The organism is Hydrogenophaga sp. (assembly GCF_022844385.1).
GTDB lineage: Bacteria > Pseudomonadota > Gammaproteobacteria > Burkholderiales > Burkholderiaceae_C > Hydrogenophaga.
Genome location: NZ_JALHLX010000019.1, coordinates 1 through 42,097 on the forward strand (window position 1 = coordinate 1; position 42,097 = coordinate 42,097).

General features: G+C 65.3%; 38 protein-coding genes. 20 read left to right on the top strand and 18 right to left on the bottom strand.

The genetic code is table 11. The features are described 5' to 3' along the window. Positions 1-704 (bottom strand): UTP--glucose-1-phosphate uridylyltransferase (locus tag Q0C59_RS06000; RefSeq protein ID WP_291213051.1); only part of this gene is annotated, 704 nt, incomplete at its 3' end. A 143-nt stretch (positions 705-847) separates the two neighbouring features. Here Q0C59_RS06000 and Q0C59_RS06005 point away from each other — a divergent pair. After that, complete coding sequence (locus Q0C59_RS06005; RefSeq protein WP_291213052.1) at positions 848-2,284, top strand: mannose-1-phosphate guanylyltransferase/mannose-6-phosphate isomerase; 1,437 nt, start codon at positions 848-850, stop codon at positions 2,282-2,284. Positions 2,285-2,294: 10 nt separating this feature from the next. Continuing rightward, positions 2,295-3,326, top strand: a complete 1,032-nt coding sequence (gene galE, locus Q0C59_RS06010; protein ID WP_291213053.1) for a UDP-glucose 4-epimerase GalE — start codon at positions 2,295-2,297, stop codon at positions 3,324-3,326. Here the strand turns inward: galE and Q0C59_RS06015 are convergent. Genes Q0C59_RS06015 through Q0C59_RS06025 form a run of 3 tightly spaced genes read right to left on the bottom strand, consistent with a single transcriptional unit; the run spans position 3,314 to position 5,355 of the window. After that, positions 3,314-4,297 carry a S49 family peptidase gene (locus Q0C59_RS06015; protein ID WP_291213055.1) on the bottom strand — a complete coding sequence of 328 codons (984 nt, stop codon included), beginning with the start codon at positions 4,295-4,297 and terminating at the stop codon, positions 3,314-3,316. The two genes, galE and Q0C59_RS06015, sit on opposite strands and share 13 nt — an antisense overlap. A gap of 13 nt (positions 4,298-4,310) precedes the next feature. Next, positions 4,311-4,691: a Rieske 2Fe-2S domain-containing protein gene (locus Q0C59_RS06020; protein WP_291213057.1), complete on the bottom strand. Its 381-nt coding sequence runs from the start codon at positions 4,689-4,691 to the stop codon at positions 4,311-4,313. Between the two features lie 7 nt (positions 4,692-4,698). Next, a complete protein-coding gene (locus Q0C59_RS06025) occupies positions 4,699-5,355 on the bottom strand; it encodes an HAD family hydrolase (protein ID WP_291213059.1) in 657 nt (218 codons plus the stop codon). 220 nt (positions 5,356-5,575) lie between these two features. On the opposite strand from Q0C59_RS06025, the gene Q0C59_RS06030 reads away from it, so the two are divergent. Continuing rightward, positions 5,576-6,145 (top strand): PEP-CTERM sorting domain-containing protein, encoded by a 570-nt coding sequence (locus tag Q0C59_RS06030; protein WP_291213061.1) that lies wholly within the window; start codon positions 5,576-5,578, stop codon positions 6,143-6,145. Positions 6,146-6,206: 61 nt separating this feature from the next. Here the strand turns inward: Q0C59_RS06030 and fghA are convergent, their stop codons facing one another. The 4 genes from fghA to xdhC form a co-directional block, all read right to left on the bottom strand. Continuing rightward, entirely contained in the window at positions 6,207-7,046 is an 840-nt protein-coding gene (fghA, locus tag Q0C59_RS06035) for an S-formylglutathione hydrolase (RefSeq protein ID WP_291213063.1), read from the bottom strand. Continuing rightward, positions 7,046-8,152, bottom strand: coding sequence for an S-(hydroxymethyl)glutathione dehydrogenase/class III alcohol dehydrogenase (locus Q0C59_RS06040; protein ID WP_069047155.1), 1,107 nt, complete (start codon positions 8,150-8,152; stop codon positions 7,046-7,048). Before Q0C59_RS06040 ends, fghA begins: the two co-directional genes overlap by 1 nt. Positions 8,153-8,230: 78 nt before the next feature. Continuing rightward, entirely contained in the window at positions 8,231-9,427 is a 1,197-nt protein-coding gene (locus Q0C59_RS06045; RefSeq protein WP_291213068.1) for a urate hydroxylase PuuD, read from the bottom strand. Between the two features lie 62 nt (positions 9,428-9,489). Then, entirely contained in the window at positions 9,490-10,350 is an 861-nt protein-coding gene (xdhC, locus tag Q0C59_RS06050; protein WP_291213144.1) for a xanthine dehydrogenase accessory protein XdhC, read from the bottom strand. A gap of 380 nt (positions 10,351-10,730) precedes the next feature. Between xdhC and Q0C59_RS19620 the strand changes: the two genes are divergently transcribed. Then, entirely contained in the window at positions 10,731-11,096 is a 366-nt protein-coding gene (locus tag Q0C59_RS19620) for a hypothetical protein (protein WP_366518810.1), read from the top strand. Positions 11,097-11,135: 39 nt separating this feature from the next. Here the strand turns inward: Q0C59_RS19620 and uraH are convergent, their stop codons facing one another. After that, the gene (gene uraH, locus Q0C59_RS06060) at positions 11,136-11,489 is read right to left on the bottom strand and encodes a hydroxyisourate hydrolase (RefSeq protein WP_291213074.1); all 354 of its coding nucleotides are present in this window, start codon (positions 11,487-11,489) and stop codon (positions 11,136-11,138) included. A gap of 73 nt (positions 11,490-11,562) precedes the next feature. Here uraH and Q0C59_RS06065 point away from each other — a divergent pair, with 73 nt between their 5' ends. The 5 genes from Q0C59_RS06065 (at position 11,563) to Q0C59_RS06085 (ending at position 18,610) form a co-directional block, all read left to right on the top strand. Further along, entirely contained in the window at positions 11,563-12,228 is a 666-nt protein-coding gene (locus Q0C59_RS06065; RefSeq protein WP_291213077.1) for a GntR family transcriptional regulator, read from the top strand. After that, positions 12,225-13,172, top strand: a complete 948-nt coding sequence (puuE, locus tag Q0C59_RS06070; RefSeq protein WP_291213080.1) for an allantoinase PuuE — start codon at positions 12,225-12,227, stop codon at positions 13,170-13,172. Before Q0C59_RS06065 ends, puuE begins: the two co-directional genes overlap by 4 nt. 3 nt (positions 13,173-13,175) lie before the next feature. Continuing rightward, entirely contained in the window at positions 13,176-14,987 is a 1,812-nt protein-coding gene (gene uraD / locus Q0C59_RS06075; protein WP_291213083.1) for a 2-oxo-4-hydroxy-4-carboxy-5-ureidoimidazoline decarboxylase, read from the top strand. Between the two features lie 5 nt (positions 14,988-14,992). Continuing rightward, the gene (locus Q0C59_RS06080) at positions 14,993-16,252 is read left to right on the top strand and encodes a M20/M25/M40 family metallo-hydrolase (RefSeq protein ID WP_291213085.1); all 1,260 of its coding nucleotides are present in this window, start codon (positions 14,993-14,995) and stop codon (positions 16,250-16,252) included. Between the two features lie 69 nt (positions 16,253-16,321). Then, positions 16,322-18,610 (top strand): NADP-dependent malic enzyme, encoded by a 2,289-nt coding sequence (locus tag Q0C59_RS06085; protein ID WP_291213088.1) that lies wholly within the window; start codon positions 16,322-16,324, stop codon positions 18,608-18,610. Positions 18,611-18,674: 64 nt separating this feature from the next. On the opposite strand, the gene msrA is transcribed toward Q0C59_RS06085, so the two are convergent. Both msrA and Q0C59_RS06095 read right to left on the bottom strand, forming a co-directional pair. After that, positions 18,675-19,211: a peptide-methionine (S)-S-oxide reductase MsrA gene (gene msrA, locus Q0C59_RS06090; RefSeq protein ID WP_291213091.1), complete on the bottom strand. Its 537-nt coding sequence runs from the start codon at positions 19,209-19,211 to the stop codon at positions 18,675-18,677. Positions 19,212-19,272: 61 nt separating this feature from the next. After that, positions 19,273-20,163, bottom strand: coding sequence for a LysR family transcriptional regulator (locus Q0C59_RS06095; protein WP_291213094.1), 891 nt, complete (start codon positions 20,161-20,163; stop codon positions 19,273-19,275). A 104-nt stretch (positions 20,164-20,267) separates the two neighbouring features. Here Q0C59_RS06095 and Q0C59_RS06100 point away from each other — a divergent pair, with 104 nt between their 5' ends. The 8 genes from Q0C59_RS06100 (at position 20,268) to Q0C59_RS06135 (ending at position 30,712) form a co-directional block, all read left to right on the top strand. Further along, a complete protein-coding gene (locus Q0C59_RS06100; protein WP_291213097.1) occupies positions 20,268-21,461 on the top strand; it encodes an acyl-CoA dehydrogenase in 1,194 nt (397 codons plus the stop codon). 58 nt (positions 21,462-21,519) lie between these two features. Then, positions 21,520-22,998 carry a potassium/proton antiporter gene (locus Q0C59_RS06105; RefSeq protein WP_291213100.1) on the top strand — a complete coding sequence of 493 codons (1,479 nt, stop codon included), beginning with the start codon at positions 21,520-21,522 and terminating at the stop codon, positions 22,996-22,998. A gap of 104 nt (positions 22,999-23,102) precedes the next feature. Then, a complete protein-coding gene (locus Q0C59_RS06110; RefSeq protein WP_291213103.1) occupies positions 23,103-23,801 on the top strand; it encodes a TetR/AcrR family transcriptional regulator in 699 nt (232 codons plus the stop codon). Positions 23,802-23,820: 19 nt separating this feature from the next. Beyond that, positions 23,821-24,981 (top strand): efflux RND transporter periplasmic adaptor subunit, encoded by a 1,161-nt coding sequence (locus Q0C59_RS06115; protein WP_291213106.1) that lies wholly within the window; start codon positions 23,821-23,823, stop codon positions 24,979-24,981. Positions 24,982-24,991: 10 nt separating this feature from the next. Beyond that, entirely contained in the window at positions 24,992-28,171 is a 3,180-nt protein-coding gene (locus tag Q0C59_RS06120; RefSeq protein WP_291213109.1) for an efflux RND transporter permease subunit, read from the top strand. A gap of 50 nt (positions 28,172-28,221) precedes the next feature. Next, positions 28,222-28,929: a protein-L-isoaspartate O-methyltransferase gene (locus tag Q0C59_RS06125; RefSeq protein ID WP_291213112.1), complete on the top strand. Its 708-nt coding sequence runs from the start codon at positions 28,222-28,224 to the stop codon at positions 28,927-28,929. A gap of 21 nt (positions 28,930-28,950) precedes the next feature. Then, complete coding sequence (locus tag Q0C59_RS06130; protein ID WP_370654260.1) at positions 28,951-29,301, top strand: rhodanese-like domain-containing protein; 351 nt, start codon at positions 28,951-28,953, stop codon at positions 29,299-29,301. A gap of 52 nt (positions 29,302-29,353) precedes the next feature. Then, a complete protein-coding gene (locus tag Q0C59_RS06135; RefSeq protein ID WP_370654513.1) occupies positions 29,354-30,712 on the top strand; it encodes a TolC family outer membrane protein in 1,359 nt (452 codons plus the stop codon). Positions 30,713-30,722: 10 nt separating this feature from the next. On the opposite strand, the gene Q0C59_RS06140 is transcribed toward Q0C59_RS06135, so the two are convergent. Genes Q0C59_RS06140 through Q0C59_RS06165 form a run of 6 tightly spaced genes read right to left on the bottom strand, consistent with a single transcriptional unit; the run spans position 30,723 to position 36,839 of the window. Further along, a complete protein-coding gene (locus Q0C59_RS06140; RefSeq protein WP_291213115.1) occupies positions 30,723-31,814 on the bottom strand; it encodes a rhamnan synthesis F family protein in 1,092 nt (363 codons plus the stop codon). Then, the gene (locus Q0C59_RS06145) at positions 31,811-33,019 is read right to left on the bottom strand and encodes an O-antigen ligase (RefSeq protein WP_291213118.1); all 1,209 of its coding nucleotides are present in this window, start codon (positions 33,017-33,019) and stop codon (positions 31,811-31,813) included. Before Q0C59_RS06145 ends, Q0C59_RS06140 begins: the two co-directional genes overlap by 4 nt. Before the next feature lie 34 nt (positions 33,020-33,053). Beyond that, positions 33,054-34,175 (bottom strand): UDP-N-acetylglucosamine 2-epimerase, encoded by a 1,122-nt coding sequence (neuC, locus tag Q0C59_RS06150; RefSeq protein ID WP_291213121.1) that lies wholly within the window; start codon positions 34,173-34,175, stop codon positions 33,054-33,056. Then, positions 34,175-35,227, bottom strand: a complete 1,053-nt coding sequence (locus Q0C59_RS06155; protein WP_291213124.1) for an N-acetylneuraminate synthase family protein — start codon at positions 35,225-35,227, stop codon at positions 34,175-34,177. Before Q0C59_RS06155 ends, neuC begins: the two co-directional genes overlap by 1 nt. Positions 35,228-35,257: 30 nt before the next feature. Then, on the bottom strand, positions 35,258-36,148 hold the full coding sequence (locus tag Q0C59_RS06160) for a hypothetical protein (RefSeq protein ID WP_291213126.1): 891 nt from the start codon (positions 36,146-36,148) through the stop codon (positions 35,258-35,260). 1 nt (position 36,149) lies between these two features. After that, positions 36,150-36,839 (bottom strand): cytidylyltransferase domain-containing protein, encoded by a 690-nt coding sequence (locus Q0C59_RS06165; protein ID WP_291213129.1) that lies wholly within the window; start codon positions 36,837-36,839, stop codon positions 36,150-36,152. A gap of 199 nt (positions 36,840-37,038) precedes the next feature. On the opposite strand from Q0C59_RS06165, the gene Q0C59_RS06170 reads away from it, so the two are divergent. Together Q0C59_RS06170 and Q0C59_RS06175 are read left to right on the top strand one after the other, a co-directional pair. Beyond that, positions 37,039-38,373, top strand: coding sequence for a 3-deoxy-D-manno-octulosonic acid transferase (locus Q0C59_RS06170; protein ID WP_291213132.1), 1,335 nt, complete (start codon positions 37,039-37,041; stop codon positions 38,371-38,373). Continuing rightward, on the top strand, positions 38,370-39,641 hold the full coding sequence (locus tag Q0C59_RS06175) for a 3-deoxy-D-manno-octulosonic acid transferase (protein ID WP_291213135.1): 1,272 nt from the start codon (positions 38,370-38,372) through the stop codon (positions 39,639-39,641). Before Q0C59_RS06170 ends, Q0C59_RS06175 begins: the two co-directional genes overlap by 4 nt. Positions 39,642-39,647: 6 nt before the next feature. Here Q0C59_RS06175 and Q0C59_RS06180 read toward each other — a convergent pair whose 3' ends face one another. Next, the gene (locus Q0C59_RS06180; protein ID WP_291213138.1) at positions 39,648-41,030 is read right to left on the bottom strand and encodes a phosphomannomutase/phosphoglucomutase; all 1,383 of its coding nucleotides are present in this window, start codon (positions 41,028-41,030) and stop codon (positions 39,648-39,650) included. Between the two features lie 117 nt (positions 41,031-41,147). On the opposite strand from Q0C59_RS06180, the gene Q0C59_RS06185 reads away from it, so the two are divergent. Beyond that, positions 41,148-42,097 (top strand): bifunctional transcriptional activator/DNA repair enzyme AdaA (locus tag Q0C59_RS06185; RefSeq protein ID WP_291213141.1); only part of this gene is annotated, 950 nt, incomplete at its 3' end.

A 42,097-nucleotide genomic window follows, 5' to 3' on the forward strand; every position in this document is an offset into this window, starting at 1 on the left:
TGGATCTCGCCACCCGCACCGCGCGGCTGGCGGCGGATGCTCTCGAACACAGCCGGCGTGAGCACGTAGCGCCCGGCCACCGCCAAGGTGGACGGCGCCACGTCGGGTGCGGGCTTTTCAACCATGGCGAACACCTCGGCCAGTGCAGTGCTCACGCCGTGCACGTCGACCACGCCATAACGACGGGTGTCGGCGCGCGGCACGTCCTGCACGGCCAGCACCGTACCGGGGCTCGATTCGTAGGCATGCACCATCTGTTGCAACACGGTGGGGCCGCCCTCGGCCTGGCGCGCGCCCAACATCAGATCGTCGGCCAGCAGCACAGCAAACGGCTCGTCACCCACGAGGCGCTCGGCGCACAGCACCGCGTGCCCCAGGCCAAGCGCACGGGGCTGGCGCACGTAAACGCAGTCCATGTCGTCGGGTTTGATGGAGTTCACCAACTCAAGCAGGGCCGACTTGCCGGCCGCCTCGAGCTCCATCTCCAGCTCGTAGGCGGTGTCGAAATGGTCTTCAATGGCACGCTTGTGGCGCCCGGTCACGAAGATCATTTCGCGGATGCCGGCGGCGTAAGCCTCTTCAACGGCGTATTGAATCAACGGCTTGTCCACCACCGGCAGCATTTCCTTGGGGATGGCTTTCGTGGCAGGCAGGAAACGGGTGCCGAGGCCACCCACCGGAAAAACAGCTTTGCGAATTTTCATGGTCTCTCTCTGTCTGGAGTGATGGTTCTGTAATGCGACCGTGCATGTTAACGGCGCAGGATGAAACCACATCGAAGGGCTACACTGCCACGGTCAACGCGCCGGGGGTTGCCCCCCACTGCCCAACCCCAATACGCCAGCCCATGAGCATCACCCCCGTCATTCTTTGCGGAGGCTCAGGCACCCGCCTGTGGCCATTGAGCCGCCAGAGCTTTCCCAAACAGTTCGTGCCGCTGGTGGGCACCCAGAGCCTGTTGCAGCTGACGCTGGCGCGCCTGGCCTGGTGCGGCAACCCGCCCATGTGCGTGGCGTCTGAAGACCACCGCTTTCTGGTGGCCGACGCGATGGAATCACAAGGGGCGGCGGGTCAGGTGTTGCTGGAGCCGGCGGCGCGCAACACGGCCGCGGCCATGGCGCTGGCCGCCTTGCTGGCTGCAAGCCCTGCGGACGCCGACCCCTTGCTGCTGTTCTGCCCGTCCGACCACCACATCCCGGACATCGAGGCTTTCGCCCACACCATCCGCCAGGGCGTACCGGCCGCCGAGGCCGGCGCCATCGTCACCTTTGGTGTGGTGCCCAGTTTCCCGAGCACGGCCTATGGCTACATCGAACAAGGCGACGCCCGTGCTGACGGCAGCCGCCGCGTGGCGCGCTTCATCGAGAAACCCGCGCCCGCCGCCGCACAGGCCTTGCTGCTGCAGGGCAACGTGTTGTGGAACGCCGGCATCTTCCTGGTGCGCGCCAGCACCTTGTTGACCGCGCTCGGCCAGCACGCCGACGACATCCTGCAGTCGTGCCGCCAGGCCATGGCCCACCCGAAGCAGGACACCGTGGGCCAGATCGACTTTGTGCGGCCCGAGGCTGCGCCCTTTCTCGCCTGCCGCTCGCAAAGCATCGACTACGCCGTGATGGAGCGCCACGCCGACGTGGCGGTGGTGCCTTTCCAGGGCCAGTGGAGCGATGTGGGCAGCTGGAACGCCGTGGCCGACCTCAGCCCGGCCGACGACGACGGCAACCGCATCACGGGCCAGGGCCACACCCTGCACGCGAGCAACACTTTCATCCACGCACCGCACCGCACCGTGGTGGCCCTGGGCACCAAGGACCTGCTGATCATCGACACGCCCGACGCCCTGCTGGTGGCCCAGCGCGACCATGCGGAGCAGGTCAAGGACGTGGTGGCTCACCTTGCCCGTCTGCAGGTACCCCAAGCCGCCATGCACCGCCGCGTGGCCCGCCCCTGGGGCTGGTACGACAGCGTGGACATGGGCGAGCGCTTTCAGGTCAAACGCATCGGCGTCAAACCCGGCGCCAGCCTCAGTCTGCAGAAGCACCACCACCGCGCCGAACACTGGATCGTGGTCAAGGGCACGGCCGAGGTCACGCGTGGCTCAGAGACCTATCTGTTGTCGGAAAACCAGTCCACCTACATCCCCATCGGCGAGGTGCACCGCCTGCACAACCCCGGCAAGCTGGCGCTGGAAATGATCGAGGTGCAGTCGGGCAGCTATCTGGGTGAAGACGACATCGTTCGACTGGAAGACAAGTACGGCCGACAGCCCGACGCCGCGAAACCCTGAGGCTCCCCGCATGAAGATTTTGCTCACCGGCGGCGCCGGCTACATCGGCAGCCACACGGCGGTCGCTCTCGTGGCGGCGGGTTTCGACCCCATCGTTCTGGACAACTTTGCCAACAGCCATCCGGTGGTCATGGAGCGCCTGGCCACCATCACCGGCCGGCACATTGCGCTGGAGCGCGGCGACGTGCTCGACACGCCCTGGCTGGAAGACGTGCTGCGACGCCACCAACCGGTGGGCGTGGTGCATTTCGCAGGAGACAAGGCGGTGGGTGAGAGCGTGGCGCTGCCGCTCAAGTACTTTCACAACAACATCGGTGGCGCGGTCAGCCTGCTGCGCGCCATGGAAACCGTGCACACGGAAAACCCGGCCACGGCACCCACGCTGGTGTTCTCCAGCAGTGCCACGGTCTATGGCGACCCGGCCACCGTGCCCATCACCGAGAACTTTCCGCGCAGCCACACCAACCCGTATGGCCACAGCAAACTGGTGATCGAAGACATGCTTTCGGCCCTGCGCACCGCCAGCCCGGCGTGGCGCGTGGGCGTGCTGCGGTATTTCAACCCGGTGGGCGCACACCCCAGCGGGCTCATCGGCGAAGACCCGGCCGGCATTCCCAACAACCTCATGCCCTTTGTGGCGCAGGTGGCCGTGGGCCAGCGCGAGCACCTCAATGTGTACGGCGACGACTACCCCACGCCCGACGGCACCGGGGTCCGCGACTACATCCATGTGCAGGACCTCGCCGCCGGGCATGTGGCCGCCATCAAGACGTTGCTGAGGCAAGGTGAGAGCTTCACCGTGAACCTGGGCACAGGCCGCGGCCACAGTGTGCTCGACGTGGTGAAGGCGTTTGAAGCCGCCAGCGGCAAACCGGTGCCCTACCGCGTGGCACCGCGCCGCGCCGGCGATGTGGCGCAGTGCTGGGCCGACCCGGCTCTGGCGCTGCGCCTGCTGGGCTGGCAGGCACTGCACACGCTGGACGACATGTGTGCCGATGCGTGGCGCTGGCAGAGCGCCAACCCCAACGGTTACCGGAGCTGAACGCCTGCGGCGCGGGCGGCGAGGAACATGCCTTCGCCCACGCTGGCACCGAAACGTTTGGCCAACCGCAGTCCCACGTTTTCGCGGCGCGTGTAGTCCACCAGCTCTTCGGCCTTGACGATTTCGCGCGCCACGTAGTCGAGGTTGCCCAGGCCGTCGGCCAGGCCCAACGCCACCGCTTGCTGACCGTTCCACACCAGACCGCTGAAGGTCTCGGGCGTTTCTTTCAGGCGGTCGCCACGGCCCTTTTTCACCACCTCGATGAACTGCGTGTGGATCTCGGCCAACAGGTTCTGCATGAACTGGCGCTGCGACTCGTCTTGCGGGCTGAACGGATCGAGCAGGCCCTTGTTGTCACCGGCGGTCATGAGGCGCCGCTCGATGCCGAGCTTTTCCATCAACCCGGTGAAGCCAAAGCCGTCCATGAGCACGCCGATGCTGCCGACCAGGCTGGCCTTGTCCACGTAGATGTTGTCGGCCGCCGCCGCGATGTAGTAGGCCGCCGACGCACAGGTTTCCTCGACCACCGCATAGACCTTCTTGTCGTGCAGACCCTTCAGGCGCGTGATCTCGTCGTTGATGATGCCGGCCTGCACCGGGCTGCCGCCTGGCGAGTTGATCAGCAACACCACCGCCTGGGCGCCCGTGTCCTCGAAGGCCGAACGCAGAGCCGCCACGATGTTTTCGGCGCTGGCCTCGGAGTCCGACGCGATCGGGCCCTTGATTTCCACCACAGCCGTGTGCGGCGTGCTGGTGGACGTGCCGACCTCGGCGCTGGAATACACAAACCAGACGATCGCACCCAGGAGAGCCAGCCACATGAAGCGGGTGAACATCTTCCAGCGGCGGGCGGCCTGCTGCTCGCGGATGGTGGCGAACACCAGCTTTTCCAGCGTGGCGCGCTCCCAGGCCACCCCGTTGTTGCGGTCGTTGCCCACAGAGTTGGCCGAGCCCGGGATGTCGTCGTTCATGGTGCGTGTGTTCTCAGAATTCAAGAGGTTTGAGGTGGTATTGTGACCGCCAGTGAATCACCCCATCGAGCTCCAGCAGTTCGATCTTGAACAGTCCACCGCGGCACGGCCCTCCCCGGCATTCGCCGGTTGCGGGCTCGTACATCGCGCCATGCGTGGCACACATCAACCAGCGGCCGGTGTCGTCAAAAAAGCGGTCGGGTTGCCAGTCGAGTTCCATCGCCACGTGCGAGCAGCGGTTCAGGTAGGCGTGTGGCTGGCCCTGAAAGCGCACCGCAAACGCCCGGCAGGTCTGCCCCGCGTAGTTCACATCGAACGAGACCGCCCTGCCCCCGTCGACCAGATCGCGGCTGTTGCACAGCGGGTGGACCGGATCGTCGGTGGGTGGCGTCATGGAGACCTCAAGCGTGTTGGGTGAGCCAGTCGTGCAGTTCGCGCACCGAATGCGCCACATGCAAGGGCTTGAGTTCATGGAAAGCGTCGGGCTCGTGCGCGCCGTAGCTCACGCCCACGCTCGCGCAACCGGCGTTGAGCGCCATCTGCAGATCGTGCGTGGTGTCGCCGATCATGAGCGTGCGCTCGGGCGGCACGCCAAACTCGCTCATCAGCTCGTTGAGCATCAGCGGGTGGGGCTTGCCGGCGGTCTCGTCAGCGGTGCGTGACCCGTCGAACAAGCCGCCCAGCTCCACCGTGCGCAGCACCTCGTTCAGCCCCCGGCGGCTCTTGCCCGTGGCCACGGTCAGCAGGTGCTGGCGTTCCTTCAACTCAGCGAGCAGGGGCAGCACGCCCTCGAACAAACTCAGGTCGTGCTGGCGCGCCGTGTAGTGGTGGCGGTACCGATCACCCAGCTGCGGGTATTTCTCAGGCGGTACATCGGGCGCGGCGTGGGCCAGTGCCTGCATGAGACCCATGCCGATCACGTAGCTGGCGGCCTCGGTGGTGGGCATTGCGCCACCCACGTCGGTCACGGCCAGCTGGATGCTGCGGGCGATCAGGGCGGTGGAGTCGAACAGGGTTCCGTCCCAGTCGAAGGCGATGAGGTCGTATTGGCGGGGCATCTTTAGGTTGTGAACGCTCGGTCGGCATCCATTGTCGCCATGGATATTCCACGGGGTGGCGCTACGTGTCTTAAGCCCTTCGAATTCAGGTAACTGACTTGTCGGTAGAACTGACACCTACCCCACCAAGCAAAAAAAAGACGAACAAATTCAACAGCAATTGCTGCTGGCACAACAAGTGCTTGATGAAGTACGTGTCAACTCTTCTAGGTGATCTCTCATGAAAAATCTGAAAACATTGGTAGCCGTAGCTGCACTGGCAGTCGCGGGCGCATCGAATGCGGCTGTGGTTGACTTTAGATACGGTGGCTCTGTGATGGCGACGATGACGACGTCGGGTGCGACCACATTCACACTTGATTTCGTCTCTGCACCAGACAGCGACGCGTTTATCAACGAGTTGTTCTTACTTGGTCCTGGCGGCACGTTCACCGACCTCAGCACCACCACGTCTATTGTGGCGAGTTACAGCGCTGGTGGTTTTACCAACGCAGGCAAGACGTTTAACTGGTCAATTGATTTTCCCCAGCCGAATAACTCTAATCGCTTCACCATCGGTGAGAGCGCCAGTTGGAGTATTGTGGTTACAAATCCTGAAGATTGGGATTTCAGCATGCTCCATATCAACGCATTCCTGAGCGGAGAGTCAATCAAGATTGATGGTTGTGTTCGTGGTGCCCCAGGCTGTGGAGGGAATGACGTTCCGGAACCTGCTTCTATTGCGCTGCTTGGCTTGGGTCTGCTGGGTCTTGGCGCTTCCCGAAAATTCGTGGCAAGCAAGCAAGCGTGATCTGATTTCAAACATCAAAAAAGCCACCTTCAGGTGGCTTTTTTGATCGTGCGAGCTTCTTCTAACTCAATCGGCTGGCGTGATTCACCAAATGTCGCTCAATCACCGACGCGATGAAGTAATAGCCGTGGTCAAAACCCTCAAGCCAATGCAATTCGAGCGGTTGACCAGCATCGGCACAAGCCTGCTCCAGCAAATGCAGATGCAATTGATCTGCCAGAAACTTGTCCGCCAGCCCCTGATCAACCAGCAACGGCGGCAAAGGCGGACCGCTTTTGATCAGTTCCACAGCGTCGTGTTCGGCCCAAACCGCACGGCCCAGCCCCAAGTAACCGGCGAATGCCTTCTCTCCCCACGGGCACTGGCTGGGCGCGCAGATAGGCGCGATGGCGGACACGCTCTGGTAGAGACCGGGGTGGCGCAGCGCGAGCGTCAGAGCGCCATGGCCACCCATGGAATGGCCACAAATACCTACCCGATCGGGCCGTGTCGAAAAATTTGACAGCACCAAGTCGTGCAATTCCTTGGTGATCCAGCTTTCCATGCGGAAGTGTTTGGCCCAAGGTTCCTGGGTCGCGTCCAGGTAAAAACCAGCACCGTGACCGAAATCCCAGGACGCGTCGGCGCCCTCGATGCCGGTATCGCGCGGGCTGGTGTCGGGGGTGACGATGGCCAGGCCCAGTTCGGCCGCGTATCGCTGGGCGCCGGCCTTGATGGCAAAGGTTTCCTCGTTGCAGGTCAGCCCTGCCAGAAAGAACAGCACCGGCACCGGGCCTTGCGCGGCCTGCGGCGGCAGGTACACGCCGAACTTCATCGGCAGGCCGATCTCGGCGGAGTCGTGCCGGTAGAAGCCCTGCACGCCGCCGAAGCAGCGGTGCTCGCTGAGTGTCTCGATGCCCATCAGAACTCCACGACAGCGCGAATCGATTCACCGCGCTTCATCAAATCGAAGCCCTCGTTGATCTGGTCCAGGCGCAGCTTGTGCGTGATCAGGTCGTCGATGTTGATCTTGCCTTCCATGTACCAGTCGACGATCTTGGGCACGTCGGTGCGGCCGCGGGCGCCACCGAAGGCCGAACCTTCCCATTTGCGGCCGGTGACCAGCTGGAACGGGCGCGTGCTGATCTCGGCACCAGCTTCGGCCACGCCGATGATGATGCTGCGGCCCCAACCTTTGTGCGTGCACTCCAGCGCGTCGCGCATGACCTTGGTGTTGCCGATGCACTCGAAGCTGTAGTCGGCGCCGCCATCGGTGAGCTGGACGATGGCGTCCACCACGTTCGGCACTTCCTTGGGGTTGATGAAGTGCGTCATGCCGAACTTGCGCGCCATGGCTTCGCGCGCGGGGTTCAGGTCCACACCGATGATCTTGTCGGCGCCCACCATCTTTGCGCCCTGGATCACGTTCAGGCCAATGCCGCCCAGGCCAAACACAACCACGTTGGCACCCGCCTCCACCTTGGCCGAGAAGATCACCGCGCCGATGCCGGTCGTAACGCCGCAGCCGATGTAGCAGACCTTGTCGAACGGAGCGTCTTCGCGGATCTTGGCCAGCGAAATCTCCGGCGCCACGGTGTAGTTGCTGAAGGTGCTGGTGCCCATGTAATGAAAGATGGGCTGGCCGTCCAGGCTGAAGCGGCTGGTGGCGTCGGGCATGAGGCCCTTGCCCTGCGTGCCGCGGATCAGCTGGCACAAGTTGGTCTTGCGGCTCAGGCAGAACTTGCACTGGCGGCACTCGGGCGTGTAGAGCGGGATGACGTGGTCGCCCTTCTTGAGCGAGGTCACGCCGGGGCCGACATCGACCACGATGCCCGCGCCTTCATGGCCCAGGATCGCAGGAAAGATCCCTTCGGGATCGGCGCCCGAGAGCGTGTAGTAATCGGTGTGGCAGATGCCGGTGGCCTTGATCTCCACCAGCACTTCACCGAACTTCGGGCCTTCCAGGTCCACGGTTTCAATGGTGAGGGGCTGGCCTGCTTTCCAGGCGACGGCGGCTTTCGTTTTCATGGTGGGTGCGGTGGGTTGGTGAGATCGGGTTTGAGGTTACCGCAGATGCCATTTCCCCCGATGCACACCGACCATGCGTCAGTCCACCCGAGAGCCCCCCTTGAACCACTGGGCGAACAGGGCGCGCTCTTCTTCGGTGAGACCGGTCGCGTTGTTCATGGGCATCAGCTTCGTGACCACCACCTGCTGGTACACCGTCTGCGCATGCTGCTTGAGCGCCTCGGGCGAGTCGAGCCGCACGTTTTTCGACTGCAGGGCCTCACCATGGCACATCACACAACGCTGCTCGATCACGGTTTTGAGTTGTGCGTAGCTGACCACGTCAGGCACGGCCACCGCCTGCACCGGCGCGGGCCTGAGCCAGACGATGAGCGCCAGCAGCACCACAACACCCGCAGCAGCGTACGGCCAGGGGTGCGCATTGCGCCCGAGCTTGAAGCCGTGGCGCATGACGAAGAACTGGCGGATCGCCGCGCCCGCGAACATCATGCCGATCAGGATCAGCCAGTTCTGCGGATGGTTGTAGGTGAAGCTGTAGTGGTTGCTCAGCATGGCAAACAACACCGGCAAGGTGAAGTAGGTGTTGTGCACGCTGCGCTGCTTGCCGCGTTTGCCGTGGATCGGGTCCACCGGGCGACCCGCCTTGATGTCGGCCACCACGGTGCGCTGGCCCGGGATGATCCAGAAGAACACGTTGGCACTCATGGCGGTGGCGATCATCGCGCCCACCAGCAGGAAGGCCGCGCGCCCGGCGAACAACTGTGTGGCCAGCCAGGCCGCCACGCACACCAGCACCAGCACCAGCGCGCCCACCTTGGCGTCGCCGTTCTCGCTCTGGCCCAGCGTGCGGCAAATGGCGTCGTAGAGCAGCCAGAACACCACCAGGAAGGCCAGCGCGCCCGCGATCGCGGCGGCCGGGCTCCACACGAACACGTTGGGATCGATCAGGTAGACGCTGGGGCTCCACAGGTACGAAATGAGGAACAGCGCAAAGCCCGAGAGCCAGGTGGAATAGCTCTCCCAGTAAAACCAGTGCAGGTGCTCCGGCAGTTTGGGCGGCGACACCGCGAACTTCACCGGGTGGTAGAAGCCGCCGCCGTGCACGGCCCAGAGTTCACCGCTGACGCCGTCTTTTTTGAGCTGCTCATCCTCAGGCGGCGTGAGGCTGCTGTCGAGAAAGACGAAGTAGAAAGACGAGCCGATCCAGGCAATCGCCACGATCACGTGCAGCCAGCGCAGCAGCAGGTTGGCCCAGTCGAGCAGGTAGGTTTCCATGGCGTCTCACAGCAAGGTCAGAGCTTGCGAATCGGCAAAGTGTATACACATATTGAGCACAATCAAGCTGCGACAGCTGCGGCTTCAGTGACACTCACCGCTAGCAACAACTGAGCCACGACCGACGCTGCGATCACCGCCGGCACTTTGCTCTCGATGCCAGGCAAGCCGATCGGGCAGGTCACGCGGGCCAGCTCCGAGGCGGCGAAACCGCGCTCGGCGAGGCGACGGCCAAAGGTGGCCCACTTGGTGCGGCTGCCGATCAGGCCGATGAACGCCAGGTCGTTGCGCTCGCGCTGGCGCTGCAGGCAGGCGGCCACCACGTCCAGGTCTTCGGCGTGCGAAAAGCTCATGACCAGCACGCAAGCCCCGGGAGGCACATCGCGCACGGCCGCTTGCACCGGGTCGGAATGTTCGGTGCGCACTTCGGGCGGCAAGCTCGGTGGAAACACACCGTCGCGGCTGTCGATCCACATCACGTCGAACGGCAGGGGGGCGAGCGCCTGCACGATGGCGCGCCCCACATGGCCGCCGCCGAACAGCGCCAGCGGTGTGTGCGATGGCCGCAAGCGATCGCGCAGCTGCGCCACGTGCGAGGCGTCCACCCACTCAAAGCGCAGCACCAGCGCACCACCACAACATTGACCCAGACTCGGCCCGAGCGTGATGCTTTCGCGCCATTCGGCTGGCACATCTTCCGGTCGCAAGGCCCTGCGCGCCAAGGCTTCGCGGGCCTGTTGTGTTGCTTTCCACTCCAACTGGCCGCCGCCGATCGTGCCCACTTCGCCGCGTGTCGTGTCGGCAAAGACCGCCATCCATGCACCCGGTTCGCGAGGAACGGAGCCGCGCGTGTGCTCAACGGTGATGAGCACCGCAGGTGCCTGCGCCAGATTCAGCAGAAAGGTTTCAAGCTCGCCGGGCATGTGTGGCGTCGAAGTCAAAGAATGTGTATGGAGACGTAAACGGGAACCGAACGGACCAGTATCGACCTTACTGTGCGAAACGCCACAGCCGATCCACAATACACGCCATCCACCCGTTCATATGCGCGATCCATGCGAGACCGGGCCCGATCAGTTCCAACAGGTTTGCCCACATGAGAGACATTGAATCCGCACCGCACCCAGCTGCCCGGCCCGATGAACCTGCTCCCGTCACCCGCCGCGGCCGAACCTCCTGGGCCTGGATCGGCGTGCTGACGGCAGCCCTGCTGGCTTCGTGCGCTACCCCGCCTCCACCCCCTCCGCCGCCCGCACCACCTCCCCCACCGGCACCCGCCCCCGCGCCACCACCGGTCTCGCAATTGCCCCCGCCCGAGTTCATCTCGCACGCTGTGTCGCCCCTGGACTACCGCAAGGACGGCGCTCGGCACATTTACGAACGCAACGGCCACCGCATTTACAAGGGTCAGCTGCCCCCGCTGATGCATGCGGTCGGTGTGCTGCAGGTCGAGGTGGACAACCGCGGCCATGTGCGCAACGTGAGCTGGATGCGCGCGCCGAGCCACGTGCCGGACGTGATGCGCGAGATCGAACGCACCGTCAGGGCCGCAGCACCATTCCCGGCGCCCGTGCGCATGGGCGGCGTGACCTACACCGACGTCTGGCTCTGGGACAAGAGCGGCAATTTCCAGCTCGACACGCTGACAGAAGGCCAGCGCAGCAAATGAAGGAAACCCGCCAAAAGGCGGGTTTCTTCTTTGAGGCGTTCAACTTCCCCGGTAGGTGGAATAACTCCACGGGCTCACCAGCAGGGGCACGTGGTAGTGCTGGTCGGCGTGTGCCACGCCGAAATCCAGCGACACCCGGTTGAGGAAATTCGGCTCGGGCAGAACAACCCCTCGCGCTGCGAAATAACCCTTCACATCAAACACCAGCCGGTAGGTGCCCACCTTCAGGCTCGCGTTGTCGTACAACGGCCCATCCGGGTTGCGGCCATCGGCGTTGAGCGTGAAGCGTTTGACCAGCGTGGCCTGCTCGCCCTGTGTGGTGTGCAGCTCCACCTGCATGCCGGCGGCGGGGCAGCCGTGCATGGTGTCCAGAACGTGTGTACTCAAGCCCATGGTGGTCTCTCCGGTGATGATCAGTCGACTGAAAGTGTATACACTTTTCCGGTTTTCTGGCTATGATGAATCCATGGAAACCTCCAGCACCCTGCACATCGTCGAGTCGCTCACGCGCGCCATCGTCGAGCACCGACTGAATCCCGGCACCAAGCTGGCCGAGCAAAAGTTGGCCGATCACTTCGGGGTCTCGCGCACCCTGGTGCGCCAGGCGCTGTTCCAGTTGTCGCAGAACCGGCTGATCCGCCTGGAGCCCGCGCGCGGGGCTTTTGTGGCTGCGCCCTCGGTGGAAGAAGCGCAGCAGGTTTTTGCGGTGCGCCGCATGCTGGAAGCGGAAATGACGCGCGCCTTCGTGCAAACCGTGACCCCCGCGCGCATCAAAGCGCTGCGGGAACACGTGGCGCAAGAGAAGCAGGCCGTGAACAACGAAGACGTGGCCGGGCGCACCGAGTTGTTGGGCGACTTTCACGTGCGCATGGCCGAGCTCATGGGCAACAAAGTTCTGGCCGAGCTGCTGCGCGACCTCATTTCGCGTTGTGCGCTGATCACGCTCATGTACCAGACCAACCAGGCCGCCGCGCACTCGCACGACGAACACGCCGACATCGTCAAAGCCCTGGCGGCGCGCGACGAAGAACTGGCCGTGCGCCTGATGACCGAGCACCTGCAGCACGTTGAAGAAAACCTGACCTTCGATCGCAAGCTGCCCATCAACGACATTTCGATCGCGCTTTCATGACCTACGACACCACCCTGCCCTACCCCCGCGACCTGGCCGGATACGGCCGCGATGTGCCCCACGCCCGCTGGCCCCATGGCGCACGCATCGCCGTTCAGTTCGTGCTGAACTACGAGGAAGGCGGCGAGAACAGCGTGCTGCACGGTGACGATGCGTCCGAGCAATTCCTCTCCGAGATGTTCAACCCGGCGGCCTACCCCGCGCGGCACATCAGCATGGAGGGTATCTACGAATACGGCTCGCGTGCGGGCGTATGGCGCATCCTGCGCGAATTCGAGCAGCGCGGTCTGCCGCTCACCGTCTTTGGCGTGGCCACCGCACTGCAACGCTGCCCCGACGTGACCGCTGCGCTGAAAGAACTCGGTCACGAATTCGCCTGCCACGGCCTCAAGTGGATCCACTACCAGAACGTGGACGAGGCGACTGAACGGGCTCACATGGTGCAGGCCATGCAGATCATGCAAGCGCTCACCGGCAGCCGGCCACTGGGCTGGTACACCGGGCGCGACAGCCCCAACACGCGCCGCCTCGTGGCCGACTTCGGCGGCTTCGAATACGACAGCGACTACTACGGCGACGACCTGCCGTTCTGGATGAAGGTGCATAAGACCGACGGCAGCGACGCCCACCAGCTCATCGTGCCCTACACGCTGGACTGCAACGACATGCGCTTTGCGCTGCCGCAGGGTTACTCGCACGCCGACCCGTTTTTCCAGTACCTCAAGGACAGCTTCGACGTTCTCTACAAGGAGGGCGACCCGGCCGGCATGGACCGCCCGAAGATGATGAGCATCGGCATGCACTGCCGCCTGCTCGGACGGCCCGGGCGCATCACCGCGCTGCAGCGTTTCCTGGACCACATCGCGCAGCACGACCACGTGTGGGTCGCGAGGCGCATCGACATCGCCCGCCACTGGCGGCAACACCACCCGGCACCGGCTTGAGCCATGACCACCACCCTGCAACAACTCAACAGCGCTCTGCCCGCCGAGGCGCTGCGCCTGCTCGACGGCCTTTATGAGCATTCACCGTGGATCGCCGAGCAGGCCCTTGGACAGCGGCCGTTTGCATCGCTGGCCGCGCTCAAACACGCCATGGTGACCGTGCTCGCCAACGCGACAGTGGACGCTCAGCTCGCACTCATCCGCGCCCACCCCGAGCTCGCCGGCAAGGCCATGGAGAGCCAGTCGCTCACAGCCGAATCGACCAACGAGCAGCAGAAGGCGGGCCTCACGAACTGCACGTCCGAGGAACTGGCCCATATCCAGCAGCTCAATGCGCAATACATCGCGAAGTTCGGCTTTCCGTTCATCCTCGCGGTGCGCGGACCGCGCGGCACGGGCCTGTCCAAGCGCGAGATCATCGCCACCGTTGAACGCCGTCTGGGCAACCCGGTGGACTTCGAGCGCGCCGAGTGCCTGCGCAACATCCACCGCATCGCCGAGATCCGCCTGAACGACAAATTCGGCTTCACACCGGCGGTCGGCAACGAGGTGTGGGACTGGCACGAGGACCTGGCGCGTCACAGCGATCCCGAGTTTGCCGAACGCGGTGAACTCACCGTGACCTACCTGACGGATGCACACCGCGCTTGTGCCGCCGATCTGGTGGCGCGCATGAAGGAATGCGGGTTTGATGAGGTAAGCATTGATGCGGTGGGCAACGTGGTGGGTGTGTACGAGGCAAGCCCTCACCCCAGCCCTCTCCCGCAGGCGGGAGAGGGAGTGAAGGCACTGCTGACCGGAAGTCATTTCGACACCGTGCGCAACGGCGGCAAGTACGACGGTCGTCTGGGCATCTTCGTGCCCATGGCCTGCGTGAAGCAGCTCCATGCGGCGGGCAAACGCCTGCCGTTCGCCGTCGAGGTGGTGGGCTTTGCCGAAGAGGAAGGCCAGCGCTACAAAGCCACCTTCCTGGGCTCGGGCGCGCTCACCGGCCACTTCAACCCGGCCTGGCTCGACCAGCAGGACGCCGACGGTGTGACCATGCGCGCAGCCATGCAGCACGCCGGCCTGCCGGCCACGCTGGAGGCCATCGGCACTTTGAAACGCGATCCATCGAAGTACCTCGGCTTTGTCGAGGTGCACATCGAACAAGGTCCGGTGCTCAACGAGATGGACCTGCCGCTGGGTGTGGTCACCTCCATCAACGCCAGCGTGCGGTACCAGTGCGAGGCCATCGGCATGGCCAGCCACGCCGGCACCACACCCATGAACCGCCGGCGTGATGCCGCCAGCGCAGTGGCCGAGCTCGCGCTCTACGCAGAGCAGCGCGCCAGCGCCGACGGCGATTCGGTGGCCACCATCGGCATGCTGCAGGTGCCAGGCGGCTCGATCAACGTGGTGCCCGGCCGTTGCCGCTTTTCGCTGGATTTGCGCGCACCCGGCAACGCGCAACGTGACGCACTGGAGCGCGACGTGCTCGCGCAGCTGCGCGCCATCTGCGAGCGGCGCGGCATCGGCCTCACGCTGGAGGAAACCATGCGCGCAGCCGCTGCACCGAGCGAACCCGCATGGCAGGCCCGTTGGGAGAAGGCCGTGAACGCCCTGGGTGTGCCGCTGCACTGCATGCCCAGCGGCGCGGGCCACGATGCCATGAAGCTGCACGAGGTCATGCCGCAAGCCATGCTGTTTGTGCGCGGCCTCAACAGCGGCATCAGCCACAACCCGCTGGAATCCACCACCAGCGACGACATCGATCTGTGCGTCAACGCCTTCTCGCACTTGCTCGACCAACTCGCCTCCGAACACAAGAACTGAACCCCATGACCACCGAACAACAACTGGATGCCTGGATCGACGCCCACTTCGACGAGGAAGTGCGCTTCCTGCAAGAACTCGTGCGCGTGCCCACCGACACACCGCCCGGCAACAACGCGCCGCACGCCGAACGCACCGCCGAACTGCTGGAGGCCATGGGCCTGAGCGCGGAAAAACACGCCGTGCCGACCGCCGAGGTGGAGGCTGCAGGACTGCAAAGCATCACCAACCTGATCGTGCGCCGGCCCTACGGCGCGGGCAAGACCATTGCGCTGAACGCCCACGGCGACGTGGTGCCGCCCGGCGAAGGCTGGACACACGACCCCTACGGCGGCGAGATCGCGGACGGCAAGATGTACGGCCGCGCCACGGCGGTGAGCAAGTGCGACATCGCCAGCTTCACATTCGCCATCCGGGCGCTGGAATCCGTGAGTGCATCGCTGAATGCCAGGCTCGCTGGCGGCGTGGAACTGCACGTGACCTACGACGAGGAGTACGGCGGCGAGGTCGGCCCCGACTGGCTGCTGAAGAAAGGCCTGACCAAGCCCGACCTCATGATCGCGGCGGGCTTCAGCTACCAGGTGGTGGTGGCGCACAACGGCTGCCTGCAACTCGAGGTGACGGTGCACGGCGACATGGCACACGCCGCCATTCCCGACAGCGGCACCGACGCACTGCAGGGTGCCACGCACATCCTCAACGCGCTCTACGCGCTCAACACCGACTACCTGAAGATCAGCTCCAGCGTTGAAGGCATCACCCACCCCTACCTCAACGTGGGCCAGATCAGCGGCGGCACCAACACCAACGTGATCCCGGGCAAGGTGGTGCTCAAGGTCGACCGCCGCATGATCCCCGAGGAAGATCCGGCGGAGGTGGAAGCGTCCCTTCGCCACACCATCGAGCAGGCCGCGGCCAGCTTCAAGCCACCGCGCGGCGGCCGTGCCATCGGTGTGGATGTGAAACGCATCCTGCTGGCGCGCGCACTCAAGCCCCTGCCAGGCAACAAACCTCTGGTCGATGCGATCCAGAAGCACGGCCAGGCCGTCTTCGGCGAAGCCATTCCCGCCGTGGGCACGCCGCTCTACACCGACGTGCGCATCTACGGCGAGCACGGCATTCCGGGCGTTATCTACGGCGCAGGGCCGCGCACGGTGCGCGAATCGAACGCCAAACGCGCTGACGAGCACTTGGTGCTTGAAGACCTGCGACGCGCCACCCAGGTGATCGCACGAACGCTGTTCGAGCTGCTCCAGCCCACCTGATCTCCCCTCTTGCGCAGCCCCCGACGAGGGGCACAATGAAACGCACAACAACGGTCACAGGAGACAAACATGACCCCCGCCGAAGAAGCCCTGCGCGACGCCGCGTTTGAATACCACCGCACGCCCTCGCGCGGCAAGATCGCCGTCACCCCCACCAAACCCCTGTCCAACCAGCGCGACCTCTCGCTGGCCTACTCACCCGGCGTGGCCTACCCGTGTCTCGCCATCGAAGCCGACCCCACGCTGGCGGCCGAGTACACCAGCCGCGGCAACCTGGTCGGTGTGATCACAAACGGCACGGCCGTGCTCGGCCTGGGCGACATCGGCCCGCTGGCCGCCAAACCGGTGATGGAGGGCAAGGGTTGCCTGTTCAAGAAGTTCGCCGGCATCGACGTGTTCGACATCGAGCTCGACGAAAAGGACCCGGACAAGCTGGTTGAAATCATTGCAGCGCTGGAGCCCACGCTCGGCGGCATCAACCTCGAAGACATCAAGGCGCCCGAGTGCTTCTACATCGAGAAGAAGCTGCGCGAGCGCATGGGCATCCCGGTGTTCCACGACGACCAGCACGGCACCGCGATCATCTCGGCCGCCGCCCTGCTCAACGGCCTGGAGCTGGTGGGCAAGGACATCGGTGCGGTGAAGCTGGTGGTGAGTGGCGCCGGTGCCGCCGCCATCGCCTGTCTGGACGTGATGGTCGGCCTGGGCGTGGCGCGCGAGAACATCTTTGTCTGTGACTCCAAGGGCGTGATCTTTGAAGGCCGCCCCGGCGGCTACGACGAATCGAAGGCGCGCTACGCACAGAAGACGACGCTGCGCACACTGGCCGATGCGGTCAGCGGCGCCGACGTGTTCCTGGGATGTTCGGCGCCGGGCGTGCTCACTGCCGAGATGGTCAAGACCATGGGCCCCCAGCCCATCATCCTCGCGCTGGCCAACCCCGAGCCCGAGATCCGGCCCGAGCTGGCCAAGGCCGTGCGGCCCGACTGCATCATCGCCACCGGCCGCAGCGACTACCCCAACCAGGTCAACAACGTCCTGTGTTTCCCCTACATCTTTCGGGGCGCACTCGACTGCGGTGCCACCAAGATCACCGAAGAAATGAAGCTGGCCTGCGTGCGCCAGATCGCCGACCTGGTGAAGAGTGAAACCAGCGAAGAAGTGGCCAACGCCTATGCCGGGCAGGAGCTCAGCTTCGGCCCCGACTACATCATTCCCAAGCCGTTCGATTCGCGTCTGATCCTGCGGATTGCGCCGGCGGTGGCGCAGGCCGCGGCCGACTCCGGCGTGGCCACGCGGCCCATCCAGGACATGGAGGCTTACCGCCAGCAGCTCGGGCGTTTCGTCTACCAGACCGGCATCCTGATGCAGCCGATCTTCAACGCGGCCAAGGCCCTGCCGAACAAGCAGCGCGTGGCGTACGCCGACGGCGAAGACGAACGTGCGCTGCGCGCCGCGCAGATGGCCATCGACGACCAGATCGCCGTGCCCATCCTCATTGGCCGCCCGGCCGTGATCGAGGCGCGCATCGCCAAGGCCGGCCTGCGCATGAAGCTCGGGCAGGACGTGCAGAACGTGAACCCCGAGGACGACCCGCGGTTTCGCCAGTACTGGGAGCACTACCACCAGCTCATGGGCCGCGAGGGCGCCACGCCCGAGGTGGCCAAGGCGGCGGTGCGGCGCTCCAACACCATCATCGGTTCGCTCATGGTTTCGCTGGGCGACGCCGACGCGCTCATCTGCGGGCTGGTGGGCGGTTTCATGACGCACCTGGAGCGCATCGACCATGTGCTGGGTCGCCGCCAAGGTGCGGGGCTCTACGCGTCGGTGAACGCGCTCATGACCGACCGTGGCCCGATCTTCATTGCCGACACCTATGTGAACGAAATGCCCAGCGCCGAGGAGCTGGCCGAGATCGCCTGGATGGCCGCGCAGGAGGTGCAACGCTTCGGCCTGCCGCCCAAGATCGCGTTCCTCTCGCACTCCAGCTTCGGATCGAGCAAGCGGCCTTCGGCGCGCAAGATGGCCCTCGCCCGCGACCTGTTCGTGGCCGCCCACCCCGAGATCGAATGCGATGGCGAGTTGCACGGTGACGCCGCCCTGCAGCCCGAGATCCGCAGCGCCTACCTGGCCGAGACCACGCTGTCGGGCTCGGCCAACCTGCTGATCTGCCCCAACCTGGACGCGGCCAACATCCTCTACAACGTGATGAAAACCACCGCGAGCGGCGGGGTCACGGTCGGACCCATCCTCATGGGTGCAGCGGGCACGGTGCACATCCTCACACCGGCCGCCACGGTGCGGCGGGTGCTCAACATGACGGCGCTGGCCGCAGCAACGGCTGCGCCCCGCAACTGAGGGCGGCTGGCCAACAACGCAAAAAAGGACGCCGCAGCGTCCTTTTTCTTGGGTATCGATCCAGCTATTTCGCCAGGCGCGCAAACGTCTTGCGAAACTTCGCCACCTTGGGCGCCGCCACCATCATGCAGTAGCCCTGGTTCGGGTTGCGCTCGAAAAAGTCCTGGTGGTAGGCCTCGGCGGCCGAGTAGTTGTCCAGCGGAACCAGCTCGGTCACGATGGGTTTGCCATAGGCTTTGTCGTTCGTGAGTTCGTCGATCAGGCCCTGCGCCACCTGCTTCTGCTCCGGCGTGGTGAAGTAAATGCCGCTGCGGTACTGCGTGCCCACGTCGTTACCCTGGCGGTTCAGCGTGGTGGGGTCGTGGATCACGAAAAAGATTTCGAGAATCTCGCGCGTGCTGATCTGCGCCGGGTCGTACTCCAGCCGCACCACCTCGTTGTGGCCCGTGGTGCCGGTGCACACCGCCTCGTAACTGGGCTGCTTCACATGGCCATTGCTGTAACCCGACTCCACGTCGGTCACGCCCTTGACCCCCACGTACACCGACTCGGTGCACCAGAAACAGCCGCCACCCAAAACCAGAACTTCTCTGTCGCTCATCGTGTTCTCCATGTGTAGCAACCCGCGGTCGTCGCGCTTGGCGCGGGATTCTTTCAACGCCTCACTGTAGTGGTTGTGCAAACGCCCGCACCGCACCGAGGAATGCCCCCAGCGCGGCCTGGTCTCTGTCTGTCTTCCACAGACAGTGGGTCTCATAAGGCGGCGTATCCACATCCAGCGGCACGAACACCGCGCCAGGCAGCCCGGCCTGCTGCAGCGCGGCCGGCACCAACGCACAGCCCAGCCCCTGCGACACGATGGACACCACGCTGAGCCAGTGGCGCAACTCAAACCGGATCTCGGGAGAAAAGCCGGCGTCGGCGCACAGGCCGAGGATGCGCTCGTGGTAATCGGGCGAGACAGCGCGCGAGACCACCGCAAACGGTTCACCTTGCAGCCGCGCCAGCGACAAGCGCTTGCGCTTCGCCAGCGCATGGTCCGCCGGCAGGCAGGCCACAAACGGCTGGCTGGACACCAGGATCTGCGAAAAGCCCGCAGGCACGCGCGTGGTGTGCACGAAGCCGATGTCCAGACGTTCGTGCATCAGGTCGATCAGCTGGTCGCTCGAACTCAGTTCGCGCAGCACCAGCCGCAGCTTGGGGTGGTCCACCGCAAAGCCCTGCAGAATCTGCGGCAGCCCGCGGTACAGCACCGTGCCGGCAAAACCGATCTGCAAACTGCCCAGCATGCCCTGCGACACCTCGCGCGCCTCCCGCGCAGCCAGGCCCGCCTGATCGAGCAGCGCGCGCGCCGCTGGCACGAAAGCCTGACCGGCTGCGGTGAGTTGCACGCCCCGGCTGTTGCGGGTGAAGAGCTGGGCGCCCACCGAGGCTTCGAGCTGCTGGATGTTGAGCGAGAGCGGTGGCTGGGTGATGGACAGTCGTTGCGCGGCGCGCCCGAAATGCAACTCCTCGGCCAGCACGAGGAAATAGCGCAGGTGGCGAAATTCCATGAATAGCTTTCCTGTATCAATGGATACTGATTCGATATTAGACAGGTATTCATGCCAGGCGGACAATGCGCGCATTGCCACCTCAACATCCGGAGACACCGACCATGCTTTCCCCCACCAAGGCCAAGGCCAGCTTCAGCTGGGAAGACCCCTTCCACCTCGACGCCCAGCTCACCGACGACGAGCGCGCCGTGCGCGACGCCGCCCACGCCTACTGCCAGGAACGCCTGGCCCCGCGCGTGGTGGAAGCCTTCCGCCACGAGAAAACCGACCCCGCGATCTTTCGCGAGATGGGCGAACTCGGCCTGCTCGGCCCCACCATCCCCGAGGCCTACGGCGGCAGCGGTCTGAACTACGTGTGTTACGGCCTGGTGGCCCGTGAAGTGGAGCGTGTGGACTCCGGCTACCGCTCGATGATGAGCGTGCAAAGCTCTCTGGTGATGGTGCCCATCAACGAGTTCGGCACCGAAGAGCAGAAGCAGAAGTACCTGCCCAAACTCGCCAGCGGCCAGTGGATCGGCTGCTTCGGCCTGACCGAACCCAACCACGGCTCCGACCCCGGCAGCATGGTCACGCGCGCCAAGAAGGTCGCCGGTGGCTACAGCATCTCCGGCAGCAAGATGTGGATCAGCAATTCGCCCATTGCCGACGTGTTCGTGGTCTGGGCCAAGGACGACGAAGGTTCGATCCGCGGCTTCATCCTCGACAAGGGCATGAAGGGCCTCTCGGCCCCGGCCATCCACAGCAAGGTCGGCCTGCGCGCCAGCATCACCGGCGAGATCGTCATGGACGGCGTGTTCTGCCCCGAAGAAAACGCCTTCCCCGAGGTGCGTGGCCTCAAGGGCCCGTTCACCTGCCTGAACAGCGCGCGCTACGGCATCGCCTGGGGTGCGCTAGGTGCGGCCGAGGACTGCTACTTCCGCGCCCGCCAGTATGTGATGGACCGTCACCAGTTCGGCCGCCCCCTCGCAGCCAACCAGCTGATCCAGAAGAAGCTGGCCGACATGCTGACCGAGATCAGCCTGGGCCTGCAGGGTTGCCTGCGCCTGGGCCGCATGAAGGACGAAGGCACGGCCGCCGTGGAGATCACCAGCATCTTGAAGCGCAACAGCTGCGGCAAGTCGCTCGACATTGCCCGCATGGCCCGCGACATGATGGGCGGCAACGGCATCAGCGACGAATTCGGCGTGGCCCGCCACCTGGTGAACCTGGAGGTGGTGAACACCTACGAAGGCACGCACGACATCCACGCGCTCATCCTCGGCCGCGCCATCACCGGCATCCAGGCGTTTTCCTGAAGCCTTGAGCCATCTCCCGTGCCACAGAAGCTGGCACGGTTTCTGTTAGCTTCAGGGCATGTTCCTGTCGCTCGATTTCCTCACGCTTCCCCTGCTGGCCGCTGCGGCGCTGGTGTTCCTGAGCGTGCTCGCCGGGGTGGTGTCGGCGCGTGTGGGCTTCTCGTTCCTGCTGGTCTTCCTCACCGTCGGCATTCTGGCCGGCGAGGATGGTCCGGGTGGCTTTGTTTTCAACGACTTTCGCCTGAGCTTCTGGGTCGGCAACGTGGCGCTGGCCGTCATCCTGCTCGACGGCGGGCTGCGCACCGACCTCACCACCTTCCGCACCGGCCTCAGGCCCTCGCTGGTGCTGGCCACGGTGGGCGTGGTGGTGTGCACCGGCATCACCGCCACGGCGGCGTGGGCCCTGCTCGACCTGTCCTGGCCACTGGCGCTGCTGGTGGGCGCCATCGTGGGCTCCACCGACGCCGCGGCGGTGTTCTCGCTGCTCAAATCGTCGGGGGTGAAGCTCAACGAACGGGTGGCCGCCACGCTGGAGATCGAGTCCGGCATGAACGACCCGATGGCGGTTTACCTCACGCTGACCTTCATCGCGGTGGCGCTGGCCGCGATGGCGGGGGAAACGGAGAGCATCACCGCCCTGAGCGTGGTGCGCTCGTTGGTGGAGCAGTTTGGCTACGGCACCATCGCCGGCCTGGCCAGCGGTTTTGGCCTCGCCGGTCTGCTCAAACGCCTGGGCCGCGGCACCGACGGTGGTGGCGGCATCCGGGCCTTGCTCATCGTCTCGGGCGGCCTGGCCGTGTTTGCGGGCACCACCTGGTTCGGTGGATCGGGCTTTCTCGCGGTCTACCTCATGGGCATGATCACCGGCAACCGCGCGCGCCGCCAGGTGCGCACCTCGCTGTCGGCCATGGACGGTTACGCCTGGCTGGCGCAGGCCGGCATGTTCCTGCTGCTCGGCCTGCTGGTGAATCCCACCGAACTGCTGCGCACCATCTGGCCCGCGCTGGGGGTGTCGGCGGTGCTGATGCTCGTGGCGCGGCCGATCTCGGTATGGGTCTGCCTGTCCCCGTTCCGCTTCAACCGGCACGAAATGACCTTCATTTCGTGGGTGGGCCTGCGTGGCGCGGTGCCCATCGTGCTGGCCGTGTTCCCGGTGATGGCCGGCGTGCAGGGAGCGCAGACCTTCTTCAATGTGGCCTTTGTGGTGGTGCTCACCTCCCTGCTGCTGCAGGGCTCCACCATCGCCTGGGCGGCGCGACGCACCCATGTGGCCCTGCCTGACCTGGACGACACCGAACAGGCCCGTCTGGTGTTCGGCGACTTCGTGATGGACGCCAGCACACCGCTGGAAGATCTGTGCGGTTTCTATGGACTGCCGGTGCCCGCGGAATCCAACGTGTCGGTCGGCCAATGGCTGCGCAACGAACTGCACCGACCACCCGTGGTGGGTGATGCCGCCCAACTGGGCAAGGCCGAGGTCAGCGTGCGGGAAATGAACGCCAACCGCATCACGCGCGTGGGCATCAAGCTGGGCTGAGCCATTTCACCGGGTGGGGTTTGCCTTGGCTTTATCCCTGCGAGACAGTCAGCGCAGGGACCGTCGGGTACATTAATAACCCATCGGTCATTAAAATCCATTGCATGCCTGCGCCCCCAGTCACCGAACCCTCCGACGACAGCACCTCCACCGACGCGGGTGCGCCGCAGCGCCGCTCACGGCGCAAGGAAGCGCGCCCCGGCGAGTTGCTGGACGCCGCACTCACGCTGTTCGTGGAAAGAGGCTTTGCTGCGACCCGGGTGGAAGAAGTGGCGGCCATGGCGGGTGTGTCCAAAGGCACCCTGTTTCTGTACTTCCCGAGCAAGGAAGAGCTGTTCAAGGCGGTCGTGCGCGAGAACATCGCGGGTCGCTTCACCGAATGGAACGAGGAGTTCGAGCGCTTCAGTGGCGACAGCGCCGAGCTCGTGCGCTATTGCATGCACTCGTGGTGGGAGCGCATCGGCACAACACCCGCCTCGGGCATCACCAAACTCGTGATGAGCGAGGCCGGCATGTTTCCCGAGATCGCGGCCTTCTACCAGCGGGAAGTGATCGAGCCCGGACACGACCTGATCCGCCGCATCCTGCAGCGCGGTGTGGACCGGGGCGATTTCCGACCCTTGCCCATGGAATACGCGGTCTACAGCCTGATCGCGCCGATGATCTTCCTGCTGATGTGGAAACACTCCGTGGCGCCCTGCTGCCCGGCCACCGCGCAGATCGATCCAGTCGGCTTCATCGATGCCCAGGTCGACTTGCTGCTGACCGGCATGTTGGCCGCCCCCGGCCGCCCCAACGTCTGAATTTCTCAAGTCATCCGCCATGAACACCCGCCGCCCGTTGTCTTTCTGGATCAAGTGGCTGCTGCTCATTGCGCTGGTGCTCGGCATCGCCCTGGGCGTCACGCGCGCGCTGGGCAAACGCAAGGCCACGAACGAGGCGGCCATGGCGGCCGCCGAATCGTTGCAGAAGACGCCCACGTACACGCTCTCACCCGCCGACGTGGTGACGGTGCAAAACATCGCGCTCACCCAGACCGTTGCCCTGTCAGGTTCGGTGGACGCCTTGCAGACCGCCGCCATCAAGGCAAAAACCCCCGGCGAGATCCAGGGGCTGACCAAGCGCGAAGGCGACCCGGTGAAGGCCGGCGAAGTGGTGGCACGCATCGACAGCACTGAGGCCCAGGCCCGCGTGCGCCAGGCCACGCGCCAGGCCGAGTCGGCACAGGCGCAGGTGGCGATTGCCCGGCGCACCTTCGACAACAACCAGGCACTGGTGCGCCAGGGCTTCATCTCCAACACCGCGCTGGACACCGCCAGCGCCAACCTCGCCAGCGCCGAGGCCACGCACCAGGCCGCGCTGGCGGCGCTGGACATCGCGCGCAAATCGCTGGCCGACACCACGCTGCGCTCACCGCTCACAGGCCAGATCTCGGCCCGGCTGGTGCAGAACGGCGAACGCGTGGGCATCGACACGCGCGTGCTCGACGTGGTCGACCTCTCGGGCTTCGAGATGGAAGCCGCCATCGCACCGGCCGATGCGGTGTCCGTGCAGGTGGGCCAGACGGCGCGCCTGACGATCGAAGGTCAGCCCGAGCCGGTGCAGGCCACCGTGGCGCGCATCAACCCCAGCGTGCAGGCCGCCAGCCGCAGCGTGCTGGTGTATCTGCGCGTGCCTGCGCAGCCCGGCATGCGCCAGGGGCTGTTTGCCCAGGGGCACATCGTGATCGGCTCGGTCACGGCGCTGGCCGTGCCGGCCTCCACCGTGCGCAACGACAAGCCGCAGCCCTATGTGCAGGTGGTGCGAGAAGGGGCGGTCGTGCATGTGCCGGTGCAGCCGGGCGCCACCGGCCTGCTCGGCAACGAACCCATGCGCGCTGTGGAAGGTCTGCCAGCCGGCACGCAGCTGCTGCGCGCCCAGGCCGGCCTGATCCGCGAAGGCACTGCCGTGCGCCTGAACGCGCCCGCCACCGCCACCAACTGAGCAGTCCACCATGTGGTTCACCCAGGTCTCGCTGCGCAATCCGGTGTTCGCCACCATGGTGATGGTGGCCTTCGTGGTGCTGGGCATCTTTTCGTTCCAGCGCCTGCAGGTCGACCAGTTCCCGAACATCGACTTTCCGGTGGTGGTGGTGACCACCGCCTACCCCGGCGCATCGCCCGAGATCGTGGAGTCCGAGGTCACCAAGAAGGTCGAAGAAGCGGTGAACGCGGTGGCCGGTGTCAGCACGCTCACCTCGCGCAGCTACGAAGGTTCGTCGATCGTCATCATCGAGTTCCAGCTCACGGTGGACGGGCGCAAGGCGGCCGAAGACGTGCGCGAGAAGATGGGCATCCTGCGCCCGGTGCTGCGCGACGAGGTGGAAGAGCCGCGGGTGCTGCGCTTCGACCCGGCGGCTCGCTCCATCTGGTCGGTGGCCGTCATTCCAGAGGCCGTGAACGGCAAGACACCGAGCGCGGTGGAACTCACCACCTGGGCCGAACAAACCTTCAAGAAGCGCCTGGAAAACGTGCGCGGCGTGGGCTCGGTCACGCTGGTGGGCGGCACGCAGCGCGCCATCAACATCGAGCTCAACCCCTCGGCCATGGAAGCGCTGGGGGTGACCACCGAGCAGGTGACCAGCGCCGTGCGCAACGAGAACCAGGACCTGCCGGTGGGCACGCTCAAGACCGGCGAGAGCGAGCGTGTGGTGCAGGTGCTCTCGCGCCTGCAGAACCCGCAGGATTTCGGCGACATCATCGTCGCGCGCCGGGCCGGCCAGGCGGTGCGCCTGTCGCAGGTGGCCACGGTCAACGACGGAACCGAAGAGGTACAGAGCCTCGCGCTCTACAACGGCCAGCGCACGCTGCTGCTGCAAGTCCAGAAGGCGCAGGACGAAAACACCATCGCGGTGACCGATGGCCTGAAGGCGGCGGTGGAAAACCTGCGCGCCGAGCTGCCGCCGGGTATCCGGCTGGAGCAGATCGCCGACGGCTCGCGGCCCATCCGCGTGTCGGTGGACAACGTGCGACGCACGCTGATCGAAGGTGCGCTGCTCACGGTGCTGATCGTCTTCCTGTTCCTGAACTCGTGGCGCTCCACCGTCATCACCGGCCTCACGCTGCCCATCGCACTCATCGGCACTTTCTTCTTCATGAACCTCTTCGGGTTCACCATCAACATGATCACGCTGATGGCGCTCACGCTCTCGGTGGGTCTTCTGATCGACGATGCCATCGTGGTGCGTGAGAACATCGTGCGCCACGTGCAGATGGGCAAGACGCCGTACAACGCGGCCATGGAAGGCACGCAGGAAATCGGCCTGGCCGTGCTGGCCACCACGCTGTCCATCGTGGCGGTATTCCTGCCCATCGGCTTCATGGGCGGCATCATCGGCAAGTTCTTTCACGAGTTCGGCATCACCATGGTGGCGGCGGTGCTCATCTCGATGTTCGTGAGTTTCACGCTCGACCCGATGCTGTCGTCGGTGTGGCACGACCCCGAGATTGAAAAACACGGCAAGGGCGCTGCACCGCGCACGCTGTACGACAAGACCATCGGCCGCGTCACCGGCTGGTTCGACCGTTTCCAGGACGACCTGGCCGACACCTACCAGACGACGCTGCGCTGGTCGCTCAAACACAAGCTGGCCACGCTGGGTGTGGCGCTGGCCACCTTCATCGGGAGCTTGTTCGTGCTGCCGCTGCTGGGCACCGAATTCGTGCCCAAGGCCGACTTTTCGGAAACCTCGCTGAGCTTTCACACGCCGGTGGGCTCGTCGCTGCAGGCCACCGAGGCCAAGACGCGCGAGGTCGAGGCCATCCTGCGCCAGTTCCCCGAGGTGAAATACACGCTGTCCACGCTGAACACAGGCATTGCGCAGGGCACCATGTACGCCAGCGTGTATGTGCGCCTGGTCGACCGCAAGGACCGCACGCTGAGTGCAGACGCCATGTCGGCCCAGCTGCGCGAGCGCTTGCGCAGCGTGCCCGGCATCACCGTCACGCACGTGGGCCTGCTGGACGCCGTAGGTGGCAACAAGCAGGTGGAGTTCTCGCTGCAGGGGGACGATCTGGCCGAGCTGGAACGTCTGAGCGCCTCGGTGATGGAGCGCATCCGGCCCATCGTGGGTCTGGTCGATCTGGACGCCAGCGTGAAACCCAACAAGCCCACGGTGGACGTGAAGTTGCGGCGAAAACTGGCGTCTGACGCCGGCATGAACGTGGCGGCCGTGGGTGGCGCGCTGCGCACGCTGGTCGCCGGTACCACGGTGGGCAACTGGCGCGCCCAGAACGGCGAGAGCTACGACGTGAACGTGCGCCTGGCGGCCAGCGAACGCGAACGCGCCAGCGATCTTGAACAACTGCCCTTCATGGTCGGCACCGCCGCCGACGGCACCGCCCGCGTGGTGCGCCTGGGCCAGGTGGCCGAGGTGGTGGCCTCCACCGGCCCCAACCAGATCAACCGACGCAACCTCAACCGCGAGGTGTCGATCAATGCCAACGTGTTCGGCCGCTCTGCCGGCGAGGTGTCGGCCGAGATCAAGCAGGTGCTCGACAGCACGCCTTTCCCGCCTGGCTACCGATACGAGTTCGGCGGCTCCACCAAGAACATGCAGGAATCGTTCGGCTACGCCATCTCGGCACTCGCCCTGGCCATCATCTTCATCTACATGATCCTGGCCAGCCAGTTCCAGAGCTTTCTGCAGCCACTCGCCCTCATGACGGCGCTGCCGCTCACGCTGATCGGCGTGGCGCTGGCCTTGCTCATGTTCGGCTCCACCATGAGCATGTTCTCGGTCATCGGCATCGTGCTGCTGATGGGCCTGGTCACGAAAAACGCGATCCTGCTGGTGGACTTTGCGATCCGCGCACGCAACGGCCTGGCCGGTGAGGCCCCGATGGACCGCGAGTCCGCCCTGCTGCTGGCGGCCCGTGTGCGGCTGCGCCCCATTCTCATGACCACGCTGGCCATGGTCTTCGGCATGGTGCCGCTGGCGTTTGCACTGACCGAAGGCTCGGAACAGCGCGCGCCCATGGGCCAGGCCGTCATCGGCGGGGTGATCACCTCGTCGCTGCTCACCCTGGTGGTGGTGCCGGTGGTGTACTGCTACATGGACGATCTCGCACAGTGGTTCCGCCGCAAGCTCGGCATGGGCCCCAAGTTGGCTGAGCCTGTGGTGTCCGCTCCGTAAAATCCAGCCATCCCTTTCCATCTTCCAGACGCCCTCCAGGAGCCCCCTCCATGACGACGACCACCGCGCCGACCATCCACACCGGCTTTGACCAGGCCCGCTTCAACATGATCGAGCAGCAGATCCGCCCTTGGGAGGTGCTCTCCCCCCAGGTGCTGGAACTGCTGTCGCGCATCCACCGCGAAGCCTTCGTGCCCGCCGCGCACCGCGCCCTGGCCTTTGCCGACATGGAACTGCCCCTGACCCACCCCGCCGTGGACGGCCAGTGCATGCTGGCGCCCAAAGTCGAAGCCCGCCTGCTGCAGGACCTGGACCTCAAGCCCACCGACAAGGTGCTGGAAATCGGCAGCGGCAGCGGCCACATGGCCGCCTTGCTGGCCAGCCTGGCGCACAGCGTGGTTACGGTCGAGATCGACCCCGTGCTGGCTAGCACCGCGCGCGAGAACCTGCGCAACGCCGGCATGGCCAACGTCGAGGTCAAACACGCGGACGCCGCCGCGCAGGGCTTTGCCGCCTGCAGCGTCAACGGCCCGTTCGACGCCATCCTGCTCAGCGGCTCGGTCGCCGAGATCCCGCCCGCCCTGCTCGCCCTGCTGGCCCCCGGTGGCCGGCTGGCGGCCGTCGTCGGTCATGAGCCCATGATGCGCGCCACCATCGTCACCCGCATTGCCGATGCCTCGTTCCAGACCGCCCAACCCTGGGACACCGTGGCGCCGCGCCTGCTGAACTTTCCCGAGCCCTCGAGCTTCCGCTTCTGAGGCCTTCGTTCAAGGACACCCATGAAAGCGATTCAACCCGGCCAGCTCGACACATGGCTCACGCAGGTGGCCAGCGAGGTGCCCACAGGCGGCATGCCCGTGGTGCTTGACGTGCGCGAGCCCTGGGAACTGCAGACCGCCAGCGTTCAACCCGTCGGTTTCGAGCTGCGCCACATCCCCATGCGCAGCGTGCCCCAGCGCCTCGCCGAGCTCGACCGCGACCAACCCATCGCCTGCCTGTGCCACCACGGCATGCGCAGCGCCCAGGTGGCGAACTTCCTGATCAACCAGGGATTCACGCAGGTGGTGAACATCCACGGCGGTATCCACGCCTGGTCGCAGGAACGCGACCCCGCTGTTCCGGTCTATTGACCGACCACGCCACCTCTGGTCATTCGCTCGCCATTCGTTTCAAAGGAACTCCATGACAGTCCCGCACGCAGCCGCTTCCCAGGGGAGCCGCCCTTCTTCCATGAGCCGACTGGCTGTTGCCGCCTGGCTGGCGCTGGGTGCGGCCTCGGGTGCACACGCGCAAAATCTGGTGGAGCTCTATGAAGCGGCGCGCGGTTTTGACGCGACCTTCCTCTCAGCCCGCTCGCAATACGAAGCCAACCTCTTCCGCGCCGACCAGGCCAAGGCAGGCCTCCTGCCCCAGGCGGGTCTGGGCGCTGCTGCCAGCTGGGCGCGGCGCGACATCAACGGCGGCCCCGACACCAGCAGCAACAGCCAGAGCGCGACACTCTCGGCCAGCCAGCCGCTGTACCGCCCGGTGAACCAGATCAACAACGACCAGGCCCTGCTCTCGGTGGACGTGGCCAAGGCCGCGCTCACGCTGGCCGAACAAGACCTGATCGTGCGCACCACGCAGGCCTACTTCGACGTGCTCGCCGCCACCGATACGCTGGCCTTTGTGCGCGCCCAGAAGACCGCGGTGGGCGAACAGCTCGCAGCGGCCAAACGCAACTTCGAAGTCGGCACCACCACAGTGACCGACTCGCGCGAAGCGCAAGCCGGTTTTGACCTGGTCGTGGCACAGGAGATCGCCGCCGAGAACGACCTGCGGGTGAAGCAGCTCACGCTGAACCAGCTGGTGGGTCGGGCCGCCGTGTCACCCAAGCCCCTGGCTGCGCCGGTGGTGCTGCCGCCCTTGCTGCCGGCCGACCCGCAAGCCTGGGTGGCGCTCAACGACGCGACACATCCCACCATCCTGCAAGCCACGCGCGGGCTGGAAATCGCGCAGCTGGAAACCCGCAAGGCCGAAGCCGGCCACAAGCCCACGGTGGACCTGGTGGCCCAGTACCAGGTGGCGCGCGCGCCCTCCACGCTCACCCTGACGCAGAACACCGTGCGCAGCAACAACGCCAGCGTGGGCGTGCAGTTCAACATGCCGCTGTTCGCCGGCTACGCGATCCAGAACCGCGTCAAGGAAACCATGGCGCTCGAAGACAAGGCCCGCACCGACCTGGAAGCCGCCAAACGCGGCGTGGATCTGGCCACGCGCAGCGCGTTCCTGGGTGTGCTGTCGGGCCAGGGCCAGGTGAAGGCACTGGAAGCAGCCGAGGCCTCCAGCCAGAGCGCCCTGGACGCCAACCGCCTGGGCTACCAGGTGGGCGTGCGCATCAACATCGACGTGCTCAATGCACAAAGCCAGCTCTTCCAGACCAAACGCGATCTGGCCCAGGCGCGCTACAACGTGCTGCTCGGCGGGCTGCGTCTGAAGCAGGCCAGCGGGCGGCTGGTGCCTGAGGATTTGTTGCCGATCAATTCGTTGCTGGCGCCCTGAACCACTCGGCTCAGCGGGTGCTGGCTTCAATCTCGGCCAACACCGCTTGCTCGGGTGCGGGCAGATCACCCGCCATCACCGCACGCAGGTATTGGCGGCGCATGCGCACCTGCAGCTCGCCCTTGTTTTTCTTGAGCAAGGGAATGCCCAGCAAACGGATGCTGGCGAAACAGAACGACGAGTGGAAATTGCGCTTGTTCACCACCGCACGGATGTGGTCGATGGCCTGCGTGCGCCAGGCCTCTGACGTGGCGTCGGCCTGCAGCAGCGCGTCCCGTGCCCGCTCCAGCCCTGGGTCGGTGTAGGCGCCGTACACCAGTGTCTGGCGCAGGAACGCCGCGGACTGCTGCTCTACCGCGGCCATGAACCGGTCCCTGGAGTAAAGCCCTTCGCTGGGAACACCGGCGGCAAACAGCGTGCGCGAAAAACCGCGCTCACCCCGTCGCACAGTGAGGTATTTGTTGCTGGTCGATACGTAGTCGTTCCAGTAGTTGACGAACACCTCCGAAGTCAACACAGCACGTTTGATCAGGAAGAAGTACGACAGGAAAATGCCGGCATGCTCGGAGTCCGCCTCGGGCAGATCCACATGCCGCAATGCGCCCAGAAATCCGGCGTTGGAAGCTTCCATCGACGCGAGCATTGTTTCGTTCGGGTCGAGCGGAAACCACACGCTGTCGTTGAGGATGATCAAACTCTCCGGCGACACGCACCAGTGCCACAGCAGGCGAATTCCGTCGCGGTAACCACCGAAGTCGTAGCCGAAGTTGGGTCGCTCAACAAAGCGCCACACCCAGGGGCCCAGAGCCTGTTCGTCGGCTGCAGACACCGGTGAATTGGCCACCAACACCACCGAGTAGCCGCGCTCGCTGAGGTGGCGGCAAGTGGCCACCGCAGAGGCCGACATACCGCGCGGCTGGTACACCAGAAAAATGGCGACCTTGGGCCCCAGCGAAGCTGCACCGTTCATGACGCGAAAGCCGTTCGGGAATTGCCTGTCAAGCCGGCGCTGGCGGGCTGGGCCGATCAGTCGTTCAGGGATGGCCTGCAGTTGCTGGCGTGCGGTTTCCAGCTCGCGGCGGATCTTCCAAGCCGGGATCATGCCGAGTGCTCCAGCGCAGACACGGGTGGGCGCCACCCAGCCAGCAGCAACGGAAGCACGGAGGCAAACAGATGCCGCTCGGTCGTCACCCAGAAAGGCCCGTTGATGAAGCTGTCGACAAACAGGATGGCGAGGAACGCCACCAGCAGGTTGCGGTAGCGCGCGGTCAGATCGAAGGCCGCCACCAGGGCCCGTTGCATCAGCATCACATAGCCGACCAACCCGATCACGCCGAAGTCGACCGCCACGAGCAAAAACTGGTTGTGCGGATGCACGCAGGCAACCGCGCACACACCCACATCGGCATAAATCTGTTCGGACAGGACCCGGTAGCCCGCCGTGCCGTGCCCCCACCACGGGCTGTCCATGAACATCGCCAGCGCGTTCTTCCACATGTCCAGCCGGTACCCGGTGGAAGTGGTGAACACACCGGCGTCTGTGTACTGCGCAAACTCGGCGAACATCGTGGTGACGCGATCGCGCAGCAGCGGCGATGAAAGAGACAGGAGCACCGCTGCCAACGCCACCAAGGCCAGCGCTCGCCACCGCCAAACGGGCGGCGCCGCCACCAAGGCGAGCGCACAGAACATGGCGAGCAGCACCACCTGGCCGGTGCGCCCCTGCAGCAGGTGGGTGATGCTGAACACCGTGAACGCAGCCACCGACACCCAGGCCCAACGGATCCACCCTTCACGTGCATCGATGGCGATCACCAATGCGAGTGCGGTGAAGAACGACATGGCCAGGCCCTGCGCGATGTAGTCGTTGAACACATGGTGCGAAACACCCATGCCCTGGTTGTGGGAATCGGACCAGGGCACCTGGAACCAGATGTTGGCGTAGGTGCTCACCACCGTGATCACCGAGCCGATCGCAAATGCCAGCAGACCGTGGCGTTGCCACCGGGGATCGTGAAACAAGGTGAGCAGCATGAGCATGAGCGGCAGCTTGCTGTACACGTACAGGTGGTGGTTGATGTACGCCTTGGGCGCATCGGTGTACGTGATGCCCAGCAGCACCAGCGCGGTGAGCAGCACGGCGGGCAAGGTGATCGGGTGGCGGCGTATCACGTCGAACTTCCAGCGCCAGCGGCCGGAGAGGAACCAGCCGATCAGGATCAGCAGGATGCCGATGTTGACCAAAGCGATCGAGGTGGGCACACCGAGCAGCAACATCACCGCGCCGACCTTGGCGGTGATGTCCATCGAAGACCCGAAGCGCGCGCGAACGGAAGAAAGCTCAATCACCGGCAAAGGCCTTTTGCAACGGCTTGAGCCAGAAGTCGGGCCGGTTGAGCACCTCCACGAAGCCTGCCGCGGCTTGGCCGGCGCCAAACGTGGTGTCGGTTTGGAAGCGTGTTCCCCAGATGTTGTTGAGGAATCCATCGATCACCTCCGGATCCATCGCTGAACACGCTGTGATCGATGCACCGCTGGCACGCCGGTTTTGCCGCGTGCCCACTTCCAGGCTGGGCACCCCGAGAAAAGGTGCCTCGCGCACCCCCGCACTGCTGTTGCCCACCATGGCCGAGGCATTCTTCATCAGCTCGGAGAAGTAGTTGAACCGCATCGACGGTATCTGGCGGAAACGCTCCTTGGGCAGCCTCTCCAGCACGGCAAAGATGTCTTCGGTGCCAGGGTCGTTGTTGGGAGCGATCACCACGAAATTGCGTCCACTGGCTTCGAGCCGTGCGAACAGCGCCTGCGCCTGCGCGCCGATGGTGTCGGCCTCCGAGGTCACGGGGTGAAAGATCGCGATGCCGTAGTCGTCAAACGGGATCGCGTAGCGCTCCTTCACCTGCGCCAGCGTCACGCCCGAAGGCCTCGCGTGGGTGTCGAGTTCGGGCGAGCCGATGTTGTAGACGCTCTCCGGCGATTCACCGAGCGCGAGCACGCGCTGCTTCGCGCCTTCAGAGCTCACGAAGTGCGCGGCGCACAGCTTGGTGTTGCAGTGGCGGATGCTCTCGTCGATGGTGCCCGAGACTTCGCCGCCCTCGATATGTGCCGACGGGATGTACTTCATGGCGCAGACGATGGACGCGGCCAGCGCTTCCACCCGGTCGCCGTGGATCACCACCAGATCGGGCCGGTGCTCGTGCACAAAATCCGAGAAGCCCAGGATGGTCTTGGAGAGGATGAAATCCTGGGCATCACCTTCGCGCTGGTTGACGAACTCGAAGAACTCTGCGCCGGGAAAGCGTTTCACTTCCAGCCGCGTTTCGCCGTAGCGCCGCATCATGTGCATGCCGGTGATGAAAAAGCCCACGGCAAAACCGGCCTGTTGCGCGGCCAGCGCGAGCGGCTCCAGCTTGCCGAAGTCGGCCCGGGTGCCGGTGACGAAGAGCAGGCGCCGGCTGGTCATCACGAATTCGCTTGCGGCTTCACGCCGTCCAGGTCGCTCCACAGCAGTTGCTGGTTGCGTTTGACGGCGCGGGTGAGCTTCGCGCCCACCAGGCGGTCGAAGTGCTGCACCGAAATCTCGCCCGAACCGGGGCGGCGCGCCCAGATGTCGCTGGGCATGACCACATGGCCAGCGGGCAGGTCACGGTCGGCCACCATGGAGCCGCGTGCAAAGCGGTACACGTCTTCCTCGGGTGCGGTGCGCACCTTGGGGTTGTGCAGCGCAGTGTGGATTTCGCGCGAGCGGTCGATCAGAAACTTGAGCTCGGCCGGGTCCATGGAGCAGGAGATGTCCGGACCCTTGCGGTAACGCGTGTCGGTGAAGTGGCGCTCCAGGATGCAGGCGCCTAGCGCCACGGCAGACAGGGCCATCTCGGGGCCGATGCTGTGGTCGGAGAAACCGATGACGGCACGCGGGAAAGCGTTGCGCAATTCGGTGATGCCTTGCAGGCTCACGATCTCGGGTGGCGAGGGGTAGAGGTTGGTGCACTCCAGCAGCGCGTAGTCCACGCCCGCGTCGTCCAGTGCCTTCACCGACGGGCGCATGCCGTCGATGGTCTGCATGCCGGTGCTCATGATGATGGGCTTGCCGAAGCTGGCGATGTGGCGGATCAGCGGCACGTGGTTGCACTCGCCCGAGCCGATCTTGAACGCCGACACGCCGATGTCGTTGAGGAAGTCAGCGGCAGCGCGCGAGAACGGTGTGGAGATGTAGATCATGCCGAGCGACTCGGCGTAGGTCTTGAGCGCGATTTCGTCGTCTTTGGAGAGCGCGCATTCTTCCATCACGTCCCAGATGGACTTGTCGGCGTTGGGCGGGAAGATCTGTTTGGCTTCGTCGGTCATCTCGTCGTCGACGAAATGCGTCTGGTGTTTGACCATTTCACAGCCGGCGCGGTGCGCTGCGAGCACCATGCCTTTGGCCACGTCGAGGCTGCCGCCGTGGTTGATGCCGATTTCGGCCACGACCAGCGGTGGGTGTGCGGGGGAGATGTCGCGGTGGGCGATTTTCATGAAGGCCTCTTGCCGGGTGGCGTCAGGGAATTACAGGGAGCCGGCGTAGAACGCCTGGATTTTGGACCGCATGAAACCGAGCGTTTTTTCGCTCCAGATCAGCTTGCGGGATTTTTCGTCAACGATCACGTCGCCTTCTTTGAGCGACAGCAATTTTTCGGGCTTGATCATCAGGCCGTTGAGCGTGACGGCCACCAGTGATTTGCGACGGCTACGCACCCAGGGCAAGCGCGCCTTGATGTAGAGCCAGAAGCCCCAATAAAACATGAACTCGCCCGGAAACTTGACGGCAAACGAGTTGGGGATGCGCACCATGTGTTCCTGCGCCACCCAGCTGATAAATCGTTCATCGGCCGCCATGGGGCGGAATTCAAGCTTCGGGTGTTTGTCCAGCAGGGCCTTGAAGCGCTCGGCGATGAAGTGGCATTCGGCCGGGTGGTAGATCACGAAAGACGAGTTGCCGCGCGCATAACGGCGGCGGTTGGTCCAGCGGTACAGCGTGCGCCCGATCCAGCCAAACGGAATGATCGCGCTCTGCAGAATAGCCACGGTCTGGCGGTTCTCCATCAGGTCCAGTCCGGTGCCAAGGTCGCCGAGCACGATGGTGTCCAGGTCCACGTAGATCGCAGGCAGGTCGGTGGGCACGATGCCGTGGTCGAACATCACCAGCTTGGCCTGGCAGCCCGAGGTCTTGAGGCGGTCCTGCAGCCAGAACTCGGGAAAGCGCACCAGCTCGATGCGGTCCGCCAGATCGGGGCGGTCCTGGTCCGAAATCAGGATGAAGCGCGGCTGTGACGAAGCCTTGTTGGCAATGCTGCGCGCCAGGTTGTTGATGAGCGCCGTCGAATACTTCGTGCCCCAACAGACCATCACGCACTGCCAGGTGGGCGCGGCGTAGAGGTCCATGTGGTCGGTGTTCATCTCACTGACCACGCGTTGCCTCCAGCGCGGCTTCGCAGCGATCGAAGTCGTCCAGCGAGTCGATGTCCTGGCTGCGCTCGGCCGGCATTTCCACCACGCCGATGCGCTCGGACACAAAACTGCCGCTGGCCACAAAGCGTTCGGCGTTCAACACATACAACGCGCCGTTGGGCCGCACCACCGGGGGCAGGCTCTGGCGGTTGGCAAAGCAGTAGGCCGGGTCCGACAGCGGCTGGAACCGGTTGCCGCGCAGCGTGCCCCACTTGAGCACACCCCGGTCGGCGCTGGTGACCGACATCACCAGTTCAAAATAACCCCCGGCGAACACCGCCAGCGCGGCTGCAATGTCGCTGGGCAGGCGCAGCGGCGAGGTGGCCTGCAACAGCACCACCGTGCCGTGGCAGTCGGCCGTGTGCAGCGCGTGCTGCAACACGGGGGCCATGGGCACGGTGTCGCCTGCGAGTTCGGGCGGGCGCTCCACCAGGGTCACCTGGCTGGGCAGTTCGGCCCACAGCACCTCGGGGATGTCGGTCGTGATCACCACGCGCTGGGCGCCGGCTTGCAGCGCCTGGTCCACCGCGTGGCGGTACAGCGGTTTGCCCGCCAGCGGGCGGATGTTTTTCGAGGGCAGGCCCTTGGATCCGGCGCGCAGCGGAATGACTGCGGTCCAGGCCGGCGTGGGAAGGGGCATCGTGGGTGTTCCTGTGTGGGAAGACAAGCCGCGCGGTGAGGGCCTGTCCAAGGGCGTAACTATACTGAATGGCCTTCGACCGGAGCCCCTGGAGCGACGCGCAGGCACCCCCGCCCGACCCGTTTCGTTCCCACCGATGGCCTCCCCCACTTCCACACGCCCAGCCTCCCGCCCTTTTCCGCCCACCTGGCGGCTGTCCGTGCTCATCGGCGTGTACGAACTGCTGTGGCACCTGCTGCTGCCGGTGTTCCTGCTGTTTCTGTGGAAGCGCGGCCAGCGCGAGCCGCTGTATCGAGCCCATTGGGACGAGCGCTTCGGCGCTGCACCCACCGGACTGGACCGTCCGGTGTGGGTGCACTCCGCTTCCATGGGCGAGATGCGCGGCGCGGCGCCGCTGGTGCGCGCCCTGCTTGCAGCGGATTACCCGGTCTTCATCACCACCCTCACCCCGGCTGGCCGCACCGCCGCCCACACGCTGTTTGCAGAAGCCATTGCCGCGCGGCGCCTGCAGGTGAGCTTTGTACCGCTGGAGCTGGGCTGGGCGGTGCGCCGGTTGATCCGCCGTGTGCGTCCGCGCGCAGCGGTCATGACCGAGATCGACACCTGGCCGGTGCTGCTGGCCACCATCCGCCGCTGCGGCGTGCCGCTGGCCATGGCCAATGCCCAGTATCCGAAAAAAAGCATCGTGCGAGACCGGAAATGGGGCGGCTTTCGCGCCGGCATCTTCCAGGCCTACGAACTCGTGCTGTGCAAGTCCGAAACCCATGCCCAGCGCTTTCGCGACGTGGGTTGTGAACGCGTGGTGATCGCGGGCGAGACCCGCTTTGATCTGCCGGTGTCGCCGCAGCAGATCGCTGCTGCGCAAGCCTTGCTCGCACCCTGGCAGCTTGCCACGGCCTCGGGCGGGCAACGACCTGTGCTGTGTTTTGCCAGCGCCATCGTGGGCGAAGACGAGCAGTTCATCGACGCGATCAGACAGGTTCAAGCCGGCCTGCAGGCCGCGGGCTTGCCGCCACCGCTGGTGGTGTACGTGCCGCGCAGCCCACAGCGCTTTGATGCGGTGGTGCAGATGTTCGAAGCGGCGGGCCTGCGCGTGGCGCGCCGCAGCCGCATGCTCGACGCCACGCTGCAGCCCACGCCCGACGCGCCCGACATGACCGCCATCGACGTTCTCATGGGCGATTCCCTGGGCGAGATGTACTTCTACCTCGCGCTCTCGCAGGTGGTGGTGGTGGGAGCATCCTTCGTGCCCATGGGAGCGCACAATGTGATCGAACCGCTGGCACTCAAGAAGCCGGTGATGGTGGGCCACAGCATCTGGGGCATCGAGTACCCCGGCGTGGAGGCGCTGGCCGCGGGTGTCTTGCAGCAGCACATGACGATCCCCAGCCTCTCAGCAGCGCTGGTACAGCTGCTCACCTCGCCCACCGACTACGCCCGGGCCATCGAAGGCGCCGAAGCCTTCTACGCCGAACACGGTGGCGCCACCGCGAAACACATGGCCACGCTCGTGCCCTGGCTGGAAGCACCATGACACCTACGGGCCAGCCCTGGGCACTGCGCGCCTATCTCGTGCTGGCACGGATGCTCGCGCCCGTGTGGCGCAAGGGCTTGCAGCGGCGGCTGCTGCGCGGCAAGGAGACGCCGCGCAGCGTGCGGCAGAAGCTGGGCAGCGAGTACGCCGACCGGCCCGCCGGCATGCTGGTCTGGGGCCACGCGGTGGGCGTGGGCGAGTCCATGGCACTTGCCGGACTGTTCGCGCGGCTCGCCGAGCGGCGGCCCGACTGCAGTTTTCTTATCACCACCACCGCGCGCACCTCGGGCGACGCGCTGCGCCGCACCGGCCTGCCCGCGCGCTGTCAGCACCAGTTCGCGCCGGTGGACACGCCCGAGGCGGTGTCGCGCTTCCTCGACCATTGGCAACCCTCGCTTGCGCTGTGGTGCGAAATGGACCTGTGGCCCGCGCTGATCGCCGAGACCGACGCGCGTTCCATCCCGCGCGCTTTGGTCAACGCGCGGCTGTCGCCCGAGTCGCTCGCCAAGCGCCGCTGGGGTCGCTGGATCTACCAGGCGTTGTTGCCGGGTTTTCGGGAGCTGTTTGCGCAGAACGAAGCCAGCGCGGACGCGCTGGTGGTTCTGGGTGCTCAGCATGAGCGCATCACGGTCAGCGGCACGATCAAGGCGCTGGTGCCACCGCTGGGATGCGATGCGGACGATCTGGAAAGCTGGCAACAGACGCTTGGCGGCCGACCCGTGTGGTTGCTGGCGTCAAGCCATCCGGGCGAGGAGGAGCTGGCGCTGGCGGCCCACACCCGGCTTCGGGCGCAACGGTCCGATGCGCTGTTGATCATCGCGCCGCGAGCCCCGGCGCGAGGACTTGAAGTGGCAGCGCTCGCTTCAGCCGCAGGCCTGCAGGACGTGCCCTTGCGCAGCGCCGGCGCGCACCTGGCCACCGATGCGCCGTTCTACATCGCCGACACCATCGGCGAGATGGGCCTGTGGTACCGGCTGGCACCGGTGGCTTTGGTGGGTGGCTCGTTCGCCAACGTGGGTGGCCACAACCCGCACGAGCCCCTGGCGCTGGGTTGCGCCGTGCTGCATGGGCCCAACGTGTGGAACTTCGCCGAGAGTTACGAACGCCTCGACGGTCTGCGCCAGGCCCGGCTGGTGAACAGCGAAAGCGATGTGGCCTTTGAGGTGGCCGCGGTGTGGGACACCAACCGCCCGATGGACACCACCGCCCTCGTGGACGAACAGGCCGAAGCGGTGATCGAGAAAGTGCAGGCGTTGTTGCCGCGCTGACTTGGTTCAGTGGGAGCTGGCGCCCACCACGGCATCGGGCTTGCCCTGTTTCAGCAAATCGAGCATCACCGCTTCAATGCGGTGCAGGGCTTCGGTGGTCTGGCCTTCAAACCGCAGCACCAGCACCGGTGTGGTGTTGGACGCGCGGATCAATCCGAAACCATCGGGCCAGTCCACCCGCACGCCGTCGATGGTGGACACCTTGGCCTGTGCGTCGAACTTCGCCATGGAAATGAGTTTTTCCACCACTGCGTGCGGCTCGCCCTCGGCGCAGGCCACGTTGAGCTCGGGTGTGCTGAAGCTGGTGGGCAAGGCATTGAGCACGGCGCTGGCGTTCGGGCTGCGGCTGACGATTTCGAGCAGGCGCGCGCCGGCGTAGGTGCCATCGTCAAAGCCGTACCAGCGTTCCTTGAAGAAGATGTGGCCGCTCATTTCGCCACCCAGCGGGCTGTTCAGCTCCTTCATGCGGGCCTTGATCAGCGAATGGCCGGTCTTGTAGATGTGGGCCACGCCGCCCGCCGCCTCAATGGCCGGGGCCAGGCGCTGGGAGCACTTCACGTCGAACACGATGTCGCCGCCGGGCACGCGCGAGAGCACGTCCTGCGAGAACAGGATCATCTGGCGGTCGGGGTAGATGTTGTTGCCTTCCTTGGTCACGATGCCCAGGCGGTCGCCGTCACCATCGAAGGCCAGGCCGAGTTCGGCGTCGGTGTCGCGCAGCGCGCGCATCACGTCCTGCAGGTTCTCGGGCTTGCTGGGGTCAGGGTGGTGGTTGGGGAAGTTGCCGTCCACCTCGCTGAAGAGCTCGATCACTTCGCAACCCAGCGCACGGAAGATGGCCGGGGCCGATGCACCGGCCACGCCGTTGCCGCAGTCCACCACGATCTTCATGGGACGCGAGATCTTGATGTCGCCCACGATGCGTGCCTGGTACGCCGCCTGCACATTGATCAGACGAACACGACCGCCATCGGCGCGTGTGTGTGATTCGGCTTCCATGGTCTTGCGCAGCGCCTGGATGTCCTCGCCGTAAATCGCGCGACCGGCCAGCACCATCTTGAAACCGTTGTAGTCCTTCGGGTTGTGGCTGCCGGTGACCTGGATGCCGCTGGTGCACAGCGTGGCGGCGGCGAAGTACAGCATGGGCGTGGTGGCCAGGCCGATGTCGATCACGTCCACGCCCGCAGCCACCAAGCCGCGGATCAGCGCGGCCGACAAGGCCGGCCCGCTCAGGCGCCCGTCGCGTCCCACGGCCACGCTCTTCTCGCCCAGCTTCATCGCCTGCGTGCCGAACGCCAGACCCAGGGCCTCGGCCACCGCTTCGTTGAGCGCGGTGGGTGTCACGCCGCGGATGTCGTAGGCCTTGAAGATCGAGGGGGTGACTTGCATGGGGGTGTCCTGGGTTCGGGGAGGTTGGACCATTGTAGGAGTGGTACTTTCCCCTGATGGAGGCACATGTCCGGAAACGGCCAGCCGAGCCCATCCGAACGGCCTACCATCACGGTCATGAACCGCCCAGACCGCATCGACGCCGACGCCTGCTACCGCGCGCTGTGCTCGCACGACGCGCGCTTCGACGGGCAGTTCTTTACCGCCGTCACCTCCACCGGTATCTACTGCCGGCCGGTCTGCCGCGTGCGCACACCGCGGCGAGAGAACTGCCGCTTCTTCGCGCACGCGGCGCAGGCGGAACACGCGGGGTTTCGCCCCTGCCTGCGCTGCCGCCCCGAGCTGGCACCGATGGAACGCCACTGGTCCTCCGAGGACGCCTCGGCCATCCTGCTGCAGCAAGCCACGCTGTGGCTGGACGACCCACAGCACTGGCACGACTCTGAAGGCAACATGGGCGAGCGAATGGCTGCGCGCCTCGGCGTGAGCGACCGCCACCTGCGCCGCGTGTTCGAGGACCAGCTCGGGGTCTCGCCGCTGCAATACCTGCTCACGCGCAAGCTGCTCACCGCCAAACAATTGCTCGCGGACACAGATCTGCCCATCACCCAGGTCGCGCTCGTCAGCGGCTTCGGCAGCGTGCGGCGTTTCAATGCAGCCTTCTTCGAACACTACCGACTGAACCCGACCCAGTTGCGACGCCAGATCGGTACGCGTGACAGCGACCAGGGCACCACGGTGCGCCTGGGCTACCGACCACCCTACGACGTGGCGGCCACGCTGGCCTTCTTCCGGCAACGCCTGATCGAAGGCGTGGCCTTCGTCGACGAGCAGCAACGTTTCGGCCAGACCTTGCGCATGGACATCGGTGAGCGCAGCCACCGAGGCTGGCTGATTGCCGAGTTCGACGAAACGCGCAACCAACTCGTGCTGCGCGTGAGCGACGAGCTGCGCGAGGTGCTGCCGCAGGTGATCCACCGGCTGCGCGCTGCGCTTGATCTCGATGCCGACCCGGGCGCGATCAACGCCGTGCTGCACGGCGCGTTCCCGGCCGGCGACGGCTTGCG

What these genes read in the sequence shown, in the direction of transcription:
- Q0C59_RS06005 (WP_291213052.1), top strand. Translation starts at nt 848, where the DNA reads ATGAGCATCACCCCCGTCATTCTTTGCGGAGGCTCAGGCACCCGCCTG.
- galE (WP_291213053.1), top strand. Translation starts at nt 2,295, where the DNA reads ATGAAGATTTTGCTCACCGGCGGCGCCGGCTACATCGGCAGCCACACG.
- Q0C59_RS06015 (WP_291213055.1), bottom strand. Translation starts at nt 4,297, where the DNA reads ATGAACGACGACATCCCGGGCTCGGCCAACTCTGTGGGCAACGACCGC.
- Q0C59_RS06020 (WP_291213057.1), bottom strand. Translation starts at nt 4,691, where the DNA reads ATGACGCCACCCACCGACGATCCGGTCCACCCGCTGTGCAACAGCCGC.
- Q0C59_RS06025 (WP_291213059.1), bottom strand. Translation starts at nt 5,355, where the DNA reads ATGCCCCGCCAATACGACCTCATCGCCTTCGACTGGGACGGAACCCTG.
- Q0C59_RS06030 (WP_291213061.1), top strand. Translation starts at nt 5,576, where the DNA reads ATGAAAAATCTGAAAACATTGGTAGCCGTAGCTGCACTGGCAGTCGCG.
- fghA (WP_291213063.1), bottom strand. Translation starts at nt 7,046, where the DNA reads ATGGGCATCGAGACACTCAGCGAGCACCGCTGCTTCGGCGGCGTGCAG.
- Q0C59_RS06040 (WP_069047155.1), bottom strand. Translation starts at nt 8,152, where the DNA reads ATGAAAACGAAAGCCGCCGTCGCCTGGAAAGCAGGCCAGCCCCTCACC.
- Q0C59_RS06045 (WP_291213068.1), bottom strand. Translation starts at nt 9,427, where the DNA reads ATGGAAACCTACCTGCTCGACTGGGCCAACCTGCTGCTGCGCTGGCTG.
- xdhC (WP_291213144.1), bottom strand. Translation starts at nt 10,350, where the DNA reads ATGCCCGGCGAGCTTGAAACCTTTCTGCTGAATCTGGCGCAGGCACCT.
- uraH (WP_291213074.1), bottom strand. Translation starts at nt 11,489, where the DNA reads ATGGGCTTGAGTACACACGTTCTGGACACCATGCACGGCTGCCCCGCC.
- Q0C59_RS06065 (WP_291213077.1), top strand. Translation starts at nt 11,563, where the DNA reads ATGGAAACCTCCAGCACCCTGCACATCGTCGAGTCGCTCACGCGCGCC.
- puuE (WP_291213080.1), top strand. Translation starts at nt 12,225, where the DNA reads ATGACCTACGACACCACCCTGCCCTACCCCCGCGACCTGGCCGGATAC.
- uraD (WP_291213083.1), top strand. Translation starts at nt 13,176, where the DNA reads ATGACCACCACCCTGCAACAACTCAACAGCGCTCTGCCCGCCGAGGCG.
- Q0C59_RS06080 (WP_291213085.1), top strand. Translation starts at nt 14,993, where the DNA reads ATGACCACCGAACAACAACTGGATGCCTGGATCGACGCCCACTTCGAC.
- Q0C59_RS06085 (WP_291213088.1), top strand. Translation starts at nt 16,322, where the DNA reads ATGACCCCCGCCGAAGAAGCCCTGCGCGACGCCGCGTTTGAATACCAC.
- msrA (WP_291213091.1), bottom strand. Translation starts at nt 19,211, where the DNA reads ATGAGCGACAGAGAAGTTCTGGTTTTGGGTGGCGGCTGTTTCTGGTGC.
- Q0C59_RS06095 (WP_291213094.1), bottom strand. Translation starts at nt 20,163, where the DNA reads ATGGAATTTCGCCACCTGCGCTATTTCCTCGTGCTGGCCGAGGAGTTG.
- Q0C59_RS06100 (WP_291213097.1), top strand. Translation starts at nt 20,268, where the DNA reads ATGCTTTCCCCCACCAAGGCCAAGGCCAGCTTCAGCTGGGAAGACCCC.
- Q0C59_RS06105 (WP_291213100.1), top strand. Translation starts at nt 21,520, where the DNA reads ATGTTCCTGTCGCTCGATTTCCTCACGCTTCCCCTGCTGGCCGCTGCG.
- Q0C59_RS06110 (WP_291213103.1), top strand. Translation starts at nt 23,103, where the DNA reads ATGCCTGCGCCCCCAGTCACCGAACCCTCCGACGACAGCACCTCCACC.
- Q0C59_RS06115 (WP_291213106.1), top strand. Translation starts at nt 23,821, where the DNA reads ATGAACACCCGCCGCCCGTTGTCTTTCTGGATCAAGTGGCTGCTGCTC.
- Q0C59_RS06120 (WP_291213109.1), top strand. Translation starts at nt 24,992, where the DNA reads ATGTGGTTCACCCAGGTCTCGCTGCGCAATCCGGTGTTCGCCACCATG.
- Q0C59_RS06125 (WP_291213112.1), top strand. Translation starts at nt 28,222, where the DNA reads ATGACGACGACCACCGCGCCGACCATCCACACCGGCTTTGACCAGGCC.
- Q0C59_RS06130 (WP_370654260.1), top strand. Translation starts at nt 28,951, where the DNA reads ATGAAAGCGATTCAACCCGGCCAGCTCGACACATGGCTCACGCAGGTG.
- Q0C59_RS06135 (WP_370654513.1), top strand. Translation starts at nt 29,354, where the DNA reads ATGACAGTCCCGCACGCAGCCGCTTCCCAGGGGAGCCGCCCTTCTTCC.
- Q0C59_RS06140 (WP_291213115.1), bottom strand. Translation starts at nt 31,814, where the DNA reads ATGATCCCGGCTTGGAAGATCCGCCGCGAGCTGGAAACCGCACGCCAG.
- Q0C59_RS06145 (WP_291213118.1), bottom strand. Translation starts at nt 33,019, where the DNA reads ATGGACATCACCGCCAAGGTCGGCGCGGTGATGTTGCTGCTCGGTGTG.
- neuC (WP_291213121.1), bottom strand. Translation starts at nt 34,175, where the DNA reads ATGACCAGCCGGCGCCTGCTCTTCGTCACCGGCACCCGGGCCGACTTC.
- Q0C59_RS06155 (WP_291213124.1), bottom strand. Translation starts at nt 35,227, where the DNA reads ATGAAAATCGCCCACCGCGACATCTCCCCCGCACACCCACCGCTGGTC.
- Q0C59_RS06160 (WP_291213126.1), bottom strand. Translation starts at nt 36,148, where the DNA reads ATGAACACCGACCACATGGACCTCTACGCCGCGCCCACCTGGCAGTGC.
- Q0C59_RS06165 (WP_291213129.1), bottom strand. Translation starts at nt 36,839, where the DNA reads ATGCCCCTTCCCACGCCGGCCTGGACCGCAGTCATTCCGCTGCGCGCC.
- Q0C59_RS06175 (WP_291213135.1), top strand. Translation starts at nt 38,370, where the DNA reads ATGACACCTACGGGCCAGCCCTGGGCACTGCGCGCCTATCTCGTGCTG.
- Q0C59_RS06180 (WP_291213138.1), bottom strand. Translation starts at nt 41,030, where the DNA reads ATGCAAGTCACCCCCTCGATCTTCAAGGCCTACGACATCCGCGGCGTG.